Source organism: Vagococcus xieshaowenii, from assembly GCF_004792515.1.
GTDB classification, from domain to species: domain Bacteria; phylum Bacillota; class Bacilli; order Lactobacillales; family Vagococcaceae; genus Vagococcus_A; species Vagococcus_A xieshaowenii.
In genome coordinates this window covers 557,648-613,227 of the sequence record NZ_CP038865.1, presented here as the reverse complement: position 1 = coordinate 613,227, position 55,580 = coordinate 557,648, and the positions used below count along the sequence as shown (strand labels likewise).

General features: G+C 36.5%; 68 protein-coding genes, 1 tRNA gene and 1 other annotated feature (1 of these 70 cut by a window edge). Of the genes, 11 read left to right on the top strand and 58 right to left on the bottom strand.

Features of this window, described 5'->3' with window-relative positions; translation table 11 throughout:
* A protein-coding gene (locus tag E4Z98_RS03065) for an SPJ_0845 family protein (protein WP_135254060.1) crosses the window boundary here: on the top strand, positions 1–2 show a 2-nt sliver of it. 187 nt of this gene lie to the left of the window's left edge; just 2 of its 189 coding nucleotides fall inside the window; its start codon lies off the left edge, out of view; its stop codon straddles the left edge of the window (only 2 of its three bases are visible, at positions 1–2).
* 29 nt (positions 3–31) lie between these two features.
* Here E4Z98_RS03065 and E4Z98_RS03060 read toward each other — a convergent pair whose 3' ends face one another.
* The 14 genes from E4Z98_RS03060 to E4Z98_RS02995 all read right to left on the bottom strand — a co-directional run bounded on the left by E4Z98_RS03060 (position 32) and on the right by E4Z98_RS02995 (position 12,183).
* Positions 32–595, bottom strand: a complete 564-nt coding sequence (locus tag E4Z98_RS03060; protein ID WP_135254062.1) for a hypothetical protein — start codon at positions 593–595, stop codon at positions 32–34.
* A gap of 115 nt (positions 596–710) precedes the next feature.
* Positions 711–1,502, bottom strand: coding sequence for an acetyl-CoA carboxylase carboxyl transferase subunit alpha (locus E4Z98_RS03055; protein WP_135254064.1), 792 nt, complete (start codon positions 1,500–1,502; stop codon positions 711–713).
* A complete protein-coding gene (gene accD, locus E4Z98_RS03050; protein ID WP_135254066.1) occupies positions 1,502–2,365 on the bottom strand; it encodes an acetyl-CoA carboxylase, carboxyltransferase subunit beta in 864 nt (287 codons plus the stop codon). Before accD ends, E4Z98_RS03055 begins: the two co-directional genes overlap by 1 nt.
* A 19-nt stretch (positions 2,366–2,384) precedes the next feature.
* A complete protein-coding gene (locus E4Z98_RS03045) occupies positions 2,385–3,752 on the bottom strand; it encodes an acetyl-CoA carboxylase biotin carboxylase subunit (protein ID WP_135254068.1) in 1,368 nt (455 codons plus the stop codon).
* Between the two features lies 1 nt (position 3,753).
* The gene (fabZ, locus tag E4Z98_RS03040) at positions 3,754–4,185 is read right to left on the bottom strand and encodes a 3-hydroxyacyl-ACP dehydratase FabZ (protein ID WP_135254069.1); all 432 of its coding nucleotides are present in this window, start codon (positions 4,183–4,185) and stop codon (positions 3,754–3,756) included.
* Between the two features lie 12 nt (positions 4,186–4,197).
* Positions 4,198–4,662 (bottom strand): acetyl-CoA carboxylase biotin carboxyl carrier protein, encoded by a 465-nt coding sequence (accB, locus tag E4Z98_RS03035; protein ID WP_135254071.1) that lies wholly within the window; start codon positions 4,660–4,662, stop codon positions 4,198–4,200.
* Position 4,663: 1 nt separating this feature from the next.
* The gene (fabF, locus tag E4Z98_RS03030) at positions 4,664–5,911 is read right to left on the bottom strand and encodes a beta-ketoacyl-ACP synthase II (protein WP_135254072.1); all 1,248 of its coding nucleotides are present in this window, start codon (positions 5,909–5,911) and stop codon (positions 4,664–4,666) included.
* A 10-nt stretch (positions 5,912–5,921) separates the two neighbouring features.
* On the bottom strand, positions 5,922–6,653 hold the full coding sequence (gene fabG, locus E4Z98_RS03025; protein ID WP_241856722.1) for a 3-oxoacyl-[acyl-carrier-protein] reductase: 732 nt from the start codon (positions 6,651–6,653) through the stop codon (positions 5,922–5,924).
* Positions 6,643–7,599, bottom strand: coding sequence for an ACP S-malonyltransferase (gene fabD, locus E4Z98_RS03020; RefSeq protein WP_135254076.1), 957 nt, complete (start codon positions 7,597–7,599; stop codon positions 6,643–6,645). The genes fabG and fabD overlap by 11 nt, the downstream gene beginning before the upstream one ends.
* A gap of 12 nt (positions 7,600–7,611) precedes the next feature.
* Positions 7,612–8,577 carry an enoyl-[acyl-carrier-protein] reductase FabK gene (gene fabK / locus E4Z98_RS03015; RefSeq protein WP_135254078.1) on the bottom strand — a complete coding sequence of 322 codons (966 nt, stop codon included), beginning with the start codon at positions 8,575–8,577 and terminating at the stop codon, positions 7,612–7,614.
* A gap of 215 nt (positions 8,578–8,792) precedes the next feature.
* On the bottom strand, positions 8,793–9,023 hold the full coding sequence (locus tag E4Z98_RS03010; RefSeq protein ID WP_135254079.1) for an acyl carrier protein: 231 nt from the start codon (positions 9,021–9,023) through the stop codon (positions 8,793–8,795).
* 41 nt (positions 9,024–9,064) lie between these two features.
* Positions 9,065–10,036 (bottom strand): beta-ketoacyl-ACP synthase III, encoded by a 972-nt coding sequence (locus E4Z98_RS03005; protein ID WP_135254081.1) that lies wholly within the window; start codon positions 10,034–10,036, stop codon positions 9,065–9,067.
* Positions 10,037–10,058: 22 nt separating this feature from the next.
* Entirely contained in the window at positions 10,059–10,499 is a 441-nt protein-coding gene (fabT, locus tag E4Z98_RS03000; protein ID WP_135254083.1) for a fatty acid biosynthesis transcriptional regulator FabT, read from the bottom strand.
* Positions 10,500–10,749: 250 nt separating this feature from the next.
* Complete coding sequence (locus tag E4Z98_RS02995) at positions 10,750–12,183, bottom strand: aminotransferase-like domain-containing protein (RefSeq protein WP_135254084.1); 1,434 nt, start codon at positions 12,181–12,183, stop codon at positions 10,750–10,752.
* A 113-nt stretch (positions 12,184–12,296) separates the two neighbouring features.
* On the opposite strand from E4Z98_RS02995, the gene thiD (E4Z98_RS02990) reads away from it, so the two are divergent.
* From thiD (E4Z98_RS02990) to E4Z98_RS02980, 3 genes are read left to right on the top strand one after another with little or no spacing between them, the layout of a single operon-like run.
* Positions 12,297–13,127, top strand: a complete 831-nt coding sequence (gene thiD, locus E4Z98_RS02990) for a bifunctional hydroxymethylpyrimidine kinase/phosphomethylpyrimidine kinase (RefSeq protein ID WP_135254086.1) — start codon at positions 12,297–12,299, stop codon at positions 13,125–13,127.
* Positions 13,127–13,960 (top strand): bifunctional hydroxymethylpyrimidine kinase/phosphomethylpyrimidine kinase, encoded by an 834-nt coding sequence (gene thiD / locus E4Z98_RS02985; RefSeq protein ID WP_135254087.1) that lies wholly within the window; start codon positions 13,127–13,129, stop codon positions 13,958–13,960. The genes thiD (E4Z98_RS02990) and thiD (E4Z98_RS02985) overlap by 1 nt, the downstream gene beginning before the upstream one ends.
* A complete protein-coding gene (locus E4Z98_RS02980; protein WP_135254089.1) occupies positions 13,941–14,483 on the top strand; it encodes an ECF transporter S component in 543 nt (180 codons plus the stop codon). Before thiD (E4Z98_RS02985) ends, E4Z98_RS02980 begins: the two co-directional genes overlap by 20 nt.
* Positions 14,484–14,513: 30 nt before the next feature.
* Here E4Z98_RS02980 and guaC read toward each other — a convergent pair whose 3' ends face one another.
* On the bottom strand, positions 14,514–15,491 hold the full coding sequence (gene guaC / locus E4Z98_RS02975; protein WP_135254091.1) for a GMP reductase: 978 nt from the start codon (positions 15,489–15,491) through the stop codon (positions 14,514–14,516).
* 292 nt (positions 15,492–15,783) lie between these two features.
* Between guaC and E4Z98_RS02970 the strand changes: the two genes are divergently transcribed.
* Positions 15,784–15,987, top strand: a complete 204-nt coding sequence (locus E4Z98_RS02970; RefSeq protein ID WP_135961170.1) for a DUF2187 domain-containing protein — start codon at positions 15,784–15,786, stop codon at positions 15,985–15,987.
* A gap of 34 nt (positions 15,988–16,021) precedes the next feature.
* Here the strand turns inward: E4Z98_RS02970 and E4Z98_RS02965 are convergent, their stop codons facing one another.
* The 16 genes from E4Z98_RS02965 to E4Z98_RS02890 form a co-directional block, all read right to left on the bottom strand.
* Positions 16,022–16,756, bottom strand: coding sequence for a class I SAM-dependent DNA methyltransferase (locus E4Z98_RS02965; RefSeq protein WP_135254095.1), 735 nt, complete (start codon positions 16,754–16,756; stop codon positions 16,022–16,024).
* Between the two features lies 1 nt (position 16,757).
* Positions 16,758–17,114 carry a ribosome silencing factor gene (gene rsfS / locus E4Z98_RS02960; protein ID WP_135254097.1) on the bottom strand — a complete coding sequence of 119 codons (357 nt, stop codon included), beginning with the start codon at positions 17,112–17,114 and terminating at the stop codon, positions 16,758–16,760.
* Between the two features lie 16 nt (positions 17,115–17,130).
* On the bottom strand, positions 17,131–17,724 hold the full coding sequence (yqeK, locus tag E4Z98_RS02955; RefSeq protein ID WP_135254099.1) for a bis(5'-nucleosyl)-tetraphosphatase (symmetrical) YqeK: 594 nt from the start codon (positions 17,722–17,724) through the stop codon (positions 17,131–17,133).
* Positions 17,714–18,361 (bottom strand): nicotinate-nucleotide adenylyltransferase, encoded by a 648-nt coding sequence (locus E4Z98_RS02950; RefSeq protein WP_135254101.1) that lies wholly within the window; start codon positions 18,359–18,361, stop codon positions 17,714–17,716. The genes yqeK and E4Z98_RS02950 overlap by 11 nt, the downstream gene beginning before the upstream one ends.
* A gap of 14 nt (positions 18,362–18,375) precedes the next feature.
* Positions 18,376–18,693 carry a ribosome assembly RNA-binding protein YhbY gene (gene yhbY / locus E4Z98_RS02945; RefSeq protein WP_135254102.1) on the bottom strand — a complete coding sequence of 106 codons (318 nt, stop codon included), beginning with the start codon at positions 18,691–18,693 and terminating at the stop codon, positions 18,376–18,378.
* An 18-nt stretch (positions 18,694–18,711) separates the two neighbouring features.
* On the bottom strand, positions 18,712–19,833 hold the full coding sequence (gene yqeH / locus E4Z98_RS02940) for a ribosome biogenesis GTPase YqeH (protein ID WP_135254104.1): 1,122 nt from the start codon (positions 19,831–19,833) through the stop codon (positions 18,712–18,714).
* Entirely contained in the window at positions 19,830–20,357 is a 528-nt protein-coding gene (locus E4Z98_RS02935; protein WP_135254106.1) for a YqeG family HAD IIIA-type phosphatase, read from the bottom strand. The genes yqeH and E4Z98_RS02935 overlap by 4 nt, the downstream gene beginning before the upstream one ends.
* A 157-nt stretch (positions 20,358–20,514) precedes the next feature.
* The gene (gene yihA / locus E4Z98_RS02930; protein ID WP_135254108.1) at positions 20,515–21,102 is read right to left on the bottom strand and encodes a ribosome biogenesis GTP-binding protein YihA/YsxC; all 588 of its coding nucleotides are present in this window, start codon (positions 21,100–21,102) and stop codon (positions 20,515–20,517) included.
* Positions 21,103–21,212: 110 nt separating this feature from the next.
* A complete protein-coding gene (clpX, locus tag E4Z98_RS02925) occupies positions 21,213–22,472 on the bottom strand; it encodes an ATP-dependent Clp protease ATP-binding subunit ClpX (protein WP_135254109.1) in 1,260 nt (419 codons plus the stop codon).
* A gap of 138 nt (positions 22,473–22,610) precedes the next feature.
* Entirely contained in the window at positions 22,611–23,894 is a 1,284-nt protein-coding gene (tig, locus tag E4Z98_RS02920) for a trigger factor (protein ID WP_135254111.1), read from the bottom strand.
* 101 nt (positions 23,895–23,995) lie between these two features.
* Positions 23,996–24,934 (bottom strand): tetratricopeptide repeat protein, encoded by a 939-nt coding sequence (locus E4Z98_RS02915; protein ID WP_135254113.1) that lies wholly within the window; start codon positions 24,932–24,934, stop codon positions 23,996–23,998.
* 85 nt (positions 24,935–25,019) lie between these two features.
* Positions 25,020–25,253: a YkuJ family protein gene (locus tag E4Z98_RS02910; RefSeq protein WP_135254114.1), complete on the bottom strand. Its 234-nt coding sequence runs from the start codon at positions 25,251–25,253 to the stop codon at positions 25,020–25,022.
* A gap of 107 nt (positions 25,254–25,360) precedes the next feature.
* A complete protein-coding gene (locus E4Z98_RS02905; RefSeq protein ID WP_135254116.1) occupies positions 25,361–26,230 on the bottom strand; it encodes an NAD(P)-dependent oxidoreductase in 870 nt (289 codons plus the stop codon).
* Positions 26,231–26,295: 65 nt separating this feature from the next.
* Complete coding sequence (locus E4Z98_RS02900; RefSeq protein WP_135254118.1) at positions 26,296–27,528, bottom strand: glycosyltransferase family 4 protein; 1,233 nt, start codon at positions 27,526–27,528, stop codon at positions 26,296–26,298.
* Positions 27,529–27,719: 191 nt separating this feature from the next.
* On the bottom strand, positions 27,720–29,441 hold the full coding sequence (gene ptsP / locus E4Z98_RS02895) for a phosphoenolpyruvate--protein phosphotransferase (protein ID WP_135254120.1): 1,722 nt from the start codon (positions 29,439–29,441) through the stop codon (positions 27,720–27,722).
* Positions 29,441–29,707 carry a phosphocarrier protein HPr gene (locus E4Z98_RS02890; RefSeq protein WP_135254122.1) on the bottom strand — a complete coding sequence of 89 codons (267 nt, stop codon included), beginning with the start codon at positions 29,705–29,707 and terminating at the stop codon, positions 29,441–29,443. The genes ptsP and E4Z98_RS02890 overlap by 1 nt, the downstream gene beginning before the upstream one ends.
* A gap of 320 nt (positions 29,708–30,027) precedes the next feature.
* Between E4Z98_RS02890 and E4Z98_RS02885 the strand changes: the two genes are divergently transcribed.
* Both E4Z98_RS02885 and E4Z98_RS02880 read left to right on the top strand, forming a co-directional pair.
* The gene (locus tag E4Z98_RS02885; protein WP_135254124.1) at positions 30,028–32,211 is read left to right on the top strand and encodes an ATP-dependent Clp protease ATP-binding subunit; all 2,184 of its coding nucleotides are present in this window, start codon (positions 30,028–30,030) and stop codon (positions 32,209–32,211) included.
* A gap of 120 nt (positions 32,212–32,331) precedes the next feature.
* Positions 32,332–32,613 (top strand): DUF1827 family protein, encoded by a 282-nt coding sequence (locus E4Z98_RS02880; RefSeq protein ID WP_135254126.1) that lies wholly within the window; start codon positions 32,332–32,334, stop codon positions 32,611–32,613.
* Between the two features lie 56 nt (positions 32,614–32,669).
* On the opposite strand, the gene E4Z98_RS02875 is transcribed toward E4Z98_RS02880, so the two are convergent.
* Genes E4Z98_RS02875 through E4Z98_RS02860 form a run of 4 tightly spaced genes read right to left on the bottom strand, consistent with a single transcriptional unit; the run spans position 32,670 to position 35,074 of the window.
* Entirely contained in the window at positions 32,670–33,011 is a 342-nt protein-coding gene (locus E4Z98_RS02875; RefSeq protein ID WP_135254178.1) for a rhodanese-like domain-containing protein, read from the bottom strand.
* Positions 33,012–33,068: 57 nt separating this feature from the next.
* Entirely contained in the window at positions 33,069–34,040 is a 972-nt protein-coding gene (locus E4Z98_RS02870) for an ROK family glucokinase (protein WP_135254128.1), read from the bottom strand.
* A 3-nt stretch (positions 34,041–34,043) separates the two neighbouring features.
* Positions 34,044–34,259 (bottom strand): YqgQ family protein, encoded by a 216-nt coding sequence (locus E4Z98_RS02865; protein ID WP_135254129.1) that lies wholly within the window; start codon positions 34,257–34,259, stop codon positions 34,044–34,046.
* Positions 34,260–34,318: 59 nt separating this feature from the next.
* Entirely contained in the window at positions 34,319–35,074 is a 756-nt protein-coding gene (locus E4Z98_RS02860) for a rhomboid family intramembrane serine protease (RefSeq protein WP_241856719.1), read from the bottom strand.
* Positions 35,075–35,236: 162 nt separating this feature from the next.
* Between E4Z98_RS02860 and add the strand changes: the two genes are divergently transcribed.
* Complete coding sequence (add, locus tag E4Z98_RS02855; protein ID WP_135254131.1) at positions 35,237–36,262, top strand: adenosine deaminase; 1,026 nt, start codon at positions 35,237–35,239, stop codon at positions 36,260–36,262.
* A 103-nt stretch (positions 36,263–36,365) separates the two neighbouring features.
* Here the strand turns inward: add and rpmA are convergent, their stop codons facing one another.
* From rpmA to E4Z98_RS02835, 4 genes are all read right to left on the bottom strand, one after another.
* Entirely contained in the window at positions 36,366–36,650 is a 285-nt protein-coding gene (rpmA, locus tag E4Z98_RS02850; protein WP_135254133.1) for a 50S ribosomal protein L27, read from the bottom strand.
* Positions 36,651–36,670: 20 nt separating this feature from the next.
* A complete protein-coding gene (locus E4Z98_RS02845) occupies positions 36,671–37,009 on the bottom strand; it encodes a ribosomal-processing cysteine protease Prp (protein WP_135254135.1) in 339 nt (112 codons plus the stop codon).
* Positions 37,010–37,032: 23 nt separating this feature from the next.
* On the bottom strand, positions 37,033–37,341 hold the full coding sequence (gene rplU, locus E4Z98_RS02840; RefSeq protein ID WP_135254137.1) for a 50S ribosomal protein L21: 309 nt from the start codon (positions 37,339–37,341) through the stop codon (positions 37,033–37,035).
* Positions 37,342–37,359: 18 nt separating this feature from the next.
* Positions 37,360–37,429, bottom strand: a sequence feature (ribosomal protein L21 leader region).
* Between the two features lie 72 nt (positions 37,430–37,501).
* On the bottom strand, positions 37,502–38,098 hold the full coding sequence (locus E4Z98_RS02835) for a TetR/AcrR family transcriptional regulator (protein WP_135254139.1): 597 nt from the start codon (positions 38,096–38,098) through the stop codon (positions 37,502–37,504).
* A 198-nt stretch (positions 38,099–38,296) separates the two neighbouring features.
* Here E4Z98_RS02835 and E4Z98_RS02830 point away from each other — a divergent pair.
* Positions 38,297–38,370, top strand: a tRNA-Arg gene (locus tag E4Z98_RS02830).
* A 149-nt stretch (positions 38,371–38,519) separates the two neighbouring features.
* A complete protein-coding gene (locus tag E4Z98_RS02825; protein ID WP_135254141.1) occupies positions 38,520–39,680 on the top strand; it encodes an MFS transporter in 1,161 nt (386 codons plus the stop codon).
* A 398-nt stretch (positions 39,681–40,078) separates the two neighbouring features.
* Here the strand turns inward: E4Z98_RS02825 and E4Z98_RS02820 are convergent, their stop codons facing one another.
* The 5 genes from E4Z98_RS02820 to E4Z98_RS02800 form a co-directional block, all read right to left on the bottom strand.
* Positions 40,079–40,762: an O-methyltransferase gene (locus E4Z98_RS02820; protein ID WP_209316296.1), complete on the bottom strand. Its 684-nt coding sequence runs from the start codon at positions 40,760–40,762 to the stop codon at positions 40,079–40,081.
* Positions 40,763–40,881: 119 nt separating this feature from the next.
* On the bottom strand, positions 40,882–41,379 hold the full coding sequence (locus E4Z98_RS02815; RefSeq protein WP_135254145.1) for a GNAT family N-acetyltransferase: 498 nt from the start codon (positions 41,377–41,379) through the stop codon (positions 40,882–40,884).
* Positions 41,380–41,485: 106 nt separating this feature from the next.
* On the bottom strand, positions 41,486–41,929 hold the full coding sequence (locus tag E4Z98_RS02810; RefSeq protein ID WP_135254147.1) for a GatB/YqeY domain-containing protein: 444 nt from the start codon (positions 41,927–41,929) through the stop codon (positions 41,486–41,488).
* Positions 41,930–41,953: 24 nt separating this feature from the next.
* Entirely contained in the window at positions 41,954–42,130 is a 177-nt protein-coding gene (gene rpsU, locus E4Z98_RS02805; protein WP_126831326.1) for a 30S ribosomal protein S21, read from the bottom strand.
* A gap of 106 nt (positions 42,131–42,236) precedes the next feature.
* The gene (locus tag E4Z98_RS02800; protein ID WP_135254149.1) at positions 42,237–42,686 is read right to left on the bottom strand and encodes a Fur family transcriptional regulator; all 450 of its coding nucleotides are present in this window, start codon (positions 42,684–42,686) and stop codon (positions 42,237–42,239) included.
* A 75-nt stretch (positions 42,687–42,761) separates the two neighbouring features.
* Between E4Z98_RS02800 and E4Z98_RS02795 the strand changes: the two genes are divergently transcribed.
* Positions 42,762–43,592 (top strand): pyruvate, water dikinase regulatory protein, encoded by an 831-nt coding sequence (locus E4Z98_RS02795; protein WP_135254151.1) that lies wholly within the window; start codon positions 42,762–42,764, stop codon positions 43,590–43,592.
* Between the two features lie 52 nt (positions 43,593–43,644).
* Here E4Z98_RS02795 and recN read toward each other — a convergent pair whose 3' ends face one another.
* The 14 genes from recN to E4Z98_RS02725 all read right to left on the bottom strand — a co-directional run bounded on the left by recN (position 43,645) and on the right by E4Z98_RS02725 (position 55,447).
* Positions 43,645–45,321: a DNA repair protein RecN gene (gene recN / locus E4Z98_RS02790; protein ID WP_135254153.1), complete on the bottom strand. Its 1,677-nt coding sequence runs from the start codon at positions 45,319–45,321 to the stop codon at positions 43,645–43,647.
* Between the two features lie 28 nt (positions 45,322–45,349).
* Positions 45,350–46,168, bottom strand: coding sequence for a TlyA family RNA methyltransferase (locus tag E4Z98_RS02785; protein WP_135254155.1), 819 nt, complete (start codon positions 46,166–46,168; stop codon positions 45,350–45,352).
* A gap of 4 nt (positions 46,169–46,172) precedes the next feature.
* Positions 46,173–47,060: a polyprenyl synthetase family protein gene (locus E4Z98_RS02780; protein WP_135254157.1), complete on the bottom strand. Its 888-nt coding sequence runs from the start codon at positions 47,058–47,060 to the stop codon at positions 46,173–46,175.
* The gene (locus tag E4Z98_RS02775) at positions 47,053–47,295 is read right to left on the bottom strand and encodes an exodeoxyribonuclease VII small subunit (RefSeq protein WP_135254158.1); all 243 of its coding nucleotides are present in this window, start codon (positions 47,293–47,295) and stop codon (positions 47,053–47,055) included. Before E4Z98_RS02775 ends, E4Z98_RS02780 begins: the two co-directional genes overlap by 8 nt.
* A gap of 3 nt (positions 47,296–47,298) precedes the next feature.
* Positions 47,299–48,639: an exodeoxyribonuclease VII large subunit gene (gene xseA, locus E4Z98_RS02770; RefSeq protein WP_135254160.1), complete on the bottom strand. Its 1,341-nt coding sequence runs from the start codon at positions 48,637–48,639 to the stop codon at positions 47,299–47,301.
* A 330-nt stretch (positions 48,640–48,969) separates the two neighbouring features.
* Positions 48,970–49,410, bottom strand: coding sequence for a transcription antitermination factor NusB (gene nusB / locus E4Z98_RS02765; RefSeq protein WP_135254162.1), 441 nt, complete (start codon positions 49,408–49,410; stop codon positions 48,970–48,972).
* Between the two features lies 1 nt (position 49,411).
* Complete coding sequence (locus E4Z98_RS02760; RefSeq protein ID WP_135254164.1) at positions 49,412–49,843, bottom strand: Asp23/Gls24 family envelope stress response protein; 432 nt, start codon at positions 49,841–49,843, stop codon at positions 49,412–49,414.
* 29 nt (positions 49,844–49,872) lie between these two features.
* Entirely contained in the window at positions 49,873–50,430 is a 558-nt protein-coding gene (gene efp, locus E4Z98_RS02755) for an elongation factor P (RefSeq protein WP_135254166.1), read from the bottom strand.
* Positions 50,431–50,460: 30 nt separating this feature from the next.
* Entirely contained in the window at positions 50,461–51,525 is a 1,065-nt protein-coding gene (locus E4Z98_RS02750; protein WP_135254167.1) for a M24 family metallopeptidase, read from the bottom strand.
* A gap of 128 nt (positions 51,526–51,653) precedes the next feature.
* Positions 51,654–52,031 (bottom strand): DUF956 family protein, encoded by a 378-nt coding sequence (locus E4Z98_RS02745; RefSeq protein ID WP_135254169.1) that lies wholly within the window; start codon positions 52,029–52,031, stop codon positions 51,654–51,656.
* A gap of 95 nt (positions 52,032–52,126) precedes the next feature.
* Positions 52,127–53,038 carry a PTS system mannose/fructose/sorbose family transporter subunit IID gene (locus E4Z98_RS02740; RefSeq protein ID WP_135254171.1) on the bottom strand — a complete coding sequence of 304 codons (912 nt, stop codon included), beginning with the start codon at positions 53,036–53,038 and terminating at the stop codon, positions 52,127–52,129.
* A gap of 22 nt (positions 53,039–53,060) precedes the next feature.
* A complete protein-coding gene (locus tag E4Z98_RS02735) occupies positions 53,061–53,864 on the bottom strand; it encodes a PTS mannose/fructose/sorbose transporter subunit IIC (RefSeq protein WP_135254173.1) in 804 nt (267 codons plus the stop codon).
* 28 nt (positions 53,865–53,892) lie between these two features.
* On the bottom strand, positions 53,893–54,879 hold the full coding sequence (locus E4Z98_RS02730; protein WP_135254175.1) for a mannose/fructose/sorbose PTS transporter subunit IIB: 987 nt from the start codon (positions 54,877–54,879) through the stop codon (positions 53,893–53,895).
* A 76-nt stretch (positions 54,880–54,955) separates the two neighbouring features.
* Complete coding sequence (locus E4Z98_RS02725; RefSeq protein ID WP_135254176.1) at positions 54,956–55,447, bottom strand: PTS sugar transporter subunit IIB; 492 nt, start codon at positions 55,445–55,447, stop codon at positions 54,956–54,958.
* Positions 55,448–55,580: the final 133 nt, after the last annotated feature.

Below are 55,580 nucleotides of genomic sequence, written 5' to 3'. Positions count from 1 at the left end.
AAAGACAAGGTGATCATCACCTTGTCTTTATTTATTTGCTGTTTGAAAATACTGGTAACGGAAACAATCGTTCGGTTCGCTTAGCGATATAAAAAGCTAAATAGTAATCTACTACGCTATGAATTAAACCACCTATCAGTAAAATTAATAGCATATTCGTGATATAGGCATTCGTATACTCAGCGCCAGGTATTCCCTTATTAATAAATAAAATGAATACAACCATAGCCTCAACAACGGTATGAATTAGACCAATTACAACGGCAAATACTGCATTTTTCTGTTTATTTCTAATAATTGTTGGATTTTTTTTCAAGCATAATGCCCCTAAATAAGCAAATATCACATGTGAAAAAGCTCTTAAAGCAATCGTAATAGGAAATGACAACAGAAAACCAAAACCTGTTCCTACTGCTACCGCAATAGCCACTCCCGGTGAAATAAACATAGCTAAAAAAATTGGCACATGACTAGCTAAAGTAAATGAAACAGGTTCAATCATTAATTTAATTGGCATAACCATTGGAATTAAAATACCGATTGCCACCAAAATAGCTGAAAATGTAATTTTTTTGACTTGACTGAATTGACTCATACTTCCTCCTTAAATTTGCTAAAATGTTTGTAAGAATTATAACATTAAATATATTTAGTTGATATTATTTTATAAAAAAAAGAGCACGACAGAACTGTCGTCACTCATTTTTTCACTAATATTGTCTGAATCGTTGATACCTTTTTTCTAATAAGCTGTCTAGCTCTAATCCTGCTAGTTGTTCTAGTGTTTTAACTAATTCGTGTTTCAAGTAAGTATTAATCGTTACTTGTTCTAGTGTTTTACCCTCTAATTGTTCAGGAATCAATTTATCTACTACCTGTAAATCTTTTAAATCGTAAGAAGTTAATTTCATCATTTCTGCCGCTTCAGAGGCACGACTGCTATCTTTCCATAAAATAGACGCAAAGCCTTCTGGCGATAATATGGAGTATATACTATACTCTAGCATTAATACTGAATCGGCAACACCCAATGCAATGGCACCACCACTACCACCTTCACCACAAAAGACAGAAATAATTGGCACCTTTAAATCACTCATCTCATAAAGATTCCGCGCAATGGCTTCACCTTCACCACGTTCTTCTGCTTCGATTCCACAGAATGCCCCTGGTGTATTAATAAACGTTATAATTGGACGATTGAATTTTTCAGCTTGTTTCATTAAGCGTAGCGCTTTACGGTAACCTTCTGGATGAGGAGAACCAAAATTGCGTTTTAAATTTTCTTCTAAATCACGGCCTTTTTGAATTCCAATTACTGTGACTGGTTGCTCATTAAGATAGGCAATGCCACCGACTACTGCCGCATCATCTCCATAATAACGATCGCCATGAAATTCAATAAATTCATCAAATAATTCTTCTATGTATTGAAGTGGCGTAAAGCGTTTTGGGTGTCTAGCTAAGGCAACAAGTTCGTTAGCTTTCTTTTGTGTTACCATTACCTATTCCCTCCTTGATGAAATGCTAAAAGTTGCGCCAGTATTTTCGTTAATTCATGTCGTGCAACAATTTTATCAACAAAGCCTTTTTTAAGTAAGAACTCCGCCTTTTGAAACTCTTCTGGTAATTCCTGACGAATTGTTTGTTCAATTACACGTCTGCCGGCAAATCCAATGGTCGCTTGAGGTTCCGCTAAAATAATATCCCCTTGCATAGCAAAACTGGCGGTGACACCACCTGTTGTAGGATCTGTTAAAACAGTAATATATAACAAACCTTGTTTAGCATGTCGTTTTACTGCTGCTGAAATTTTTGCCATTTGCATCAGAGAAATAATCCCTTCTTGCATGCGAGCACCTCCAGAAGCGGTGAAGATAATAATCGGTAACTTTAAGTCAGTCGCTCGTTCAAAGGCACGCGTAATTTTTTCACCGACAACATGACCCATACTACCCATGATAAACTGACTGTCCATGATTGCAATGACTACAGGTTGTTGTTCAATTGTTCCTTGCCCTGTAATTACAGCTTCATGCAAACCTGTCGTTGCTTGCATTTTTTTCAACTTCTCTTCATATCCAGGAAAGCTTATAGGATTAACTACCTTAATGTCAGAATCCCATTCTTCAAAAGAATGTTCATCCACCGTCATAAACAATCGTTCACGACAATCTAATCGGAAACAGTACCCGCAATGCTGGCATGTTTTCGTTGTACCCAAATCTTTTGTATAAATAATTTTTTTACAACTAGGACATTTTTCCCATAAATTATCTGGAACTGAAGGTTTTGGCTGTTTATCTTCTTTATTATTTGAAGAAGGGGTTAATTTAATGTATTTTTTCTTTTTAAATAGTGCCACTTGTACTTGCCTCCTTCACCTATGCTTCTTGAGGAAGCCACTGAGGTAAAAATGTTTCTTGTAAAAATGCGGTATTATAATGACCCACTCTAACATCTGGATGACTAATTAAATCCATTTGAAATTCTTGATTAGTCAATACACCTTCAATTACTAACTCAACTAACGCACGATGCATTTTATTTAATGCTTCTTCACGTGTCTTACCATGTGTGATGACTTTGGCAATCATTGAATCATAATAAGGTGGAATCGTATAGCCTTGATAGACCGAACTATCTACTCGAATCCCTAATCCACCTGCAGGTAACAATAACTCGGTAATCTTACCTGGACTAGGTGCAAAATTAAAACTTGGGTTTTCAGCATTAATTCGGCATTCAATAGCATGACCTTGAATCCTAATATCTTCTTGTTTAAGCGTTAAAGGTAGACCACTTGCTACATTTAATTGCTCAGCGACAATATCCACCTGTGTGATCATCTCAGTTACCGGATGCTCAACTTGAATACGTGTATTCATTTCCATAAAGTAAAATTGATTGGATTCATCTACTAAAAATTCAATTGTTCCTGCATTTTCATAGTTTACTGCTTTGGCTGCACGAACAGCTGCTTCACCAATTTGTTGACGAACATCCGTTGGCAAACCAAATGCAGGGGCTTCCTCTAAAACTTTCTGATTATTACGCTGTAATGAACAGTCACGTTCTCCTAAATGAATCACATGACCAAATGCATCACCTAATATTTGTACTTCAATATGTTTTGCTGGATAGATAATTTTTTCTAAATACATGTCTCCGTTACCAAATGCAGCTAATGCTTCTTGTTGAGCTGATTGGAATTGTGCTGTCAACTCTTCCACTGATAAAACTTTACGAATCCCTTTACCTCCACCACCTGCAGCTGCTTTTAGCATGACAGGAAAACCAATTTCTTTGGCAAGTTGATGAGCTTCTTCTGGCGTTTCAATCACACCGTCACTACCTGGAATAACTGGTACACCCGCTTTAATCATCAACGCACGGGCATTAATTTTATTGCCCATCTCATCAATGGTTGTAGCCTTTGGTCCAATAAACTTAATTTGACACGCTTCACACATCTCTGCAAAACGACTATTTTCAGCTAAAAAACCAAATCCTGGATGAATCGCATCTGCCCCTAGGCTAACTGCAGCACTCAGGATATTCTCCATATTTAAGTAAGAATCACTTGAACGAGCTGGCCCAATACAAACAGCTTCATCAGCAAGTTCGGTATGAAGAGCATACCGATCTGCTTCAGAAAAAACCGCCACCGTTTGAATGCCTAGTTCACGACACGTTCTAATAATGCGAACAGCGATTTCACCACGATTGGCAATCAAAACTTTATTAATCATATTATTTAGCTCCGATAATAAATGTCATCAATGCTGAACAAACTACTTTTCCATCTACAGAAGCAGTTGCTTTACCAACACCAATATTCCCTTTACGTTTAATGATTTCCATTTCCATACGTAACACATCACCTGGGACAACTTTTTGACGGAATTTCACTTTATCAATACCACCTAAGTAGCCTGTTTGTCCTTCGAATTCTTCACTCTTTAATAAAGGAATTGAACCTGTTTGTGCAAGTGCTTCTAAAATTAAGACACCTGGCATAACGGCTTCACCTGGGAAATGACCTGGGAAAAACTGTTCATTGTAGGTAACGTTTTTAATCGCGACAACGTGTTTACCAGGTACTAATTCTAGCACACGGTCAACCATCATAATTGGGTAACGATTTGGTATGATTTCCATAATTTCTTGTACATTTAATTGCATTTATTTTTCCTCCTATTGGACAGTGAATAGGGCTTGACCATATTCAACTACTTCTTCATTTTCTATATTAATTTCAACAATCACACCATCGCGATCGCTCACAATTTCGTTCATAACTTTCATTGCTTCGACAATACATAGTACGTCGCCTTTTTTCACACTATCACCAACTGATTTAAATACCGGCTGATCTGGTGCTGGTTTTAAATATGCGACACCTACTAAAGGTGAGGTAATTTGTTCAGCTGTTGTCACAACTGGCGCAGTCTCGGTAACTTGATCTTGCGCGATAGGTTCGCTAACTGTCGATTCTTCCACATTTACTGGAGCAGATACTGCTAGTGGTACAGTGGGTTGAACAAATTCCGCTTTGTCTTTATTTAAAACTAAATGAAAGTCGCCATTGGTTAAATCGATAAATCTTACAGATGATTCATCAAATTGTGTTAATAACTCTCTTAACTCTGAATAATTCATCTTACTCACCTGCCCATTTTTTCAAACATAAAACAGCATTATGGCCACCAAATCCTAAAGAGTTCGTTAATGCGTATTGAACATTACGTTCACGCCCAATATTTGGCACATAATCTAGGTCACATGTTTCATCATCTACTTGATAGTTAATAGTAGGTGGGACAAAATCTTCTTGTAATGCGCCAATACAGGCCATTGCTTCAATCGCTCCTGCTGCTCCTAATAAATGCCCAGTCATCGACTTGCTGCTTGAAATAGCAACTTTATACGCTGCATCACCTAACGCATATTTAATCGCTGTTGTCTCTGCCCCGTCGTTAGTTGGCGTTCCAGTACCATGAGCATTAATGTAGTCTACTTGATCAGGTTTAATACCAGCTTCTTCCATAGCCAACATCATGCAACGTCCTGCCCCAGAACCATCTGGCGTTGGACTCGTCATATGATAAGCATCACTATTAGCACCATACCCTACCACTTCAGCTAAGATATTAGCACCACGCGCTTTAGCATGTTCTAACTCTTCCAGAACCACTACTCCTGCTCCTTCTCCCATGACAAAGCCACCACGTTCTTTATCAAAAGGAATTGACGCACGATTTGGATCTTCAGCTGTTGTTAATGCCGTTAGTGCTGCAAATCCTGAAATACCAATTTCACAAATAGTCGCTTCTGCACCACCCGCAAAAATAACATCTTGATACCCATGCTTAATAGAACGGAACGCATCCCCTATAGCATTAGTTGCCGATGCACACGCGGTAACGACACATGAACAAACGCCTTTAGCACCTAGTTCAATCGAAATATTTCCAGCTGCCATATTGCCGATAGACATTGGGACAAAGAAAGGCGCTACACGCTTAGGTCCACGTTCTTTCATTTTGATTACTTGTTCTTGGATAGTTGTCATACCACCAATCCCAGAGCTAACAATAACGCCAGTACGATGTGGGTCAACATTATCACCAAGAACTAAACCACTATCAGCTAAAGCTTGCTTAGCTGCAGCAATCCCATAAATTGAGAAAGCATCCATACGCTTTGTTTGTTTTTTCTCCATATACAGCGTTGGATCGAAGTCTTTTACTTCGGCTGCTACTGTGACACCTGTTTGGCTAGCGTCAAAACGCTGAATAGGTGCAATCCCGTTTTTCCCAGCTTTTAAGCCTTCCCAAAACGTTTCTGCTGTATTTCCTAAAGGAGTCACTGCCCCTTGTCCTGTAATGACTACTCGTCTTGTATTCATGTGGATCCTCCTATCCATTCATTACCATACCACCGTCAACATTTAATACTTGACCGGTAATATAGCGATTTTCTGATAAGAAGATAGCGGCTTGTGCCACTTCTTCTACTTTACCAAAACGCTTTAAAGGAATTTGTGTTTTGGCTACTTCTTTTACTTTATCACTCAATACATCTGTCATATCAGATTCAATGAAACCTGGTGCAATCGCATTACAAGTAATACCACGCGCTGATAATTCACGAGCGACTGATTTAGTTAAACCAACAACCCCTGCTTTACTTGCCGCGTAATTAGCTTGTCCTGCATTACCTGTTAAACCTACGACACTCGATAAATTAATAATCGTGCCTGATTTTTGTTTCAACATCACACTTGAGACTTGTTGAATAGTATTGAACGTTCCTTTCAAGTTCACATTGATAACTGAATCAAAGTCTTCTTCAGACATGCGCATGATTAATTTATCATTCGTAATGCCGGCATTATTTACTAATACATCCACTGAACCAAACACTTCTTTTGCTTCAGTAATGAGTTTCGCTGCATCTTCCATATTTTGAACATCACCTTGAACATAGTGTGTCTTTACACCTAATTCATTAAATGACTGTAGTAATGTCTCATCTAATGGCTTACGTCCATTAAGCACAATATTAGCGCCTTTTTGGGCAAACGCTAACGCGATCCCATAACCAATACCACGGGTACTCCCCGTTACCACAACTGTTTTATTTATCATTTTGTGTTTCCTCATATTCTTTAATTTTACTTATCAGTTTTTCGAACGTTTGAGAATTCTCAACATTAAAAACGGCTACCTTGCGATCAATTTTTTTCACAAAACTTCGCAATGCTTTACCTGGCCCAACTTCCACAAAGGTATCGATGCCCTTTTCAATCATTGTTTGAACACATTCTTCCCAATAAACAGGAGATTTAATTTGCTTAACCAATGTTGGAGCGATTTCCTCTGCTGATGAAATCACGTGACCATCAACATTCGAAACAACAGGAATGCTCATCTCGTGAATAGCTAGATGAGATAATGCTGTTTCTAACTTATCTGCAGCAGGTGCTAGTAACGGTGTATGGAACGGGCCACTGACATTTAATCTGACAACTTTACTTTTAGGTTGTTCTGATAAACGTTGTTGCGCTTCTTCTACAGCAGCTGTTTCTCCAGAAATAACAATTTGTCCTGGCATATTATAATTAGCCGCTATCACCACTCCATGTGAGCGACTGACTTCTTCACATGTTTGTTCAATGATTTGTCTGTCAACATTCATCACAGCAGCCATCGCACCTTCTCCGCTAGGAACGGCCTCTGTCATCCAGCGACCACGCTTTTGAACAAGACGTAGCGCTTCATCAAATTTAAGTGCACCACTTGCTACCAAAGCTGAATACTCACCTAAACTTAATCCAGCTACCATCTCAGGAATAATTCCTTCTTCACGCAATAAACGATCAATTGCGGTACTTAACGCTAGAACCGCTGGCTGAGTAAATTCTGTTTCATTCAAAGACGATGCTTCATTAAACAGTAATTCCTTCATATCCCAACCTAACGCCTCACTCGCTTCATCGATTGTTTTGGAAAAAGTTTTAGATGTTTCATATAACTCTTTTCCCATACCATGATATTGAGCTCCTTGACCGCTATAAATAAAACCAATTTTCATTGTTTTTTCCCTCTATTCAACCCACGCAGCCATTTTTTGCGTCATCACTTGTTGGCAGTCGTGAACTAATTCTTCCACAATTTCTTGGCACGTTTGATTTTCTTTATTGACCATTCCGGCAATTTGTCCTGACATCATAGAGCTGTTTTTTGTATCTCCATCTACAACCGCACGTTTCAAAGCACCTTTTCCTAGATCTTCTAATAATTCCCAATCTGGATTTTCTTTTCCAGCTTCAATACGTTCTGTTTTGTTATATTCACGTGTTAATTTATTACGTAATCCTCGTACGGGATGACCTGTTGCTAAACCTGTGATATCTGTACTTGTGTCATTTGCTTTTAAAACTGCTTTTTTATAATTTTCATGAATCGTTGATTCTTGTGCAACTAAGAAACGCGTGCCTAATTGTACCGCGTCAACACCTAACATTAAGGCAGCGGCGACACCTCGGCCATCACCAATACCACCTGCAGCAATTACTGGAATGTTAACCGCATCAACAACTTGAGGTACAAGTGCCATTGTCGTTGTCTTCCCAATGTGACCGCCGCCTTCCATTCCTTCAGCTATCACTGCATGAGCACCATCGGATTCCATACGCTTAGCTAAAGCGACAGAAGCAACAACAGGAATAACGGTAATCCCCGCGGCTTTAAATTTTTCCATATATTTCCCTGGAGAACCTGCACCAGTTGTTACCACTTTGACACGTTCTTCACAGACTAAATCAACAATATCGTCAACAAAGGGTGACATTAACATGATGTTGACACCAAACGGTTTATCCGTTAATTGTTTAGCTTTCTCAATTTGTTCTTTTACAAATTCTTTTGGTGCATGTCCTGAAGCAATAATACCTAAACCTCCAGCATTAGATACCGCGCTTGCGAGATTAGCTTCTGCAACCCAAGCCATTGCTCCTTGAATAATAGGATAGTCAATTCCCAACATCTGACATAATTTTGAATTTTTCATCTTTTCACCTTCTCATTTTGGTTGTTTGATAAGTATTCGTTCTGTTTCAACCAACTTCTAATACAAATAGACTTATTATGTTACTCATTCGTCAAAATTCATAGCACATTTTCATCATTTATTACTAAAAGCTTTATAGTTACCAAGTCACCTATTTTTGTCTTTGTAATTAAAAAAGCTTAGAAGCAAGTTCTAAGCTAATTGCTTTCATCTGACTATTTAGCTAATTCGCTATCTACGAATTTCACTAAGTCTTCAACTGTATTAAGACCTTCGTCTGTTTCAATTTTCACGTCAAATTCATCTTCAATATCGTTAATAATTTGGAATAAGTCTAAGCTATCTGCTTCTAATTCTTCACGGAAGTTTGTTGTTAATTGTACTTCCTCTTCTTCTTTACCTAATTGATCCACGATAATTTCTTGAATTTTGTTAAAAGTTGCCATTATAATTTCCTCCGATTTATCTTATGTTTTAATTTTTTATATTACAGTTTGACAACTAGGCTACCCCAGGTCAAACCGCCACCAAATCCTGTTAATAGAATTTGTTGTTTACTGTTTAAGGTGAGTATTTCTTTTTCTACAGCTTCTGATAACAAAATAGGTATCGAGGCTGCTGAAGTATTTGCGAAAAATTCCATATTATCTAGAAATTTTTCTCTAGGAAGTTTGGTTTTTTTAGCCATTGCATCTAGTAAACGTTTGTTTGCTTGATGGGCTAATACATAATCAATTGTTTGATTATCAAGTTGTGCCATTGTGTGACAAATATTTTTTGAGACATCTTTCAATGCAAAGTCGAATATTTGACGACCATCCATTTCTAAATACTGATTTCCTAATAGGTCCCCTTTAAAGAATGGACTTTGATTATTAGTAAAGCCAGCCGTTAAACTGTTAGCTCTTGAGCCATCAGATTGAAGATTCTCTGCCAAAATATGTTTGGTTTCAGTGTTTTCTAACAAAACACCGCCAGCTCCATCACCGAATAATACGGCAGTTGAACGGTCTGTCCAATCAATAACTTTTGACATGGTTTCTGCACCAATAACTATACCTCGTTGATAGTTCCCGCTTTGAATTAACTTATCTGCCATACTTAATGCATAGACAAATCCCGAACACGCTGCGGTGATATCCATCGCAAAAGCATTGTTTGCACCAATTAATCCTTGTACTAAACAAGCTGTTGATGGCATTTGATAATCGGGTGTCACTGTAGCAACTAGAATAAAGTCAATTTGATTTGCCTCAATACCACGTTTGGTTAATAACTGTTGCGCAACATTTGCACACAAATCTGACGTATTCTCATCTGTTACCACATGACGCTGTCTGATGCCTGTTCGCTGATAAATCCATTCATCACTCGTCTCAATCATTGTAGCTAATTCATCATTATGAATGATTTTTTCTGGTACATAGTGAGCGCATTGTGTGATACGTGAATAATTCATCTTGACTCTCCTTAATCCTTACCTAATAACTTTTTTTCAAGAAATCATGTAAGTTGCCTAGTCCTTTGATTAAGGCATTTTTTTCATCTTCATTCATATCGGTTAACGCAGCTTGTACCATTTTTTTATGGAAATGAGCATGCACACGATAAAATAAACGTCCACGATTCGTTAGTTTAAGTCTTACAACGCGACGATCTGATTCACACCGAACGCGTTCAACATAACCCTTTTTTTCCAAATTATTAATCGCAACAGTTAGCGTCCCGACTGTGACGGATAATCGTTTGGCAACCTCTGAAGATGTACGTTCATTATGAAGTCCAATCGCTTCAATTGTGTGCATCTCTTTGATTGATATATCGTCAAATTGACTTTTACGTAATTCAGATTCCTCAATGGTTAAGATGTCATTAAAGACAGCCACTAAAGCGGAATTGATTAAATCAAGATCTGTTCCCATTTGAAACTCCTTCATGAATTTTTTCAAATTAGTTTGAAAATCAAATACTTTGATAATCAAATGATTTGATAGTCAAAGTATATTAGAATAAAAAATAAAATGCAAGGTTTTTTCGTTGTTTTTTTTTTAATACTGATTTTTTTTATATATAGTATCTAAAAAAGCTTTATTTCATACGTTTTTATCAATTTAAAAAAAACAAATAATCTAATCATTATTCATCAGATTATTTGTTTTTTGGATTAGTTATTCATTTTTTTGTTAATCTGTTTTTCAATACATGAACCAAATATACCATTTCGTTAGTTCTCAAATTGGCCGCATTTATACGTATACTTTGAGCATTATCGGTTAATAAAAAACTAGGAAAAACTAATATTTTTTCTTTAAGTAGAAATTCCCAATCGTTGACATTTAGTCTTTCTCCCTCATATGTTAGCCATAAATAATACCCACCTTTTGGCATTTCACAGCGGAACATTGTCCCTAATTCAGACTGAATTAACCGATGCAAAAACGTAACTTTTTGGTACAAATTTTGCCTTAATTGATCGACCAATACGGGGAAATCTGCTGACATCATTAATTGGCTAACAAGCATTTGCGGAAACACCGACAAAGGTTGCTCCCAATCTTCTCTAATTTTCACTAATGCATCTAACACCCGCTGTGGGGCGTTCACCCACCCTAATTGAATCGTTTTCCCCAATACTTTAGTAAGTGAGCCAACATAAATCACATTTTCGCTTGATAATTTTTTTAGTAGGGATTCCTTATTAGTTTTGTAACTTAATAACCCATAGACATCATCTTCTACTATAATCACTTGATATTTTTCGCATAACGCAATGAGCGCTTTTTTTCGCTCTAAGCTCATACTAATAGTCGTTGGATTTTGAAAAGATGGCGTAACAAACAACATCTTTATCGCATTATTTTTTATCATTTTCTCAAGATAAGATAAATTAATGCCATCTTCTTCCATTGGTATCCCAATCGTTTTGATCCCTAAGTTCTCAAACATCGGTAATGAATAAAAATAAGATGGACTTTCAATTGCTACGATATCACCTGTTTTTAATAACGCATTGATAATAAAAAATAAACTTTGTTGTCCCCCAGCGGTTAATAATAGCTCATTGACGTTCATTTGATAATCTAACTGTTGGTCAATAAATTCTACTAGCATATGACGTAACGACGCAATACCAAATGCTTCTGTCTCTACACCTGCTTGTAAAAAATCATGCCATTTCATTTCTTTCAAATTAAACGGTGGAATCATGGTTTGAGGTAATTCACCAGTATAACCGTCGATGATCGTTTCTTCATAACATGTCAATTGGTGTTGTAACGCTTTTTTATATAAATAACTTGGGCTTGTTTCTTCTTCATCAGCTTTTAAAAACCTTCGCCAATTCATCACATAACGACTCTTCACATCAAATTCATGACTAACTAAGGTACCACTTCCCCGCTTCTTAGTCACTATGCCTTCAGCTGCTAATTCATCATACGCCCGAATTATCGTGGAGCGATTGACTTGCAATTGCTCCGACAAGTGACGTTCTGATGGTAAACGATCTCCTGGAATAAGTTCACCTGTCATTATTTTTTGTTTGATAGCTGTGACTAATTGTTGATATAAGGGAACCGAACTTGTTCTTAATACTTGCCACTCCATACACACACCTCACGATTAATTGGATGGGTCCAATATACCCCTACTGGATGTTTTGTGCAAGAGATTTATGTTTTATAATACAGAAAAAGATGTAAATGAAAGAAGGTTCAAGTATGATACCAAACGTTTTAACCATTGCTGGTTCTGATTCAAGCGGAGGAGCTGGCTTACAAGCAGATTTAAAAACATTTCAAGAATACGGTGTCTATGGCTTTAATGCTATTACAAGCATTGTTACGATGGATCCATCCGATAACTGGTCACATCACGTCACACCACTAGCGACCACATTAGTTGAACAACAATTGACAACCATTTTTGCAGGAAAAAACATAACAGCATTAAAAACTGGTATGTTAGGTGATATAGAAACAATTGATTTAACCGCCCACTACATTAAGCAGTTCGATGTGCCTTATGTCGTAATAGACCCTGTAATGGCTTGCAAAGGTACCACAGAATTATTACAACCTGAGAATGTCTTACGTTTAAAAGATCAGCTATTACCGCTTGCAACCGTCGTAACACCTAATTTATTAGAGGCAAAATTTTTAGCTGAAGTTGAGGATATCACCACATTAGACGAAATGAAAGAAGCCGCTAAAAAGATCATTGCGCTTGGAGCAAAAAACGTGGTCATCAAAGGTGGTAAACAGTTCGATTCACAAGAAGCGATAGACTTATTTTATGATGGAGAAACTTTTGTAACTTTAACAAGTCCTAAAATAGAAACTCATCACAATCACGGTGCTGGTTGTACCTTTGCCGCAGCAACAACGGCTGGCTTAGCCAAAGGTCTTTCTCCTTTAGAAGCTGTCAGTTTAGCTAAAGACTTCGTGACAAGTGCTATTCAACACGGTGTCACAATTAATTCTTATGTTGGACACATCTGGCATGGCGCGTACTTCCACGCTGACGAACGTTTACAAGTGGAGGATAAGTGATGGTCAAAAAAATCTTAACAATTGCCGGCTCTGATGCCGGTGGTGGTGCTGGTATACAAGCAGATTTAAAAACATTTGAAGAATTTAACCTCTTTGGTATCAGTACGATCACCGGTATTTTATCGGTGGATCCAACAACCAATCAGCATGAGCTTTTTCAAATTCCATTAGACGTTATCAGTAACCAACTAACTACCGCACTATCAGGTAGAGACATCCGTGTTATCAAAACAGGACTTTTAGGACTACCTGAATTAATTGATTTAATCGTGAAAAATATCGAACGTTTACCACATCTACAATTAGTCGTTGATCCAGTTGCTGCTGTTAAAAGCACCCAAAACTTGTTACAACGTTCATTATTAACACGTATGATAAAACAATTATTCCCATTAGCGACGATTGTAACGCCCAATTTATTGGAAGCTGAGCTCCTAGCTAATCAACGTATTGAAACAATTGAAGAAATGAAAGAAGCGGCTAAAATCATTCATGAGTTAGGACCCAAAGCGGTCGTTATAAAAGGTGGTACCCGTTTATCAGGTGAAGAAGCCCTCGACTTACTGTTTGATGGTAAACAGTTTATACTTTTTCACTCACCTAAACTATCCGTGGAAACTAATCACGGCGCTGGCTGTTCCTTTTCGGCTGCTATTGCGGCCAATTTAGCAAATAATAATGATTTAATCACTTCTGTTAAAGTAGCAAAAGAATTCGTTCATGCTGCGATTAACGAGGGGGTTTATTTAAATAAAAAAACAGGATATGTTTGGCATGGCGCATACCGACATTCACTAAAAGGAGGCGTAACATATGACATCATCTCATCATAATAAATGGTCGATTCGACTTATTATTTTAATTGGCGTTTTTGCAAGCCTTGTAACGATTGCTACGAGCATTAGAATCCCTTTACCTGCTTTAGTCGGCAGCCCGTTTGTTCACTTTGGTAGTAGCGTCTTTTTATTAGCTACTTTATTACTTGGCTTTATCCCCGGTGCACTCGTCGGCTCAATTGGTTTTGCTATCTTTGATATTCTAAACGGATTTGCTGCAGAAGCACCCTACTTTGTGCTGGAAAGTTTTATTGTTGCTGGAATTGTGACCGCTGTTTTTAAATTATTTCATCCATCAACACTAAATTATCTTTATGCAACCATTGCGGGGGCCCTTGCAAAAATAGCGATGACTTTTATGAAAAATATCGTGATGAGCCTATTATTAGGTGCTTCTTTTAATGTGAGTGTAACAAGTAGCATTGGGTCACTATATATTACGATCATCAATGCTTTAACCAGCATCATATTCGTAAGCATCATGTATCCAATATTAAAAAAGATCATAAAAAAACGCTAGAAAATTAATTCTAGCGTTTTTCTTTAGCGGTTAAATAGTATCACCGTTAAAAATTGAATTCTTCACAATTACATAATCTACTTTACGAATCGCTTCTAAATCGCGTCCACCTGCATAAGAGATAGAAGATTGTAAATCTTGTTGCATTTCGTTTAACGTATCAGCTAAAGAACCTTTATGGTTTACCCAAATTTTCTTACCTTCAACGTTTTTCTTTTCACCTTTTTGGAATTCTGAAGCTGATCCGAAATACTCCTTCTTCACAACACCATCTACTACAATCGTTTCACCAGGTGATTCTTCGTGACCAGCAAATAGTGAACCAATCATCACCATGCTTGCTCCAAAGCGGATAGATTTGGCAATATCACCATGTGTACGAATGCCACCATCTGCAATAATTGGTTTACGTGCTGCTTTACTACAACGACGAACGGCCGCTAATTGCCAACCACCTGTTCCAAAACCAGTCTTGATCTTCGTAATACATACTTTACCAGGTCCGATTCCTACTTTCGTCGCATCAGCTCCAGCATTTTCTAATTCGCGTACAGCTTCTGGTGTGCCGACATTTCCTGCAATAACAAAAGTTTCAGGTAATTTTTCTTTAATATATTTAATCATTGAGATCACTGAATCCGAATGTCCATGTGCAATATCTATGGTAATAAATTCAGGTTTTAAATCTGTTTCTACTAATTCATTAATAAAGTCATATTCATAATCTTTTACACCCACACTAATTGAAGCAATTAATCCTTTTTCGTGCATTCTCTTAATAAATGGTGCACGTTTATCCTCTTCAAAACGATGCATAATGTAAAAATAACCATTAGCTGCTAACCATTCTGAAATAGTCTCATCTACAATTGTCTGCATATTTGCAGGTACAACTGGCATTTTGAATGTATGCTGGCCTAGTGTCACGGTTGTGTCACATTCTGAACGGCTATTCACGATACATTTGTTTGGAACCAATTGAATATCCTCATAATCGAAAATTTTCATATTGATAACTCCCTTTATTATTTATTAGATAAAACCGAACATTAAAAACAATTTATCTTTAAAATGTTTTTCTATCCTTAATAAATTTACACTATTTAGTAAATAAAATCAAGAAGAATTCGTTTTATAACAAAATAATACATAATAATGATATTAAATGATTACCTTAACTTTTAATAAAGTTACAAAACAATTAAAACGGTTACATCTATTTATTAGTTTTTTTAATAATCGTTTTACAAAAATAATAATGAGTGGTAATATGCATCTATATTATTGTTTTGGAGGAATTATGATGGATATTACAAACATCGCGATTGGTAAACGCTACAAATGTAGCAGTCCTTTATTTAATCAAGAATTCACTGGGATTGTTGAAAAAGTTTATGATCTTTCTGCATTAGTTGAAGTTGAAAGCTGTGAAGAAAAAGACATTGAAAAATCCGAAGACTTAAATAAGAGATTAGTAGTACCTATATCGAGTATATGCGAATAAAAAATGAGGGACGAAATTTATCGTCCCTCATTTTTTATTTTGTACAGACAAAGAACCAACGAGCTGATTCATCAGTAGGAATGTCGTCTTCAAAATCTGCATAGGTTTCAATTGAACTAAAGTTAGCATTTTCTAGCATTGTATAGTAATTTTCAATTGAATACGTTCTTTCTCGGTGTAATTCATCAAAGCGTAAAAATGATGCTTCATCTTTAACGAAGAACGTCAAGAAATGTTCAATAGTATTTTCTTTTTCACCAGGAAAACTATCCCATAAAAAGGCGAACTCTTCCGTCTGGTAATGATAAGAATAGTCGGGGAAAACTTCATTGACTTGATGTAATGAATGCACATCAAAAATGAATTTACCTCCTTCTTCTAATGCATTATAAACCGTATCAAATACTTGCTGAACCGCTTGTCTATCAGGCATGTAACAAATCGAATCAGAAAAACATGTCACCGCATCATAAGTTCCCACTTCGGATAAATCCATCATATCGCCTTGAACGAATTGAATATCTAATGTTTCTTCCTCTTGCGCCACTCGCGCACTAGCCACCATTAACATTTCTTCTGATAAGTCTAACGCTGTCACATCATAACCTGCTTTAGCAAACTCTACTGCTAACGCGCCTGTTCCACAAGCTAACTCTAGTACTTGTTTCGTTTCAGGATTCAAGTGACGTTTAGAAAAATCTAACCATTCTTCGTAAAGCGTTGTATCCATTACTTCATCATAGACAAAGGCAAAATTTTCATACGTCATCTTATGCAACCCATTCAGTGATATCAACTAAAGGCGCATCTGACCATAATTTTTCTAAATTATAAAAGTCACGTTCTTCTCCGTGGAAGACATGAACAATCACATCGCCTAAGTCGATTAATACCCACTTACCTTTATCTTTTCCTTCTACACGGCCAATTTCAACACCGGCTTCATGTGCTTTTGACACAATTTCAGAGGCAATAGCTGCTACTTGTTTCTCTGAATTACCATGACAAATCACGAAATAATCTGCTAATAGAGAAATACCTCGTACGTCTAAGGCCATAATATCCTCTGCTCTTTTATCGTCTGCTGCAAGAACTGTTTGTTCTAATAATGTTTCACTTGTAATCATAAATTCCTCCTGATGCTTACTTAGATAAATGCGCCACCCATACATTGTATGTTTCAATCGTTTTTGGATAAATCGGCACACCTTTTTCGACTAAATAAGTCAATGTTTTTTGTGTTTCATAAGCGACTGCTTCTACTAAATCAGTTCGTGCTTTTTGGCGAGCTTCTTCAACGCCTGGAAAATCACGACCTTCTTCAATATAATCAGCCACGTAAATAATTTGTTCTAATAAACTCATGTTTGCAGAACCTGTTGTATGATGGCGTACTGCATTTAATATATCTGAATCAGCTATTCCTAATTCATCATGAATAATATCCGCGCCAACTAAGCCATGCCAAATTTCATTGCCAAATTGTGAGATAGCCTCAGGATATAGCTGCTTGTCAATATAAGATTGAAAATCGGTATCTGGTCGTTCTTTACAGTAATCATGAACAAGTGCGGCTATACTAGCTTTTTCGATGTCTTCACCATATTGCTCTGCTAAAGCTATCGCGGCTTTTTCAACTCCTAGCACATGAACAAAACGTTTCTCACTCATTTGTGCATGAACACGTTCTAATAATTCTTCTCTTGTTAAACTAAGATAACGACCACTATACTTCATCTCGATACAAGCCTTCTTTCCTTATATAGTCGATAACAGACGTTGGGAGCATAAAATTCACACTACAATCCGTTGCAATATTGTGACGAATCGTTGTTGAACTAATATCCATTTGAGGAATATCTACCCAAATTAACGGGTAATCACTCTGTACTTCATAACCCGGTCGACGTACTGCCACAAATTGAACCATTTGTTGTAACTCCTCAATATGATACCAATTAGGCAGATCTTCCACCATATCGCCACCAATAATAAAAAAGTAATCAACCTCAGGATGACGTTTTTGTAGTTCCATCATCGTATCAAACGTATAGCTCTTTTGATCCCGTTCAAGTTCGATTGTTTCGATTCCTATATGTGGGAAATCAGTAACTGCTGACGTTAGCATCGCCACACGATGCTTACTATCTAGCGTTTTTTTTCCTTCTTTATGAGGGGGAATGTTCGTTGGCATCAAATAAACTTCATCCAATCCTAACTGGTGATGAACTTGATCAATCATCATCAAATGCGCATAATGGACAGGATTAAAGCTACCGCCCAATATACCCACACGTTTTCTTTGATTTATCGTACTCACTTCTACCTTCACTTGCGTTAAAGGTTCAGAAAATAATTGATTGAAACGATGCATAACAATCACTCCTATTATCTCATTTTATTCACTAATACTGAAAATTGTTGGTATTTTTCTCGGCTAGATGCTTTATAGACCACTAATACACGACCGATAATTTGAACCACGTTTGCTCCAAGTGCTTTTTCAATCACTGCAGCAACATCTTCAGCCACTTCATCTGTGTTTTGTAGTAAGTTAATTTTTATTAATTCTCTTTTTTCTAATGCTTCATCAATTTGAGCTAACATTGGATTGTTTAGCCCACCTTTACCTATTTGAAAAATTGGGTTTAAGTGATGTGCTTGACTGCGTAAGAAACGCTTTTGTTTACCTTTTAAATAGACCATCTATATTTTTCCTCTTCTCTAAATCAATGCTTTACGAACAACAACTGCTACACCTTTAGGCGCATAACCAGCCACAACAGCTTTACCTTTGACAGAAATCCAACCTAGGCCTGAAAAGACAATATCAGTTGAACCATCAATAGAAAATTCGTAACGAACTAATTCTGGGAATTCAGCCACGTCCTCTTGATGTGGAGGGGTTAATAAACCACCTACATGTTTCTCGTAAAAAGCATCAGCTTTTTCTAATTTGGTACGGTGTAAATCTAAATTATTTTCGATATAAACTGTGAATGAATTACGTTCCCCTTTAATGAAATCAAAACGTGCTAATCCACCTAAGAACAGTGTTTGTTCAGGATTTAATTGATACGTTTTGGGTTTGATTTCTTTGTTTGGACTCGTAATTTTTAAATCTTTTTTGCTTAAATAATGCGCCATTTGATGTTGATGAATAATTCCTGGTGTATCGACCAAGAAATGACCATCATCTAATGGAATCTCAATTTTATCTAACGTAGTTCCTGGAAATTGAGACGTTGTAATTAATTCTTGAACGCCTGCTGTTGCTTTGATAATGCCGTTAATAATCGTTGATTTACCAACGTTAGTTACCCCAACTACGTACACGTCTTTACCATCACGGTATTCTTCAATCTTCGCTAATAGCTCAGCCATTTCTGCTGGTTTTTTACCACTTGTTAAATGCACATCAACCGGTCGTAACCCAACTTCATGGGCACGTTCTCGCATCCATTGTGTTAACTTTCCACGTTTTAATGACTTAGGTAGAATATCTACTTTGTTACCCACTAATAAAACAGGATTATTTCCAACGAAACGATGCAATCCTGGGATTAAGCTCCCATTAAAGTCAAAGATATCCACTACATTAACAATCAATGCATCTTCGTTACCGATAGAATTAAGTAAACGTAAGAAATCATCATCTGTTAAACTAATATCTTGGATTTCATTATAATGTCTTAATCTAAAACAACGCTGACAGTAAACATCACCTGTTTCTAAGCCTTTATCTAGTGCTGATTGAGGGGTATATCCCAACTCATCTTTGTTTTCGGTTTGAATGGTTGCGCCACACCCAATACATTTAATCTCTTCTAATAATTCTTCGCTCATCCTAAATCACTTCTCCACTTCATATCTTGATGTTGTTTCGCTAATGATTTCATGACCACTTTTTCCATTGCACGATTCAACTGTGTCTTCCACGAGTCAGTATTCACGATGGGTTTGACTAAAATAGAGCGTACACCTGCTCCATTTGAAGCTCTGACATCTGTCATTACCTGATCGCCTACCATGACAACTTCATGTGCTGTTAATCCTAATTTTTCAACGCCTTCTTTAATCCCTTTACTAAAAGGTTTCATCGCATTGGCAACAAAATCAAGTTGCAACGATTCTAACGCTTTTTGGACACGTTCTGGATTATTATTCGACACGACTATGACGTTGATACCTGCTTGATTCATCGTCGCAATCCATTGACGTAATTCATCCGTACCTTCAGGGTTATTCCACGCAATTAAGGTATTATCCAAATCGGTTAAAATACCTTTAATTTGATGTTTAGCTAATTGTTCCGGTGTTAGTTGGTAAATGGCTTCCAACATCCAGGTCGGTTTATGTTTAGAAAACATGAAATCTCCTTTCAAACAAGCCATGCTTGTTAGCTATGTTTTAACTTTAATTATAGCTTATTCAAGTTATTTTTTCATTAATTTGGGACAATCAATAGCCATAAAAAAAGTTGTGATCCCGTTGGTCACAACTTCATCTGTCCCAATTGATAAACTGCTATAAGTCTAAATATTTTTCAATAATTTCCCATGCTTGTTCTTTGCCTTGCTTGGTTTCAGATGAGAACATTACAAAATCATCTTCAGGTTGGAATCCTAACCCTTTTTTAACCAACGATTCGTGTTTGTTCCATTTTCCTCGTGGGATCTTATCAATTTTTGTTGCGACAACAATGGTTGGAATATCGTAGTATTTCAAAAATTCATACATTTGAATGTCTTCTTTGCTTGGCGCATGTCGACTGTCAACGACCACAATTCCTGCACGCAATTCTTCACGTTGTGTAAAGTACGTTTCAATCATTGGTCCCCATTTAGCTTTTTCCGTCTTAGAAACCTTCGCGTAACCATAGCCTGGTACATCCACAAAATGAAATTTATTCTCAATTAAGTAAAAGTTCAAGGTTTGCGTTTTTCCTGGTTTACTTGAGGTTCTTGCTAAATTTTTACGATTGATTAACGTATTGATAAATGATGATTTCCCTACGTTCGAACGTCCAGCTAAAGCAATTTCTGGTAATCCTGTATCGGGATATTGCTTAGGTGCCACGGCACTAATTAAAATTTCTGCTTGATTCACTTGCATTTAAATTCACCTCATCTACTTCATAAAAAAAGTTGGAAGTCCTATGGTAGCGTTCATTTATTTTGAGCGCATTCCTTTATGGCCTTCCAACAATCAACTGTCTATAACGTTTACTCAGCTGCTTTTTCAGAAGCTTCGTTTTTTAACACTAACAATGGTTCAGCTAAATCTTCAACTGTTGCTTTGGTCACAACAACTTTTTCGACATCTTCACGATGTGGAATCTCAAACATGATATCCATCATAACATTCTCCATAATTGAGCGTAAGCCACGCGCTCCTGTATTACGTTCGATTGCCTGATTAGCAATTGATTTTAATGCGTCTTCTTCAATTTCTAATTCTACTCCATCGATGTCAAATAATTTTTTGTACTGTTTAACTAAGGCATTTTTGGGTTCGGTTAACACACGAACTAAGTCGTCTTCTGTTAACTTCTCTAACGCTGCCATCACAGGTAAACGCCCGATAAATTCAGGGATTAAACCGAATTTCAATAAATCTTCTGGAATAATCTCTTGCATTAAACTTTGGTTCTCATCTAATTTCTTAGATGATGTGCCAAAACCGATTACTTTATCCCCTAATCGCTCTTTTACCATCGTTTCAATACCGTCAAATGCCCCACCTACGATAAATAATATATTTGTCGTATCGATTTGAATGAACTCTTGTTGTGGGTGCTTACGTCCACCTTGTGGCGGTACACTTGCAACCGTTCCTTCTAGAATCTTCAATAAAGCTTGTTGCACACCTTCACCTGAAACATCACGTGTAATTGAGACATTTTCACTCTTACGAGCAATTTTATCAATCTCATCAATATAAATAATCCCACGTTCTGCGCGTTCCACATTGAAGTCCGCTGCTTGTAACAGTTTTAATAAAATGTTTTCAACGTCTTCCCCAACGTATCCTGCTTCAGTTAAACTTGTGGCATCAGCAATAGCAAACGGTACATCTAATGTTTTAGCTAATGATTGTGCAATAAATGTTTTACCAGATCCAGTTGGACCAATTAAACAAATATTACTTTTTTGTAGTTCAATATCATCATTTTCTTCTGTATCCATTGCTGTGATACGTTTGTAGTGATTATAAACGGCTACCGAAAGAACTTTCTTAGCACGCGTTTGACCAATCACATAGTTATTTAAAAAGTCCAAAATTTCATTTGGTTTTGGTACTTCTAAAAATTCTTGGACTGATGCTTCATATAATTCTTCATCCATTATATTTTTGCATAATTCAATACATTCATTACAAATATATACACCGGGACCAGCGACAATTTTACGTACCTCATCTTGTGGCTTTCCACAAAAAGAACAGCGTACTGTATTGTTCCCATCCATTGTTTCATCATACATATTTTTCCTGGCCTCCTCACCTTACTCTTCAATTTAGTCTATCATAAAATGAGCTAGAATAAAATGATTTACTTTACTCTTAAAGAAAAAGAAAAGAGTAAAGGAACGAATGCCTTCACTCTTTTACTTGATAATGAATTAAGCTTCTTTAGCTGTTTCAGTAATAACGTCTAAAGCTTTTTTCAATACGATATCATGTTTTAACATTTCAGGTGTTAAAGCTTTACGGATAGCATCTTCTTCCATACCGTAAGTTGCTGATAATGTTTTGATTTCATTGTTAATATCTTCTTCTGTTACTTCAGTAGCTTCAGCAGCAGCAACTGCTTCGATTACTAAGCTTGTTTTCACACGTTTGTCAGCATCAGCTTCAAATTGTTTGTGTAAGTCTGCTTCAGTTGTACCAGTGATTTGGTAGTATAACTCAGGAGAGATCCCTTGACGTTGCATGTTTCCTAAGTACTCATCCATTGCACGGTGAACTTCGTCATGTACCATTACGTGTGGTAATTCAACGATTTCAGCATTAGCAACTGCTTGTTCGATTGCTAATTCTTCAACTTTTTCTTTAGCAGCTTTTTCTTTAGCTTCAACTAATGAAGCACGTACTTTTTCTTTGTATTCAGCAAATGTTTCAACTTCTTCATCTGCATCTTTAGCGAATTCATCGTCTAATTCTGGTAATTCTTTAGCTTTAACTTCGTGTACTGTTACTTCAAATACAGCGTCAGCTCCAGCTAAATCTTCTGAATGATACTCTTCAGGGAAAGTCACTTTCACTTCAACAGCATCGCCAGCTTTAGCGCCGATTAATTGTTCTTCAAATCCAGGGATGAATGTGTTTGAACCTAATTCTAATGATTGGTTTTCTGCAGTTCCGCCATCAAACGCAACGCCATCTTTCATTCCTTTGTAGTCGATAACAACTGTATCGCCAGCTTCAGCAGCATCATCTTCTTTTAAGACTAATTCTGCTAATGATTGACGTTTTTCTTCGATAGTTGCGTCAACTTCTTCTTCTGTTACTTCACGGTCTTGTTTTTCAACTGTTAAGTTTTTGTATTCACCTAATTTAACTTCAGGTTTTACAGTTACTTCAGCAGTGATTTCCCAAGCGCCTTCAGCTTCCATTTTTTCAACGTTAACTTGTGGTTGAGCAACTGGCTCAATTCCAGCTTCTTGTACCGCTGCATCGTATGCTGCTGGTAACAAAGCGTTTAATGTATCTTCATATAACGCTGCTTCTCCGTACATTTTGTTGAACATTTGACGAGAAATTTTTCCTTTACGGAATCCTGGTACTGAGATATTTCTTTTCACTTTATTAAAAGTTTTTGTTAATTCTGGTTGGATTAATTCTTGGCTAATTTCAAATGATAATACTCCATCATTTGTGCCTTTTTTTTCCCATTTGGCTGTCATGTATATAGTCCCTCCACATAGTAATTTATTCGTTTACATACCTTCAAATTATACAATATTAATAATTAAAAGTAAACGATAATTAATAATTCGTTATTAGCTTATTTTTTTAAACCCATTTTTTCAATAATTATATTAAATACATCTAGTTCTTCTACATCCTCTTCTAACTGTTGATCAATCGGTAAACGTACCACACCATTATACGGAGCTAATGTCACACTTAACCAATTTTCAATTGATTGAATCTCTTGTTGTGCAAGAGGATAAAGAATATTAAAGAAGCGTCGTTGATCAGCTAACAGTTGGTTTAATACATTAGGTTGTTCCCCAACTAGTTTATTTAATATAGCTGATACTTGTAAATAAGTCGTTTCTCTGCCTAATACTTCCAACTCTTTTGGTGACACTTCTTGCCATTCATCTTTATAATTTAGAATCTTCACATGTTGTTCAACCTTTAGTAACGTCAACATATTCAATAATTGATTACGAAGCATTAGCGAATGATTAGCATCTGCTAGTACTTGTGTTACTAATTTAAGAAATGACTCATACGGTAGTTGATTTAACTGCTCCAAAAACGACGTGATCTCATGCGGTTCAGGATACCATGATGATAATTTCCCAATACTTTTTTGAACTTTAGCTCCTTCGAAACGAACGGTTTGCTCTTCCATTTGATTTAACAACACCATAAGTTCTTCTTTACTAGTTCCCTGAGCATAAACTTCAATAAATAAACGCGCACGTTGAAACTTTTTCAAACCAACTAACGCCTCAATATAAAGACGCAATGAATCATTATCTGTTAAATAATCATTCAAGCGTTCTTCCATAACAGTTTCAGCTAGCGCATACTCATTTAATACCAACGCAGACTTAACTAACCAACGATTGGCTTCTAATTGATTTTCTAAGTTATACGCTAATTGAAAATGATTTAAGGCTTCATTAAATCGCTCTTCCTCAAAAGCAATCTGCCCTAATGTCATATGATGTTGATAATTCTCAGGCATTTCAATTATTCCTTTATTCATCATGCTAACTCCTTTGTGTATCATCGTTCGTATTTAGTTAATATTTAAGGAGCTATGACCTGTTAGTCTTAGCTCCTTAAATTAATTATGCATCTAATAATTCAAAAATTTCCATCGCAACGAAGTCGATATCGTCAAATTGATAAACTTCTTGTGAGCCTGATTCAGTCAACTCAAACGTACTAGTCGTTGGATCGTAATTAACTAAGCATTTTTCAACACCTTCGTTTTCAAAACGACGAGTTTGTACTTCTGTTTCAGTTGTTTCTGTCATAGCATCCAAGCGTTTAAGAATGGCTACTAGTTTTGAACTTTTCATAAGGCAAGCCTCCTTTAATTTCGCTTCCTGTTACATTGTATCAAAAAGTTGTTTAATATGCATTGATAATAACAGAATTTATCAAAGTTTTCTATAATTAATCTAAATTAAACGCTCTCGTCCCACCATAATTTAATTAATGACTGTGTCCCATTATTTTCATAGCCTTGAGCTGCCAGTTGTTCATACAACTCTTTAGCCAATGTTGTAGCTGGTAGTGTAAGATTCATTTTCTCAGCTTCATCTAGTGCAATTTTTAAATCTTTAATAAAATGCTTCACGAAAAATCCTGGTGTGAAGTCTTCTTTAAGAATACGTGGTGAATAGTTGGTTAATGACCAATTTGCAGCACTACCGCCACCAACTGTTGCTATCACTTTTTCTAAATCTAAGTCCGCTGCCTTAGCATAGACTAATAATTCGGTCATCCCTGTCATTGTTCCTGCAATCATGATTTGATTGGCCATCTTCGTGTGTTGACCTTTACCAGCTGTCCCTTGTAAATTGATTGTTTTAGCAAACAACTCAAAAATCGGTTGGATTTGTTGATAAACGTCTTCTTCTCCACCTACCATGATAGTTAGCGTGCCATTTTTGGCACCTAGATCGCCACCTGATACTGGTGCATCCAAACTGTAGGCACCACGCTCTTTAGCTGTTTGAGCAATGCGTTGAGCTAACGTTGGTGTACTTGTTGTCATATCTATCAAAATTTTACCTGTGACATCCGTTGCAAAAACGCCTGATTCTCCATAATAAATTTCTTCCACATCTTGTGGGTAGCCGACCATTGAAAAAACTAACGACGACATCTCAGCTACTTCTTTTGGCGTATCTGCCCATGTAGCCCCTAGTGATACTAATTTATCTGTTTTTGATTTCGTACGATTGTAAACAATTAATTCATGTCCTGCATTCATTAGATGTTTAACAATTGAAGCACCCATAACACCTGTGCCGATAAAGCCAATTTTCATAATTTATAGCCCCCTTTATTACCTCTATCATACCTATAAATTTGCAAAAAAAAAAGAACTAAGAATTATATTTTCTTAGTTCTTTTGATAACTTTCATAGTACGTGCAACCAGTTTTTTTGGTCTTAACAACGGCTCTTGTGTTGCCACCAATTGATTGTTGTAAGTTTCAATAAGTTCTTCATAAAAATCCATCACTTTTTTTCCAAAAGTTTGACTTGAAATCTCTTGTAACTTCCCTTCAAAAAAATGTGGCGAATGATCTAATACTTGCTCTTGATAAACCATAAATTTTTCAGCAAATGATTCAGCAGAAGATAATAATAATCCCATCTCTTTGTTTTCAATCAGTTGGTTTAAATACGCATTCTCTTTAGCAATAATCGGTGTTTTAGCGGCTAAAGCCTCAATATAAGTCAGTCCTTGTGATTCTGAAGTAGACAATGATACAAAATAATCGGCTAAACGGTAATACTGATTAACCTCTTGATTAGCGACTTCACCAACAAATGTCACATAAGACGATAATGACAACTCGATAACTCTATCTTCTAACGCTTGTCGATAAGGCCCATCTCCTACTATGATCAAATGGTAGTGAGTATCTTTTTCTATTATGTGAGCCATGCCTTCGATAATTGCTTGTATATTTTTTTCATAAGACAAACGACTTAACGACAACAAAATCTTCGTGTCGTCCGAAATTCCCAATTGCTGACGAGTTAATACGTCATCCTTACTCTGATCAGAAAATTGTTGTAAATCGATACCTGTTGGAATAATCGCCATAGGCACTTCTATGTCATACTCATGCAACTTGTTCTCAACACGATGACTGGGACAGATTACACCATCTAAATGTTGACAAAATTTACGTGTCATCAAACGCACGTGTTGTGGCTTAACGATAATCCCTTTTGCAATGTAATGTAGATAGTCTTCATACATCGTATGATACGTATGAACAATCGGAATGTTTAACTTTTTAGCAACAAATTTCCCTAATATTCCTACGCCAAATTCTGTTTGCGTATGTACTAGCTCTAATTCATGATACTTGGCTGCTTCATACGCATGAATCATTCCCCTAATAACCATTCGTCTATCTTTAAAAGAAATAAATGGAATACTAGGCAAACGAACAATATTCTCTTCTTTTTTTTGCACCTGTGGATCTGTTGTTGTAAAAATAATCACTTCATGACCCGATGCTTCTAATTCATTTTTTAGTGTTCTAATTGATGTAGACACACCACTTATTTGTGGAAAATATGTATCGGTAAAAATCCCCACTTTCATACCAAACCCTCGCAATCATTTTTTAAACCTTTTATCTCCGTCTATAATACCAATTTATTAAGACTAATATACCATATTTCTCAAATAAATCATCAGACTAGCGGTGTATTATTGATTACAAAATCAGAATATGAACATGCATCAATCAAAAAAAACTCGAAAATCATAAAGATTTTCGAGTTTAAGCTTTATTATTTAGTATATTCTTCAACTAACGCAACAACTTCTTCAGCTGTGTCACAATCATTGATTGCTTTGTTAGCTAATTCAGCCATCTTAGTTGAATCTAAACGTTTCATTAAGCTACGTGTTTTTAAGATGCTTGTTGCACTCATTGAGAACTCATCTAATCCTAAACCTACTAGTAAAGGAACAGCTGTTTGATCGCCAGCCATCTCACCACACATACCAGCCCATTTACCTTCAGCATGTGCTGAATCGATTACGTGTTTGATTAAACGTAAGATTGATGGGTTATATGGTTGATATAGGTAAGAAACGCGTTCGTTCATACGGTCTGCCGCCATAGTATATTGGATTAAATCGTTTGTTCCTACTGAGAAGAAGTCAACTTCTTTCGCAAATTTATCAGCAATAACAGCTGCTGCAGGGATTTCAATCATGATACCCACTTGGATATCATCTGCAATCACGACACCATCAGCGATTAATTTAGCTTTTTCTTCTTCAAGCATTGCTTTAGCAGCACGGAACTCTTTTAATGTTGCTACCATTGGGAACATAATACGTAATTGACCGTATACAGATGCACGTAATAAAGCACGTAATTGTGTTCTAAACATATCATCTTCTACTAATGAAATACGTAATGCACGGTAACCTAAGAATGGGTTCATTTCGTGTGGTAATGGTAAGTAAGGTAATTCTTTATCTCCACCAATATCCATTGTACGAACCACAACTGGTTTACCATTCATGCCTTCTAATACCGCTTTGTATGCTTCAAATTGAGCATCTTCAGATGGTAATTCAGGAGAATCCATGTATAAGAATTCTGTACGGTACAAACCAACTGCTTCACCACCATTATTGTTAACACCTTCTAAATCTTTAGGTGTTCCAATATTAGCAGCTAACTCAAAATGCTTACCATCAGCCGTAACTGTTTTAGCATCTTTTAATTTATCCCATTCAGCTTTCAATGCAGCATAATCTGCTCCAGCTTTGTTAACAGTTGCTTGTTCTTCTTCTGTTGGTTCAACAATAACCTCACCAGTAATACCATTAACAGCTAATAGTTGTCCTTCAACTACTGAATCAGTAATTGACATTGTTCCTACTACTGCAGGAATTTCTAATGAACGAGCCATAATAGCTGAGTGAGATGTTCTACCACCAATGTTTGTCACAAAAGCTTTAACAAAACGACGATCTAATTGTGCTGTATCACTTGGTGTTAAGTCATGAGCAATCACGATAACCTCTTCATCAATCATTGATGGATTTGGTAATTTAACATTTAATAAGTGACTAATCACACGTTTTGTAACGTCTTTAATGTCTGCCGCACGTTCTTGCATATATGGATTATCTTCCATAGATTCGAACATCATGATAAACATATCTGTTACTTCTTTTAATGCTGATTCAGCATTAACTTTGTTGTCGTTAATGTTTGATTCAACAGCGCTAACCATCTCAGGGTCAGCTAAAACCATTAAATGAGCATCAAAAACTTGCGCTTCTTCTTCACCTAATGTTGTTGCAGCTTTATCACGAATAGCAGTGATTTCTTCAGTCGCTTTAGCTAAAGCAGCTTTTAAGCGATTAACTTCGCCTTCAGAATCTTCTACTGTTTGTTTAGTAAAAGATAAGTCTGGCTCGATTAACATATATGCTTTTGCAACAGCTACGCCATCACTCGCTCCGATACCTTTTAACATATTAGACATTATTCAGATAAACCTTCTTTTTGCATTGCTTCAGTAATAGCAGCGATTGCTTCTACTTCGTCAGCACCTTCAGCAGTAATAGCGATATCAGCACCTTGGCCAACACCTAAAGACATAACGCCCATGATAGATTTTAAGTTTACTGATTTACCTTTGTACTCTAAGTTGATATCAGAAGTGAATTTGCTTGCAGCTTGAACTAATAAAGTAGCTGGACGAGCGTGGATTCCTGTATCAGCGATAATGTTAAATTCTTTTCTTTCCATAATTGATCGTTCTCCTTTGTCTTAAACAAATTTTTTTTGGGGACTTTTTTAAATAAGCTTAAAAATATCCCTTTCAACTGTTAACATTACCATTTTTTTCAATTCCTTACAACTTTTTTATCACAATTAATTCGCTTTCATCATATACAGCAGGACGGTAGAAATACTCCTTATGTATTTTTTAACCTTTTGTTCCCCTATTTTTTGACAAAAGGGTTAATTCTTGAATTATATAACGAAACTCAGTATAATTATTTCAAAGGTCAAAAAAGGTCAGTAAAATAATTGACCTTTAGTTTATTAAAAAGGAAGTGACACTTATGCTTTGCCAAAATTGTAAACAAAATCAAGCAACCATTACTCTTTCTATTATGACAGGTAATCAAACCAACAAAGTATATCTATGTCAAAAATGTTATCGTCAATTAAATCAAGGGCCTAATCAACCTATGTCCACTAATATGGCACAAGATCCTTATGGTTTTAGTTCTATAGATGATTGGTATCGAGCATTATCTCAGCAATTCAATCAAGGCAATATTAGACAAATACCACCCACTCAAGGACAAGGACCTAGCCAGCCACCACAAGGACCCGGACAAGCTCAAAGTCTACTTGCTGAATACGGTTTAAATTTAACCGAAGAAGCTAGACAAGGGCGTATCGATCCAGTTATTGGTCGAGATGAAGAAATCACTCGCGTCATCGAAATACTAAATAGAAGAACCAAAAATAATCCTGTATTAATTGGTGAACCTGGTGTAGGTAAAACTGCCGTAGTAGAAGGATTAGCCTTAAAAATAGTCAACAACGATGTCCCTCAAAAACTTCAGGATAAAGAAGTTATCCAATTAGATGTCGTCTCACTTGTTCAAGGAACAGGCATTCGCGGGCAATTCGAAGAACGAATGAAACAATTGATGGATGAAGTCGAAGCCAATCAACAAATTATTTTGTTCATCGATGAAATCCATGAAATCGTTGGTGCCGGTTCAGCTGGTGATGGCAATATGGATGCTGGGAATATTTTAAAACCCGCATTGGCACGAGGTAAACTTCAATTAGTTGGTGCAACAACATTAGCTGAGTACCGAATCATTGAAAAAGACGCAGCTTTAGAACGTCGCTTACAACCTGTACAAGTTGATGAACCAACTGTAGAAGAAACACTTGAAATATTAAAAGGGATTCAAACACGTTATGAGGATTATCACCACGTCAAATATGATGATGAAGCAATCAGTGCGGCGGTAAATCTTTCAAGCCGATATATTCAAGATCGCTTCTTACCAGATAAAGCCATCGACTTATTAGATGAAGCTGGCTCTAAAAAGAATTTAACCATTCAAATGTTAGACCCAGAATTGTTAGAACGACGATTAGAACAAGCCATCGAGCAAAAAAATATTGCGTCTAAAGAAGAAGATTTTGAAAAAGCCGCTTACTATCGTGATCAAATTACCCACTTAGAAAAATTAAAAGAAAATCAAGTAGCTGAGGAAGACATGCCGACTGTTACCGAAAAGGACATGGAAGCCATTGTCGAACAAAAAACCGGCATTCCCGTGGGTGAACTAAAAGAAAAAGAACAAAACCAATTAAAACACTTATCTGAAGCATTACAACACCATGTTATCGGTCAAGACGAAGCCATCGATAAAGTAGCAAAAGCGATACGACGTAATCGAATTGGGTTAAATAAAAAGAATCGTCCGATTGGCTCGTTCTTATTTGTAGGACCGACTGGTGTTGGAAAAACAGAGTTAGCTAAACAATTAGCTTACGAGTTATTTGGCTCTGCGGATGCTATGATCCGTTTAGATATGAGTGAATACATGGATAAACACAGCACCGCCAAATTAATCGGTTCTCCTCCTGGTTATGTTGGCTATCAAGAAGCCGGACAATTAACCGAAAAAGTAAGACGTTCGCCTTATAGCTTAGTCTTACTAGACGAAATTGAAAAAGCTCATCCAGATGTTTTACACATCTTTTTACAAATACTAGACGATGGTCGTTTAACTGATTCTCAAGGTAGAACTGTCAGCTTTAAAGATACGATTATCATCATGACGAGTAACGCTGGGACAGGGGCTGTTGAAGCCAACGTCGGGTTTGGCGCGGCACTATCAGGAACTACTCACTCTGTTCTATCACAACTTGGCGATTTCTTTAAACCTGAATTTCTAAATCGTTTTGACGGTATCATTGAATTCTCCGCTCTTTCTAAAGAAAACCTATTAAACATAGTTGATTTAATGATTGATGATGTTAATCAAATGTTAAGTACACAACATTTACACATCGAGGTACCACAAACAGTTAAAGAAAAACTTGTTGACTTAGGATACAACCCACAAATGGGTGCTCGACCATTACGACGAGTAATTCAAGAACAGCTAGAAGATAACTTAGCACAAGTTTTTCTTGATGAGCCTAATAAGACACAATACGAAGCCTATCTTGATGATCAGCATCACATCTATGTTCGTGCTATTCGTTAACTAAAAAAGAACGTAAGTCAAAAAACTTGCGTTCTTTTTTATATTTGATGAGTTTTAGTTTATTAATATCTTAAAAAATTGTAAAATATAAGTATAAAGGTAGATAAAGGAGTGACACATATGAAATTAATCGACGTAACCAACAGTTATGCAAAATTAGTCAATAGTCAACTATCAAATACTGACAGCTTACTAGTCAAAGTCTACACGTTAGGAAAAACTAACATCATTTATTCCGAAGCTCGTAAGCATAAAGAAGTTGTCATCCAAAACAAACAAAGAAAAATAAAAGACAATGAAATTGAATTCGTACTAGATCGTCTTGTACCCAATCATGAAACTATCGAAAAATTAGACATGATTCGTACCGATAAGTTAGTAGAAATAACCTTTCCACTATAAAATAAGACCTCGCTAATGATTAATAGCGAGGTCTTATTTTATAGTGGTAGAACAAATTATTTATGTTTTACTTTCCCTGTCCATCCTGCAAAACCTTCTTTTAAGATATAAATATCTGTATAACCTTGTTTTCTTAAGAAGTTTGCAATACGAACACTCATTGTTTTACTTTGATCATATAATAATACCGGACGATCTTTTCTTAACCCAACATAACTTTGTTTAAACGTTGAATAAGGTAAATTACGTGCACCTAAAATATGGCTAGCACGATACACATCACTTTCACGTAAATCAATTAACTGTCCTGTTCTGAAATGCTCTTTAAATTCATCTTGTGAAACAAGTTTAGCTGATTTTTTTGCCATAAATTTAAAGTATAATTCTCTACCGATCATGCCTAATAAAACGAGTAATAATATAATTGTTAAATAATTCACTGATGTTCCTCTTTTCTATTTCTCTTCATTAAATGTTAACGCTAGTGATGCTGCACCTATAATACCCGCATCATTACCTAATACTGCCAATTTAATCGCGGTACTTTCACGGACTTGTTTAAACGTAAATTGATCAAAATATTGTTGGATTTTCTCACGCAAGAATTCACCTGCAGCAGAAACACCACCACCAATCACGATATCTGATGGGTTTAACATATTACCAATATGAGCACATGCTAATCCTAGATAGAAACAAACCTTATCTACAACCATTTCAGCAAATGGATCTTGTGCTTTTGCTTGATCGAACACTAATTTACTTGTTACTTCTTGTCCATCATCAATCATTGACTTCAGTACTGATTCACCCGCAAATTCTTCTGATAAATGACGCGCTAATCGTACGACACCTGTTGCACTGGCAACTGTTTCTAAACAACCACGCTTACCACAGGTACAGTCAAAACCATTTGGATCCACAGTAATATGACCAATTTCTCCCGCCGCTCCTGCAACACCGTGTAACAAATGACCTTCAGCGATAATACCGCCACCCACACCCGTTCCTAGCGTCATGAAAGCGACATCAGGGTTATTATTTCCTGCACCCATCCAACGTTCACCAAGGGCTGCAACGTTTGCATCATTGTCTAGAACAAATGGAATTCCTAATGCTGATTCGATTTGTTCACGAATTAACTGCTCTGTTTTCCAGTTCAAATTATACGCACCAACAACCGATCCTTTAGCGATATTCACCGCTCCTGGCGTTCCCATACCGATACCAATAAACTGTTCAGCCGTCATATCATATAACGCTAAACGATGCTTAATTGTTTCAATAATATCAGGAACAATTTTTGTGCCTTCTTCTGCGATATTTGTTTCTATGCTCCATTTTTGTTGAACTTCTCCTTCAGGTGTCAAAATACCAAATTTAATGGTCGTACCACCTAAATCTATCCCAATTAATTTTTTTTCCAACGGTTACTCCTCCTTGCTCTGTTGCATGCCTAATTCATGCTCATATTCACGTCTTAATACACGATGAGCTGCTAAGAATTCTTCTTCCTCAAGCATTTGTCCATCATGTAAATCAATTAATTCCATTTCCATTAATTCAATATCATACAGACGCTTCCCTGTATAAAGATAACTCCCAAAACGTTTTAATAACTGTTGTACATCATAAAGCGTTCTCATCTTCACACTTCCTTTATTATACAGATTGCTTGCGCTTTTTTGTAGTCTTTTCAAAAAAATTATAAATACATTCCGTATTTTTTTAGCGAATACATTATCATCGCGACAATTAACAAAACAAATCCTAAACCACATACAATTCTACGATGAATGTTATCATCTCGTGTGGCACTAAAGCGATTAGTTAATAACTTAGGTGCTGAAAAAACAAAACCTAACAATAACCCACTAATTAAGCCTCCAATATGTCCCAACATATCAATATTACTTGCAAACATATTAAACAATAAATTAATACCTGCTAACGTCAGCATATTTTTTGCCATGTATTGAATTTTAGGATTATGTGGGAAAATACGACCTAACGCGATAAAGGCACCAAATATACCAAACAAGGACGTACTCGCTCCAGCAGAAATTGAACCTGGACTGGCAAAAGCAAAACTAAACACATTCCCACCGATTCCGGCTAATAAGTAGAAACAAAAGAAGCGCCAATGACCCATAATGCCTTCTAAATCGCGACCTGCAAAATATAAGAAAACAGAATTAAACAGTAAATGTGTAAGCCCAATATGAATAAAAATCGGCGTTAAAAAGCGCCAATATTCATGATATAAAATAATGCTATGCGCATTTAACGCGCCAAATTCATATAGCATCCCCACATGTTGTGTCCCATTCAATCCTAACCCTCTAAACATGCCAACAAATGTCATCACAAGAAACACCATGATTTGAATCGCTAAAAACAACATCGTAACCCATGACTCATTCTTTATACTACGCCAATTTATATTTTTTAATTTCTCCAATCTAAAACCACCTCTCTATCCTCAATATTATACCATTATCCCCACTGATAACCATTAAAGATTTATTAAAGCTAACTCGACTTTTTACATAGACATTCTTCCTTTTTCTGTTAGAATGAGGATTAACTATTTTTATCATACAACGTTTGAGGAGGAATCTTGATGTTTACGAATGATTATATCCACCAGTTTCCTAAAGCCGAGCTACATTGTCATTTAGACGGCTCTATTCGCCCCAAAACGCTTCAACAAATCGCGCGACAAGACCAACTACCCATTGAAGATGACCTATTAGTCATCACACAAAAAATGCAAGCTCCCACAAGTTGTGAGCACCTTGTCGATTATTTAAAAAGTTTTGATTACGTACTTCCCTACTTGCAAACCGAATTAGCACTAGAAACCGCTGCATTTGACGTGATGGAACAAGCCGCACAAGATGGTATTCTCTATATCGAAATCAGATTCGCCCCTAGCCTATCAACCAAAAAAGGACTAAGCATTACACAAGTCGTTGAAGCAGTTGCTAAAGGCGTTGCCAAAGCCGAAAAAGCATTCTCGATAACAGGGAATTTATTAATCAGCGGTATGAGAAACGAAGAACTTATTGACTTAGAAGAACATTTTAAACTAGCCCTTGAGACACGTCATACTAAAATAGTCGGAATTGATCTTGCCGGGCCAGAATTAGATGGTTACGTTCCTACGTATCAACAAACTTTGTCTGTCTTAACTAACGATTATCCCGTACAATTAACGCTTCATGCAGGGGAATGCGGCTGTGTAGCAAACGTATATCAAGCAATCGAAGCAGGCGCCAAACGAATTGGGCACGGGATTGCCTTAAAAGGGGACGTGCAAGCACAACGTTATTGTGCCGAACAAAATATTTGTATCGAAAGTTGTCCTACTAGCAATATCCAAACAAGAGCCATTAAAGATATCCACGATTATCCACTGAAAGAATGGCTAAGTAATCAAGTCGTTTTTTGCCTAAATACTGATAACAAAACCGTCTCTAATACGACACTTACCAAAGAATATTGTCTTTTGAAAGATGAATTATCCCTCACCAAAGAAGAATTTATCCACTTAAACAAACAAGCCGTTATTCACTCGTTTGCTATAGATGAGGTAAAAGAACAACTACTACACGCCATAGAGACCTTTACTTACAACAAAAAATAACCAATAGGCGACGTTTTCTTCTTAGAAGAAAGCGTCGCCTATTTGACTATAAAAAAAGCCCAACCCCTTGATATATAAGGGATTGAGCTAGTCAGTTCAATAATTATTGAGCTACTGGGTATACAGATACTTGTTTTTTGTCGCGTCCTTTGCGTTCGAAGCGTACAACTCCGTCGACTTTAGCGTATAAAGTATCGTCTCCGCCACGTCCAACGTTAGCACCAGGATAAATCTTAGTTCCGCGTTGACGGTAAAGGATAGAACCACCTGTTACAGTTTGTCCATCAGCTCTTTTAGCTCCAAGACGTTTTGATTCTGAATCACGTCCGTTGGCTGTAGAACCACCACCTTTTTTGTGGGCGAAGAATTGTAAATTCATTGTTAACATAGTATGCACCTCCTGTGGTATTAATTAACTTGAATCATCATAAACTGATTATATTCATTTTGGATATCTTGTAAACCTAATAAAAGATTTTCTAATAAGAGTTGAGAAATCTCAAGTTCTTTATCCGACAAATCTTCTTTTAGCGTCACATACAAATAGCCTTCATTGTCGTTATCCATATCAACTAAAGGTTCCACTTGGCTAAGTTTCGCAATACCATTTACAGTTGAAAAAGTTAAGGCAGACACAGCCGCACACACAATATCACTGCCATATGGACCTGATCCAGCATGACCTGAAATTTCAAAAGCTTCAATTGCTTGATTCTCTTTATTTCGTTTAAATGTTCCTTTAATCATTAGGCTAACCTCTTATCAATGAATTAAGCGTTGATAGCGTCGATCATCACTTTAGTGTATGGTTGACGGTGACCTTGTTTACGGTGAGTGTGTTTTTTAGGTTTGTATTTGAAAGTCACAACTTTCTTTTGTTTTCCTTGTTTTTCAACAGTTCCTTCAACAGTTGCGCCAGCAATTGTTGGAGCTCCAACTTTAGTAGTTTCTCCACCAACTAAGACAACTTCATCAAATACAACTTTTTCGCCAGCTTCAACGTCTAATTTTTCAACGTAGATTGCTTGACCCACTTCAACTTTGTATTGTTTACCACCTGTTTTAACGATTGCGTACATGCTCGTAAGCACCTCCTTATATTTACTTAGACTCGCCATCATAAGTGACCATGGTCTTAGAACTTACTCTGTGCGGTTGTAGTTGTGGTGCCACAATTACAACATTAGAATTGTACCAAAAAAAAAGAGAATGGTCAACCCATCCTCCTTGATAAAATCCTTAATAAATGAAAAACCCTGTTAAATCTGCTTCTTGAATCAATTCTGAATCTAAAATCTTTCCTAACGTTGTGGCCATAAAGTGAGTCGCGTACATCTTTCCTTCACCTAACCAACCATCAACATAACCTAAAAATGTATACATTAGATAATTCATTAACACACTCTTAGGAACACTTAGTTCAGGAGCGTTAATTTTAGTACGGTAGTCATTGATACATCTGAATAAATTGTCTTCAAACTCCGAGCGATAAGCAAGTGCTGCTTTATCTTTTAACAAAGTTAATAATAATTCTGGCTGTGCTTCTACATGATTCAAAAAGTTATTTAGTGAAAATTTTGAGATGCCGTGCTCATCTTGAATCAATGAATCTGTTAATAAGTCCTCGATAAATTGCGTCATCATTTCATCAGTAAAGACGCTCTTATCTTTAAAATGAAGATAAAAAGTCCCTCTAGTAACCGATGCTTTTGTTGTTAAATCTTTCACATTAATTTCATTAATGTTTTTGTTAGATAATAACTCCAAAAAAGCCTCTTTTAATTTCTTTCTCGTTTTCAAAATTCTCGGATCTACTTTTGATTCTACAACAGTCATGTTAACGTTTCACTCCTTGTAATAACCCCTATAACAAGTTTCCACTTCTCCCTATATAATAGTAAGTTTATACTTTTTTTGTTTTCTTGTCTATAATACATACGATATTTGTTGAGATTATTTCAAAAAAATATTTATTTAAAAATGGTTGACATAATTAACTAAGTTCTCTATAATTAAGTTTGTTGCTTGAGACATGTCACAGTAGCTCAGCAGGATAGAGCATCCGCCTTCTAAGCGGACGGTCGGGGGTTCGAATCCCTCCTGTGACGCTAATAAACGCTAGAAACTTTTTGTTTCTAGCGTTTTTTTGTGTCTAGTCACACCATACTCTCTCAAAAATTTCTAATGAAAATATAAATTGACTATCTTAATTATTGACGACTATACTAAATAGGTATACTCAAGAAAGGATGGTTATATGAATCAATCAATTTCTACAAAACTCACTTTTTTAATGTCCCTTGTTTGTGGGATTTCAATTGCTTGTCTTTATTATATTCAACCGCTAGAGCAATTAATCGCCCATGACTTAAAGATTGCAGGGGCAACTATTGGGATGGCTCCGATGCTTAGCCAAATGGGGTACGCATTGGGTCTGTTATTTATCGTTCCTTTAGGAGATAAATTAATTCGCAAGAAGTTAATTATCACCATGCTTCTTATGGTATCATGCGTGCAATTATTGATTGCCAAAACACAACAGGCACCACTTCTGTTAGCGCTGATGCTATTAATAGGGATTACCGCTATTATCCCCCAAATCATTATTCCCTTTGCTGGTGAATTAGCCAGTGATAAAGAACGAGGCAAAGTGTTAGGTGTTGTAACAGGTGGATTGCTCGTTGGTATTTTGCTTTCAAGAACTTATAGCGGGATTATCGGTTCTCTCTTTGGTTGGCGCGCTGTTTACTTATCTGGCGTCGTTTTAAGTCTACTGCTGATCGTCTTAGTCTACTTAAGCTTCCCAACCAATAAACCGCATCAATCAACAGGTTATTTCGCACTCATTCGCTCACTGCCTCATCTATTTGTCTCTCAAAAAAAATTGCAAAAAAGTGCCATCAACGGCTTTTTAATGTTTGGCTCGTTCAATATTTTTTGGTCAACGCTGATTTTTTATATGAGTAGTGAGACGTATCATCTAGGCTCAAAAGAAGTTGGTTATATGGGACTTGTAGGCGTTGTAGGTGCTTTAGCGTCAGTCTTCATGGGAAGTATTGTGGATAAAAAAGGTGCCATGTTTGGCGTTAATTTAGGCACAACTAGCGTCGTCTTATCCTTTATATTACTGTGGTTAACGGGTAGCAAGTTAGCCCTTCTAGTGATTGGCACGATTTTATTAGACTTTGGCGTACAAAGTGCGCAAGTCTCTAACCAAACCGTGGTCCAAGGACTAAGCAATGAATTTCGTAGTCGCAATAACACTGTCTTTATGTTCTTCTACTTCATCGGTGGCGCAACAGGTTCGTTCCTTGGCACTTTAGCGTGGCATACAGCCCAATGGTCAGGTGTGTGTCTATTAGGACTTGTCTTTGCGGTACTTGCGCTTGTGAGTCAATATCTATTCAAAAACATATAAATACAAAATTATACGATGTTATTCTTGACTGATATTTGACATTAATTTCTTAAGAATACCTTAATTATCTTAAGAAACTTTGTAATTTGTTAATTTAACTGATATTATATATACATACGAAAAATATTTCTTATGCAACATTTTGATATATTTTAATGAAGTTTACTCACACTGGCGTAGCTTTAGGGCTACAAGGATGTAATAGTCGGTAGGGATTGCATTGTTTAAATGAGAAATAATCAAAACTAGTAATAGTATGGAACAACCTTAAATAGTGAATATTGAATAGTTAGATAGCCTTCTCTTTTATTAGAGAGGGCTATCGTCTATTATAGCGATAAAATAGTTTAATCATAAAAAAGTAGCTGTGACAAATTTTGTCACAGCTACTTTCTTTTCTATAAGTCGATATTTTCTTTATCTTTGGTAATTAACAACACGCCATCCCCTAATGGAATTAAGCTACTTGTTAAGTCTGGATGTTCCAATACGGTATCGAACAATAGATTTAACTTACGATAGATCGTGCGTTGGTTACGGGGAATTTCTTCGATTGGTTGTAAGATAGTCCCAGCTTGTAAGACATCATCAATCATAATCACGCCACCAACTTCTAGACAGTCTAATAAATACGGTAAGAACTCGATGTATTTAGACTTTGCGCTGTCCATAAAGATAAAATCATACTTCTTATCTAAGGTTGGCAAAATATCTTTGGCATCTCCTTCTAATAACGTGATTTTACCTTCTAATCCTAGCGCCTTGTAATTAGCACGCGCTTTACGAATCATCACATCAAAGCGATCAATCGTCGTCACATGTCCATCTTCTGCGACATACTCACTCATCAAACTACTTGAAAAACCAATCGCTGCGCCAATTTCTAATATTTCTTTAGGTTTTAATTGTTTTAATAAAAACTGTAAGAAAACCACTGTTTCGTGTGGAATAATTGGCACATCATTTTCATTAGCTACTCGTTGTATTTCTCTTAAAGGACCTGTGAGTTGTTTTTGTCTTGTTCTCATAAAATCAACAATTTCTTGTTTGACTACAGGTCTATGCATCATGGGATTACGCAAATCCATTCATCCTCTCATTAGTTAGTGCTTCATCTATTATACGTAACTCAAATTTAGATAGCAAACATAAAAAAGAAACTAGCCAAAAAAACAGCTAGTTTCCTTATTAGAATAACGATTCATTGTGTCGATTGTGTGACGTTACTATTCTTTACATACCAACAATCCATCTCATAAGGCGAGTGAGCACCCATCGCAAACGGGATTTGAGTGAAGCCAAAGTATTCAAACAGTCGATTGGCTTTGTTTAACTTATGATGCGTCTCAATATAAAGTGTTTCAAAGTGCTGCGAAGCATCTTGCATAATAACGGACAGTAACTTCGCCCCGATACCTCGCCCTCGTCTATTGGGTTTGACATATAGGTGTTGAATTTCTCCAACGACTCGGTTGTCTTCATCTAATGGACGATACCCACCAATCCCAACTAATTGACGACCTTTCTCTACCACCCAAAAACCATACCCCTCTTTGTCGATTTTGGGCCAAAAATCTTCACTTGCATTTAAAAGTTCCTCATTAAAGCGTGTCTCTACATAGCCTACTTCACTCACATGGTCCTGTATCAATTGTTCCACAGCATCCCGATCATTCAGCGTAACTGGTCGTATTAACATCGTTTATCAAGTCCTTTCTCTTTTTATCATCATAACATGTTGGGATTAGAAGAGCGACTATTTAGGTAAACAAAAAACCAACCACCGAAGTAGTTGGTTTCTAATATTAGTTTAATAAGGCTTTGACAGTACTATTAACTAGGTTACCGTCAGCTTTACCTTTCACTTTAGGCATTACTGCCCCCATAACTTTTCCAAAATCCGCTTTTGACGTTGCTCCTGTTGCGTTAATCGCTTCTAAAACAATCGCACGAATCTCTTCCTCAGTTAATTGTTGAGGTAAATAAGCTTCAACTATCTTAAGTTCACCAGTTACTTTATCAACCAAATCTTGACGATCTGCTTGGCCGAACTCTTCAATCGAATCACGACGTTGTTTCGCTTCACGCGCTAAAACTGTTAACTCCTCATCGGGCGTTAACTCGCGACCTTCTTTGATTTGTTCGTTTTGTAATGATGACTTAATCATTCTTAATGTAGTCAACTTATCGCGATCTTTCGCTTTCATTGCCACTTTAATATCTTGATTTAAGTTGTCTAATAGAGACATACTTTATCAGCTCCAATCAGAAGATTAAAACTTCTTACGTTTTCTAGCTGCTTCAGATTTTTTCTTACGTTTAACACTTGGTTTTTCGTAAAATTCACGTTTACGGTATTCTTGCAAAGTACCTGTTTTAGAAACGGAACGTTTGAAGCGACGAAGAGCATCATCAAGGCTTTCATTTTTCTTAACTACTGTTTTTGACATTTAATTCCCCTCCCTCCGAGCTTAAAAAGTAACCGTTTTTCATTAATGACTAATAAAAACTGTCCTTTAACTATTATAGCGAAATGGTGTTTTAACGTCAACAATATTATTGAATATCTTGTAATTTATTCGTACATTCCGCACATTTGCCAAAGATTTCAAAGCGATGTCCTTGAATTTGCGCACCGACTAGTTGTTCTTTAAAGAAATCCATCGGACACATATCAATTGCTTGTGTAGCGCCACAGCTCGTACAAATGAAATGGTGATGGTGGTGATGATGACCGTCAGGATTACAATGGAATCTAAATCTTTTTTCCCCTTCAAATTCGGTTTCTTCCAATATGTGAAGATCTGTAAAGTCTTTTAAGTTACGGTAAATAGTGTCGTAACTAATGCCTTCATAACCATCGTTCATGTATTCATATACATCTTTAGCAGATAAATACTTATTTTGCGTCTCTAAAAAAACCAACATGGCTTGACGACGTTCTGTGTATTTGAAACCCGCTTTTTTCATGATTTCTAACGCTTTTTCAATCTTTTTTTCTTTCATAAAGCAACCTTCCTTTTCCCTACTACATCTATGCTATAATAAGATGAATCCAAATGCAAGAAGGGAACTGTTCTAATGTCAATACAAAAACAATCGATTTATATCATTTCCGATAGCGCAGGTGAGACTGCTTCTAACCTAGCCAATGCTGCCACTGCACAGTACGGAGACGTTGAATTTAATCTCGTTAAAAATATTTTTATCACTGAATTTAGTGATTTAACTGAGATTTTAGCCAATGCTAAAAAACAAAACGCGATGGTGATCCATACGTTAATTACTGATGAATTTATTGCCTATGTTAATGATTTTTGTAAAGAAAATAAACTATTTTGTTTGGATATTCTTTCGCCACTCGTTAGCGAAATTCAACAGCGAACACACGTCAATCCGACCAAATTAATTGGCGCTGCCCATACGTTAAACAAAGAATATTTCAAGCGCATGGATGCAATGGAATTTGCCGTAACCTATGATGACGGCAAAGACCCTAAAGGCTTCCTAGAAGCAGATATTGTCTTGTTAGGTGTCTCTAGAACATCGAAAACACCACTAAGCTTGTTCTTAGCCAATAAAAATATTAAAGTCGCTAACTTACCGATTGTCCCGCAATCAACCTTACCAAAAGAAATTTGGCAAGTCGATCCTAAAAAAATCGTTGGTCTAACAAATGATCCAAGTATTCTTAACAAAATTAGACAACAACGAATGATTGCTTACGGATTAGATCCTGATACTGCTTATTCTGATATTAATAACATTAATCAAGAACTAGACTATGCCCAAAAATTATACGACATGATTGGCTGTATTGTAATCAATGTTGCCAATCGTTCCATCGAAGAAACTTCTTCTATGATTTTACATTTATTAGAAATTGACGAATGCGGTTATTTCGGCGAATAAAATAAACAGGTTGCCAAGTAAGGCAACCTGTTTTTGTACGTATATAGCTTCATTACTTTGTCGATAAATTTAATAACTCTTTCGCATGTTGTTTAGACAAGTCTGTGATCACTTCACCGGCCAACATTCTTGCCACTTCATCAACACGTTGCTCTTTCGATAATGGATAGACCGTTGTTTGCGTACGTTCATCGACGATATGTTTCTCAATGAAATAATGATGATCCGCTGAAGCAGCTACTTGAGGTAAATGGGTAATACATAATACTTGTGAGTCCGTTGCAATTTGATGAATCTTATTAGCAATTGCTTGCGCAACTCGACCACTCACCCCTGTGTCTACCTCATCAAAAATAATACTCGTAATTCCCTGAGATTCAGAGAAAATACTCTTCATTCCTAACATGACACGTGATAACTCACCACCTGAAGCAACTTTTGTTAATGGCTTAGGTTCTTCTCCAGGGTTTGTACTAATATAGAAGGTCACCAAGTCACTTCCCAATTCATACGGTTTTACAGGTTCTACCACGACGTTAAAAATAGTTTTGTCTAAGTATAAATCTTTTAACTGTGACACAATTGCCTCTTCAAGAATCGTTGCCTTGGCTGTTCTAATCGTTGTCAATTGATGCGATAACACTTGTACATTAGCCGTTGCTTCAGCTAGTTCTTGCTCGAGACGTTCTTGTTTTGCTCCGCTAAACATTGACTCTTCTAATTCTTTTACCACGTTATCATAGTGTTCTAAAATACTTTCTTCAGAATCACCATATTTACGCTTCATTTGGCGAATAGTATTCAAGCGTTCTTCTACATGATTTAATCGTTTCTCATCCATCTCCATGCCACTTAATTCACTTTGAATCGTACGCGCAGCTTCTTCTAATTGATAATAACTAGAAGCGACTTCGTCATACAACGTTTTGAAATCTTCGGTCAAATCACTAATCGTTTCAAGTTCAGACATGGCTTGACCAATATTAGATAAGCTATTCATCTCATCATTTTGAATAAACTGGTAGCTCATATTTAAGGCATCGGTAATTTTTTGATGATTGACTAACATTTGACGTTCTTCTAGAAGTTTCTGTTCTTCCCCTACACTAATTTCAGCCGTTTCAATTTCCTCACGTTGAAAATTCAACATGTCCATTCGTTGAACAAATTCTTTTTCATTTGTTTCTAATTGACGAATTTGACGAGATAACGTCTGTTGTTGGTGAAACACTTCTTGATACTCCATCAATATAGGATGAATCTCTTGTATGGCAAATTGATCCAAATAACCGATATGACGCTCCGAATTCATAAGCGACTGATGCTCATGTTGACCATGAATATCTACTAAAAATTGACCAATCTGTTTTAGCGCCGTTGTATTCACTAGCTGATTATTCACTCGGCAAATGTTTTTACCACTTCTAAAAATAGTTCTCGAAATAATAACGGTTTGATCGTCCATCTCAATCCCTAATTGTTCAAGTGCTTCCTTAACATCTGGTAAAACACGTTCATTCACAAAAAACTGACCTTCTAAAACCGATTTTTCTTCTGCGTGTCGAATAAAATCGGCAGAACCACGTCCACCAACTAATAACCCAACAGCGTCAATAATAATCGATTTTCCAGCCCCTGTTTCGCCCGTTAAGACCGTCATACCTTTTTCAAAAGACAATCGTAAATCTGAAATAATCGCAAAATTTTTAATGACTAGTTCTTCTAACATTCATCCACCTACTTTAGCTATCTATTCTCTATAGTGAGTGATGTGCCTCATCAACGATTTGTTTCACCCACGTTTCTAACGCTAAGCTATCTTTTTTATCCACTTCATCAACTGCTTTTAAGTAAACAATAAATTCAATGTTTCCTTCGCCACCTTTGATTGGTGAGTAGTTCATCGCTTCAACTTGGAAGCCTTCTTCTTGCATGAAATATGTCATCTCGTATAGAACCATTTGATGGACATCTGGGTCACGGACAATACCGTTTTTCCCTACTAATTCACGCCCTGCTTCAAATTGTGGCTTAACAAGTGCCATTACATGACCGTTGGGTTGAATGATCGTTTTTAAGACTGGCAAAATTAATTTTAATGAAATAAACGACACATCAATCGTTGCAATTTCTGGTAAGCCTTGTTCAAAATCTTCTGGCTTAGAATAGCGGAAGTTAGTTTTTTCCATTACAACAACACGTTCGTCTTGACGTAATTTCCATGCTAATTGATTGTGTCCCACATCTAAAGCATAACTTAATTTCGCCCCATTTTGTAAGGCTACATCGGTAAATCCACCTGTTGAAGCACCAATATCTAACACTGTTTTGTCATTAAAGTCCATATCAAATACTTCAATTGCTTTTTCTAATTTAAGGCCACCACGCGAAACATAGCGTAAGCCTTTCCCTTTTAATTGTAATTCAGTTATTTCAGGAATTTTCACCCCTGGTTTGTCCATGCGTTCATTGTTTTGGTCATAAACCATGCCGGCCATTACTAAACGTTTTGCTTGTTCACGTGTTTCAGCAAGACCTTGATTGACGACCAAGACATCTACTCGTTCTTTTTTCATGTTTTCACCTTAATTTATTTATTAGTTCGACTAAAAGCGCTGTATCCACTTCTGGTTGATTTACCTTGATTGCTTCTAGTGAGGCAAGCGCATCATGAATATGTTCATTTAATTTTTCTTTCGCTGCTTCCATGCCTAGAATCGATGTATAGGTACTTTTATTCAACGCTTCATCTGAGCCGACTTTTTTCCCTATAACTGCTTCATCCCCAATAACATCTAAAATATCATCTTTGATTTGGAAGGCAATGCCAAATTGTTCAGCATAGTGAGATAGGTGACGCCTGGTTGCTTCATCAGCTTGTGCTAGTAAAGCGGCACTATTAACAGCAAACATAATCAACGCACCTGTTTTACGACGATGAATAGAAGCTAAATGATCCAATGTAATCTCTTGGTTCTCCGCTTCAATGTCACCCACTTGTCCACCAATCATTCCAGCTGAACCAGCATGAAGTGCTAGTTCTTGCATGATTGCGACTTTCACGTCTGGTTCGATGTTTGCTTGTGTAACTAAATGAAAAGCTTCCGTTAATAGCCCGTCACCTGCCAAAATAGCCATTCCTTCGCCGTAAACTTTATGGTTAGTTGGTTTCCCTCGGCGTAAGTCATCATTATCCATGGCAGGTAAATCATCATGAATCAAGGAATACGTATGAATCATTTCTAAGGCACCAGCCACTTGATAATGGGCGTCTTCAATCGGTTGCTTCAACATATCAAGAGTAGCAAGTAATAACATCGGACGTATTCTTTTGCCACCAGCTTCTAGTGAATAAGTCATCGCTTGTGCTAACGTTGCTTCTTCTGCATATTTTCTTACAAAACCTAACATCATCTCTTCTACTTTAGGTAAATGATTAACTGAAAAGTTTGCAAAGGTCTTAGGCATTTAAGCTCTCACTCTCTTGAAACACTACTTCTTGACCTTCTTCATTCATAATCTTAGTTAACATCTCTTCAGCATCTGCTAATTTCTTTTGACAATATTGACTCAAACCAATGCCTTCTTTAAAGCTTCCTAATGCTTGTTCTAAAGGAATATCCCCTTGCTCAAGTTCTCTAACGATTACTTCTAATTGATTTAACGCCTCTTCAAATGTAGGCTCTGCTTTTTTTGTTGCCATTTTCTACTCCTTTATATACTCTATTGATTTGACTTCTGCCAGTGCTTTACCATCCGTAAAGTTAATGGTAATCTCTTGATGTTCACTTAGTTGTTGGGCTGAATGAATGATCCCTGACTCATCAGTGACATATCCATACCCACGTTTCATAATATTTAATGGACTTAACATATCCAGTGCTTGCATTCCTTTAGCTAATTCCATTTTGCTTTTATCAAGTTTGAGTATCATGCTACGCATCAATCGCTCTTTTAAAAAGTTCAACTGTTGCTGTGATTGTTCAACTTCTTGACTTGGATTTACTAATTGCAAACGCTGCGTTAATTCCGATAGTTGCTGTTCTTGCTTTTGTATCGTCGCGGTCATTTGTTGATTAAATCGCTGACTAATACTATCTAGTTTTATTTCTAAACTTTCATACAAACGTTGTGGTTGTCTGAAAATATACGAATCCTGAGATTTATGCAATCGTTCTTTTTTATGACGTAATAAAGTACGAAATGCTTTCATTAATTGATGTTCTTTTTCTCGGATTTTTAACAATTCATCGGTCAAATTAGGAACCGATAATTCTGCAGCTGCTGTTGGTGTTGCCGCTCTAACATCTGCTACAAAATCTGCAATGGTGATATCTGTTTCATGACCGACTGAAGAAATAATCGGCGTCTTAGCCGCAAAAATGGCTCGTGCCACGATTTCTTCATTGAACGGCCACAAATCTTCAATTGAACCGCCCCCACGTGCCACAATCATGGTATCAAAATTGCCGATGTCATCGGCTTTTTGAATATTCGCTACAATATTTTGTGCAGCCTTTGTCCCTTGAACTAACGTTGGAAAAATAACCAATTCAGCAATAGGGTAACGACGCTTCACTGTCGTCATAATATCACGTATAACAGCTCCACTTGGACTAGTAATAACGGCAATTCGTTTAGGAAACTTAACTAAAGGCTTTTTAGGCGCATTAAATAATCCTTCTTTAGATAATTTTTCTTTCATCTCCTCAAACGCTTGGTACAAAGCCCCTACACCATCTGGTTCCATATGTTCAATAGTTATTTGATATTGACCCGTCGCTTCATAAAGCGTGATCCGACCAATAACTAAAACCTTCATACCTTCTTTAGGCTCAAATTTTAATTTTGCATAGGCACCTTTAAACATAACGGCTGATATCTTCGCATTTGCATCTTTGATTGAAAAATATTGATGGGCATTCGGTCTAGCTCTAAAGTTAGACAACTCTCCTGTTAAAAAAACTCTTTCTAAATAAGGATCTTGTTCAAATTTATATTTTATATATCTCGTTAAGGCTGTTACTGACAAATATTGTTGTGTCATAATCCTCTCCACCCACATTCACTTAATTAATCATATGGTATTTCCTCATTCACTATGTCTTATTTTACCATAAAATCATTGAGCATCCTACAATGGAAAGCGACGAAACATTTGTTGTTTCTCATCAATCATCTGTTTCTTTTTCGGCCTTAACATAAAAATCAAACATCTTCTAATTTAACACCGTTTTTACTATTTGTCGACAAATACTTTCTGAAAAGCATCTGTTTTATGACATTTCTTCATAATATATCGTCGTATACAAAAAAGGAGCTATGACAATAATTTGTCATAGCTCCTTAATGCCGAATAAACGGCGTTTCAATCTAACTATTCTTTTTCACTATCTAATTGGTTCATCACGTTTGATAATACACCATTAACGAATTTAGGTGATTTGTGATCACAATACATTTTAGCAAGTTCAATTGCTTCATTTAATGCTACACGACTTGGTGTTTCTTCGTTTAACATTTCATAAATAGCAATTCGCATAATAATTAAATCTGTTTTAGCTACACGAGCGATATTCCATCCCTTTAAATGTTCTTCAATTTTACGATCAATTTCCGCTTGATGCTCAATGACACCTGATACTAATTGATCTAGATATTCCGGAATAAACATACCTGTCTCTTCATCAAATAATGATTGATTCCCGATTTCTAAAGCATAACTAATAGCATCTTCTTTGGTAATTTCTTGTTGAAAATCAAATGGATATAGCGCTTGAAGAGCTTTCTCTCTGATTTGACGACGAGTTAACTCCACACTATTCCTCCTCTTCTTCTTCCATACTTAGTAATTCTTCTAATGATGGTGTCGCTAATTTTTCAGTGACTAATCCCACAACGTGAACATTGACTTCTAACAATTCAATATCCGTCATATTTAACACTTGTTGTTTCACAATTTCTTGTAGCTGTAGGGCTACTTTAGGAACTGAAACACCATAGGCTAAATAGCAATATAAGTCTACTGAGATTCCTTCATCTAAAACATTTAACGTTACACCTTTACGATGTGATTCTTTTCCTAAAAGTGAGGTAACATTTGCTGCTAAATTGCCACGCATTCCTTGAACGCCTTCAACTTTAGCTGCGGCAATACCGATAATCACTTCTAAAACTTCAGGTGCAATAACAATATCCCCACCTGTATTTTCATTTAGGTTTTCTAAAATTAAATCCGTATTTTGTCCCATGTTACTGATCCCCTTTCAGTTGATACGTATTAAGCACGTGAAGTATATGAACCATCGACAGTGTTAACCACTAATTTATCACCAGCGTTAACAAAGAATGGCACGTTTACAACTAAGCCAGTTTCCATCACAGCAGGTTTTGAACCACCTGAAGCAGTATCTCCTTTGATACCTGGTTCAGTTTCTTTTACTTCTAAAACAACTGTATTTGGTAAGTCAACACCGATTGTTTCATTACCATACATGATAATGTTACACATGCTGTTTTCTAATAAATAGTTCAATTCATCTTTGATGACTTCTGTTGGTAATTCGATTTGTTCATAGTTTTCAGTATCCATGAAGACATGGCTATCACCTGACTCATATAGATATTGCATTTTACGATTGTCGATTTGCGCTTTAGCAATTTTTTCTCCACCACGGAAAGTTTTTTCTTGAACACTACCGGTACGTAGATTTTTTAATTTGGTACGAACAAAGGCTGCTCCTTTACCAGGTTTCACGTGTTGGAAATCCATTACACGCCAAATGCCTCCATCTACTTCTACAGTTAAACCTGTTTTTAAATCGTTTACTGAAATCATTGTTTTCCTCCTAAATTATACTAAAGCATCTTATAAAATAATTAACTCTCTTGGTGAATGGGTTAATATTTCAACGCCTGTTTCTGTTACTAAAAGATCATCTTCGATACGTACGCCACCAATACCTGGGAAGTACAATCCTGGTTCATTCGAAATAATGTTGCCTGGAACAAAAGCTTTTTCAGCCAAACGAGAAACGTTTGGACCTTCATGAATTTCTAGACCAATACCATGACCTGTTGAGTGACCGAATGCTTCTGCGACTCCTTTAGTAGCGAAGTAATCACGTGCCACTGCATCTAATTGAACGCCTGTCATACCTGGTTTGGCTGCTGCTGTAACCATTAATTGAGCGTCTAGAACCATTTGATGAATATCTTTTAATTGTTGACCTGGGTCACCAATGGCAAACGTACGGGTCATATCTGAAACGTACCCTTCATAATAACATCCAAAATCTAAAGTAATCAAGTCACCTTGCTCAATTATTTTATTACTTGCCACACCGTGAGGCATTGCTGAACGAACTCCGCTAGCTACAATCGTTTCAAATGACACACTTGTAGCGCCTAATGAACGCATAAAGAAATCCACTTCATTGGCTACTTGAATTTCACTCATACCAGGTTTGATATAATCAAGAATATGCGCATAGGCTTTATCTGCAATACCACAGGCAGCCTTCACAATTTCGATTTCTGAACTTTCTTTAACTTCACGTAGCTCTTCTATCATCCCTTGAACAGGCACCATATCACATGATAAAAGTTCTGAAACAACGTCATGTGTAAAGTAAGACATATGAACTTCTTCAAATGCCATGTTTGATAGGTTTTCTTTTTTGACAATATTTTCTACTTCATCATAAATAGGACCGCTATGTTGAACAATCGTGTAACCTTCGCATTGCGTGCTTGCTTGTTCAGTATAACGGAAGTCCGTTACAAAGTAGGCATTATCTAACGTGATAACCGCTAAACCAGAAGTGCCAGTAAATCCTGAAACATATCTTAAATTATACGAACTTGTGACAAGAAAAGCGTCTAAGTTTGCTTCTTTCATTTTGTTTCTAAGCTTATTTATACGATGAATCATATTATGACCTTCTTTCTAGAAACTATATCAATGCTATTATATCAAAAAAAAGCCCATAATAAAACCATTCTTGTCTAGCTTTTTGATAAAAATAAAACACTCCAACTCTTTTAGCTGAAGTGTATTCTCTATTTTTTCTTTTTAAAGGTATTCTTTAGTCCACGCTTTAGAACATCCATAAAACTTAATGAATGAACCATGCGATCCGCTGGAATATAAACATTCATCGCACGTAATGCTTTTTTAGGATGTTTAGATGAGAAGGTATACATCCCATTCTTTTTCGTTTGGATGGCATAACGCGGAATCCACTTACCTTTAAACATGACAGAAGCCGCGACATAGTCCACTTCTTCCCAAGGGATTTGGATAAATTTACTCACATCTCGGTCATGATAAAATTCAAATCCTTTATCCCCAATCATAATTTTGCCATAATCGGTTAACCCGGTATAAGCCGTTGCGTCTGTGACTAAGTCAACTTTTGTATTAAGTGATTGTACCATGATCTTGCCTCGATTCTATTTGTTCATTTTCATCATTGTAGCATAGTCTATTTATTAAAAAAAGCTCGAGAAACTCTCGAGCTTTTTACTAATTATTATAGTAATCCTACTACGTGTCCTAAAATACCTACTACGAACAATCCTAAGATAATTACGATTGGAGATACTTTTTTCTTCAATAACCACATACAGAATAATGTTAATAATAATGGTGCTAAACCTGGAATTAATTGATCCAAGTTTTGTTGTAATGTTGTAACTTTTTCAGCTGATAATGATAAACCACTGTTTACTTGTTCAAACGCAGCTTTCATACCTTCTGCTCCAGAAGGTAATTTATCCCACTCGATATAAGCACCTTGGTCTAATTTAACTTTAGAAACAACTGGTTGGAATTGAATAGAAACCCAACGTTGTACTAACGCTGCCAGTACGAACATCCCTAAGATTGACGCACCTTTTGTTACATCTTGTAATAAACCACCTGATAAATCTTCAGTGATTTTGCTACCTGCTTTGTAACCAAATTCTTGTGTATACCACATGAATGCCCAACGAATTAAGTTCCATAAGACGAAGAAAAGAATAGGTCCTAAGATGTTACCACCCATTGCAAGTGACGCTCCTAAAGCACCTAACATAGGACGTACTGTAAACCAGAAGACTGGATCACCAATACCAGCTAAAGGTCCCATCATACCAACCTTAACCCCTTGGATAGCTACGTCATCAACGTCAGCTCCGTTTGCACGTTCTTCTTCTAAGGCTAATGTTACACCTAAGATTGGAGATGCGATATATGGATGTGTATTAAAGAATTCTAAGTGACGTTTTAATGCCGCTTTTTGATCTTCTTTGTTTGTGTATAATTTTTTGATTGCTGGGATCATTGAGTAAACCCAACCACCATTTTGCATACGTTCATAGTTCCAAGAACCTTGAATGAATGTAGAACGCCATGCAACAGCTAATCGATCTTTTTTACTTAATTGAATTTTTTCTGCCATTTGTTTTGTCCTCCTTCAAGGTTTAATAGTCGTTTAAGATATCGCCTAGTGGATCACCAGTGTTGCTGCCACCGTTGTTGTTTGAAGAACCACCTGTTTTAGATAAGTGTAAGTAGATTAATGCTAATGCAACACCTAATACACCTAAACCGATTAAAGTGATTTCTGATAAAGCTGCTACCACAAATCCGATAGCAAAGAATGGCCATGTTTCTTTAGTTGCCATCATGTTGATTACTAATGCGTAACCTACTGCTACTACCATACCACCACCGATAGCCATACCATCTGTTAACCAAGCTGGCATTGACTCTAAGAAACCTTGAACAGTTGTTGCTGGGATGAATAATAACGCTGCCGCTGGAATAGCAATACGAACACCTTGCATTGCTACAGCAACCATGTGCCATAATTCAATTTTTCTCATGTTTCCTTCTTCAGCTGCTTTATCCATCATATGAACGATAGGAACAGCTAATGTACGAACGATCATTGTTAAGAATAAACCTGCAACAGCTAAAGGAATCGCAACAGCAATCGCTGCAGGAACACCTTTAACGCCTTGTCCACCTAATACTAAAATAATTGCTGACGCTACAGATGCTAACGCTGCATCGGGTGCTACTGCTGCCCCAATGTTAGCCCAACCTAACGCGATCATTTGTAATGTTCCACCTAGAACAATACCTGCTTCTAAATTGCCTGTTACTAAACCGATTAACGTACATGCTACTAACGGTTGATGGAATTGGAACTCATCTAAAATTCCTTCCATACCAGCTAGAAAGGCAACTAATACAACTAAAATCATTGATAATACACTCATGATAAGCCTCCTATTGTGTTAAATATTTTTATGCGTTTGCTAATTCATTTTTAGCTTTTTTAATTAAATCATCCATGCTTGCACGTGAGTCATTTGGTACTTTACGTACATCAAATTTAACGCCTTTAGCCGCTAATTTTTCAAATGATTCAACGTCTTCGTTGTTCATAGATAATACTTTGTTTACTACTACTTTACCAACTGAATGAGCCATTGAACCAACGTTAACTTCTTTAATGTCTACGCCGCCTTCAACTGCTTTTAATACGTCTTCAGGGTTTTCGAATAATAGTAATGCTTTTGTAGCACCAAAACGAGGATCTTTAGCAACTTCAATCATTTTATTGATTGGAATAACGTTTGCTTTTACACCTGGAGGTGCTGCTTGTTCAATTAATTTTTTACGTAAATCGTCTTTAGATACTGAATCTGAAACAACGATAATACGATTTGGGCCAGTTGCTTTTGTCCATGCCGTTGCAACTTGTCCATGTAATAAACGAGAATCGATACGTGCTAATACGTAATCAATTTCACCATTTCCTAAAACTGTTCCTTCTGGAATAGCCCCTTGAGGAGCAGCTTCTACAGCTGTTGCAGTTTCAGATACTGGTTCTAATTCTTCAGGTTTAGCTTTCACACCATCTTTAGCAACGCCAACAATTTGTGTTGCGATTTCGTGAGCTGATTCCATTGAGAAACGTGATGCATAAGCTTCAATCACCATTGGTAAGTTTAACCCACTAACGATTGCCCATTTATCCTCTTTACCAGCTAATAAATGGTTTGCTTGGTTAAATGGAGTGCCTCCCCATAAGTCAACTAAAAATAGAATGCTCTCGCTATCATCAAAAGATGCAATCGCTTCTTCCATTTTAGCTCTAACGTCATCAGGACCTTCACTTGGCATTAACGTCACAGCTGCAACGTTTTGTTGTTCACCAAAAATCATTGAACCTGATTGTAAAATACCTTGTGCAAATTCACCATGACTTGCCAAAATAATTCCTACCATCTGTTTTCTCCCTCCTAATCATTTGTCTACAAATGTATAAATATTTCTTGTGGCGTTTGAACTAATTTGAAAAAAATTAAAATAATTTCTTTTTACTAATTAAATCCATTAATTGTAACTTAGAATCAGAAAAAACTTTACGAACTTCAAGTTCAATTCCTTTGGTCGTAAGATATTCAAAGGAACGAATATCTTCTTCATTAACAGCAACCGCATTGGTTAACATTTTTTTCCCTTGAGAAAAACTCATCCCACCTATATTAACAGATGGAAACACCACGCCTTTCTTTACTGCGCACACAACTTCTTGTGGATTGGTAAAGAGTAACATGACTTTAGAAGAAAAAAACAACGGATCAAAATAAATATCTATCAATTTAGCAGGCGTAATAACGTTCACATAAACCCCTGGAGGTGCTGCTTGTTCAAGCATCACTTTTCTAACAGGATTTTTGGTCACTTCTTCAGCCACAACTAAAATGCGTTCAATATTAAATTTTTTCACCCAAACCGTCGCTACTTGACCATGAATCAATCGATCATCGATTCTTACAAATTGAATATCCATTTTTCTCGTCCTTTGCTGACAAAAATAAAATCAAATTAATTCATACACTCTTATAGTAAAGCAATTTACGTGCCAACTTTTCTGTGTTATCTACAAAACCTATAGATAAAGTATTCTCTACTCAGCAATAAAA

What these genes read in the sequence shown, in the direction of transcription:
- E4Z98_RS03060 (WP_135254062.1), bottom strand. Translation starts at nt 595, where the DNA reads ATGAGTCAATTCAGTCAAGTCAAAAAAATTACATTTTCAGCTATTTTG.
- E4Z98_RS03055 (WP_135254064.1), bottom strand. Translation starts at nt 1,502, where the DNA reads ATGGTAACACAAAAGAAAGCTAACGAACTTGTTGCCTTAGCTAGACAC.
- E4Z98_RS03045 (WP_135254068.1), bottom strand. Translation starts at nt 3,752, where the DNA reads ATGATTAATAAAGTTTTGATTGCCAATCGTGGTGAAATCGCTGTTCGC.
- fabZ (WP_135254069.1), bottom strand. Translation starts at nt 4,185, where the DNA reads ATGCAATTAAATGTACAAGAAATTATGGAAATCATACCAAATCGTTAC.
- accB (WP_135254071.1), bottom strand. Translation starts at nt 4,662, where the DNA reads ATGAATTATTCAGAGTTAAGAGAGTTATTAACACAATTTGATGAATCA.
- fabF (WP_135254072.1), bottom strand. Translation starts at nt 5,911, where the DNA reads ATGAATACAAGACGAGTAGTCATTACAGGACAAGGGGCAGTGACTCCT.
- fabG (WP_241856722.1), bottom strand. Translation starts at nt 6,653, where the DNA reads ATGATAAATAAAACAGTTGTGGTAACGGGGAGTACCCGTGGTATTGGT.
- fabD (WP_135254076.1), bottom strand. Translation starts at nt 7,599, where the DNA reads ATGAAAATTGGTTTTATTTATAGCGGTCAAGGAGCTCAATATCATGGT.
- fabK (WP_135254078.1), bottom strand. Translation starts at nt 8,577, where the DNA reads ATGAAAAATTCAAAATTATGTCAGATGTTGGGAATTGACTATCCTATT.
- E4Z98_RS03010 (WP_135254079.1), bottom strand. Translation starts at nt 9,023, where the DNA reads ATGGCAACTTTTAACAAAATTCAAGAAATTATCGTGGATCAATTAGGT.
- E4Z98_RS03005 (WP_135254081.1), bottom strand. Translation starts at nt 10,036, where the DNA reads ATGAATTATTCACGTATCACACAATGCGCTCACTATGTACCAGAAAAA.
- fabT (WP_135254083.1), bottom strand. Translation starts at nt 10,499, where the DNA reads ATGGGAACAGATCTTGATTTAATCAATTCCGCTTTAGTGGCTGTCTTT.
- E4Z98_RS02995 (WP_135254084.1), bottom strand. Translation starts at nt 12,183, where the DNA reads ATGGAGTGGCAAGTATTAAGAACAAGTTCGGTTCCCTTATATCAACAA.
- thiD (WP_135254086.1), top strand. Translation starts at nt 12,297, where the DNA reads ATGATACCAAACGTTTTAACCATTGCTGGTTCTGATTCAAGCGGAGGA.
- thiD (WP_135254087.1), top strand. Translation starts at nt 13,127, where the DNA reads ATGGTCAAAAAAATCTTAACAATTGCCGGCTCTGATGCCGGTGGTGGT.
- E4Z98_RS02980 (WP_135254089.1), top strand. Translation starts at nt 13,941, where the DNA reads ATGACATCATCTCATCATAATAAATGGTCGATTCGACTTATTATTTTA.
- guaC (WP_135254091.1), bottom strand. Translation starts at nt 15,491, where the DNA reads ATGAAAATTTTCGATTATGAGGATATTCAATTGGTTCCAAACAAATGT.
- E4Z98_RS02970 (WP_135961170.1), top strand. Translation starts at nt 15,784, where the DNA reads ATGATGGATATTACAAACATCGCGATTGGTAAACGCTACAAATGTAGC.
- E4Z98_RS02965 (WP_135254095.1), bottom strand. Translation starts at nt 16,756, where the DNA reads ATGACGTATGAAAATTTTGCCTTTGTCTATGATGAAGTAATGGATACA.
- rsfS (WP_135254097.1), bottom strand. Translation starts at nt 17,114, where the DNA reads ATGATTACAAGTGAAACATTATTAGAACAAACAGTTCTTGCAGCAGAC.
- yqeK (WP_135254099.1), bottom strand. Translation starts at nt 17,724, where the DNA reads ATGAAGTATAGTGGTCGTTATCTTAGTTTAACAAGAGAAGAATTATTA.
- E4Z98_RS02950 (WP_135254101.1), bottom strand. Translation starts at nt 18,361, where the DNA reads ATGCATCGTTTCAATCAATTATTTTCTGAACCTTTAACGCAAGTGAAG.
- yhbY (WP_135254102.1), bottom strand. Translation starts at nt 18,693, where the DNA reads ATGGTCTATTTAAAAGGTAAACAAAAGCGTTTCTTACGCAGTCAAGCA.
- yqeH (WP_135254104.1), bottom strand. Translation starts at nt 19,833, where the DNA reads ATGAGCGAAGAATTATTAGAAGAGATTAAATGTATTGGGTGTGGCGCA.
- E4Z98_RS02935 (WP_135254106.1), bottom strand. Translation starts at nt 20,357, where the DNA reads ATGTTTTCTAAACATAAACCGACCTGGATGTTGGAAGCCATTTACCAA.
- yihA (WP_135254108.1), bottom strand. Translation starts at nt 21,102, where the DNA reads ATGCAAGTGAATCAAGCAGAAATTTTAATTAGTGCCGTGGCACCTAAG.
- clpX (WP_135254109.1), bottom strand. Translation starts at nt 22,472, where the DNA reads ATGTATGATGAAACAATGGATGGGAACAATACAGTACGCTGTTCTTTT.
- tig (WP_135254111.1), bottom strand. Translation starts at nt 23,894, where the DNA reads ATGACAGCCAAATGGGAAAAAAAAGGCACAAATGATGGAGTATTATCA.
- E4Z98_RS02915 (WP_135254113.1), bottom strand. Translation starts at nt 24,934, where the DNA reads ATGAATAAAGGAATAATTGAAATGCCTGAGAATTATCAACATCATATG.
- E4Z98_RS02910 (WP_135254114.1), bottom strand. Translation starts at nt 25,253, where the DNA reads ATGAAAAGTTCAAAACTAGTAGCCATTCTTAAACGCTTGGATGCTATG.
- E4Z98_RS02905 (WP_135254116.1), bottom strand. Translation starts at nt 26,230, where the DNA reads ATGAAAATTGGCTTTATCGGCACAGGTGTTATGGGTGCTTCAATTGTT.
- E4Z98_RS02900 (WP_135254118.1), bottom strand. Translation starts at nt 27,528, where the DNA reads ATGAAAGTGGGGATTTTTACCGATACATATTTTCCACAAATAAGTGGT.
- ptsP (WP_135254120.1), bottom strand. Translation starts at nt 29,441, where the DNA reads ATGTCTAATATGTTAAAAGGTATCGGAGCGAGTGATGGCGTAGCTGTT.
- E4Z98_RS02890 (WP_135254122.1), bottom strand. Translation starts at nt 29,707, where the DNA reads ATGGAAAGAAAAGAATTTAACATTATCGCTGATACAGGAATCCACGCT.
- E4Z98_RS02885 (WP_135254124.1), top strand. Translation starts at nt 30,028, where the DNA reads ATGCTTTGCCAAAATTGTAAACAAAATCAAGCAACCATTACTCTTTCT.
- E4Z98_RS02880 (WP_135254126.1), top strand. Translation starts at nt 32,332, where the DNA reads ATGAAATTAATCGACGTAACCAACAGTTATGCAAAATTAGTCAATAGT.
- E4Z98_RS02875 (WP_135254178.1), bottom strand. Translation starts at nt 33,011, where the DNA reads ATGATCGGTAGAGAATTATACTTTAAATTTATGGCAAAAAAATCAGCT.
- E4Z98_RS02865 (WP_135254129.1), bottom strand. Translation starts at nt 34,259, where the DNA reads ATGAGAACGCTTTATGATGTACAACAGTTATTAAAACGTTTTGGGAGT.
- add (WP_135254131.1), top strand. Translation starts at nt 35,237, where the DNA reads ATGTTTACGAATGATTATATCCACCAGTTTCCTAAAGCCGAGCTACAT.
- rpmA (WP_135254133.1), bottom strand. Translation starts at nt 36,650, where the DNA reads ATGTTAACAATGAATTTACAATTCTTCGCCCACAAAAAAGGTGGTGGT.
- E4Z98_RS02845 (WP_135254135.1), bottom strand. Translation starts at nt 37,009, where the DNA reads ATGATTAAAGGAACATTTAAACGAAATAAAGAGAATCAAGCAATTGAA.
- rplU (WP_135254137.1), bottom strand. Translation starts at nt 37,341, where the DNA reads ATGTACGCAATCGTTAAAACAGGTGGTAAACAATACAAAGTTGAAGTG.
- E4Z98_RS02835 (WP_135254139.1), bottom strand. Translation starts at nt 38,098, where the DNA reads ATGACTGTTGTAGAATCAAAAGTAGATCCGAGAATTTTGAAAACGAGA.
- E4Z98_RS02825 (WP_135254141.1), top strand. Translation starts at nt 38,520, where the DNA reads ATGAATCAATCAATTTCTACAAAACTCACTTTTTTAATGTCCCTTGTT.
- E4Z98_RS02815 (WP_135254145.1), bottom strand. Translation starts at nt 41,379, where the DNA reads ATGTTAATACGACCAGTTACGCTGAATGATCGGGATGCTGTGGAACAA.
- E4Z98_RS02810 (WP_135254147.1), bottom strand. Translation starts at nt 41,929, where the DNA reads ATGTCTCTATTAGACAACTTAAATCAAGATATTAAAGTGGCAATGAAA.
- rpsU (WP_126831326.1), bottom strand. Translation starts at nt 42,130, where the DNA reads ATGTCAAAAACAGTAGTTAAGAAAAATGAAAGCCTTGATGATGCTCTT.
- E4Z98_RS02800 (WP_135254149.1), bottom strand. Translation starts at nt 42,686, where the DNA reads ATGAAAGAAAAAAAGATTGAAAAAGCGTTAGAAATCATGAAAAAAGCG.
- E4Z98_RS02795 (WP_135254151.1), top strand. Translation starts at nt 42,762, where the DNA reads ATGTCAATACAAAAACAATCGATTTATATCATTTCCGATAGCGCAGGT.
- recN (WP_135254153.1), bottom strand. Translation starts at nt 45,321, where the DNA reads ATGTTAGAAGAACTAGTCATTAAAAATTTTGCGATTATTTCAGATTTA.
- E4Z98_RS02785 (WP_135254155.1), bottom strand. Translation starts at nt 46,168, where the DNA reads ATGAAAAAAGAACGAGTAGATGTCTTGGTCGTCAATCAAGGTCTTGCT.
- E4Z98_RS02780 (WP_135254157.1), bottom strand. Translation starts at nt 47,060, where the DNA reads ATGCCTAAGACCTTTGCAAACTTTTCAGTTAATCATTTACCTAAAGTA.
- E4Z98_RS02775 (WP_135254158.1), bottom strand. Translation starts at nt 47,295, where the DNA reads ATGGCAACAAAAAAAGCAGAGCCTACATTTGAAGAGGCGTTAAATCAA.
- xseA (WP_135254160.1), bottom strand. Translation starts at nt 48,639, where the DNA reads ATGACACAACAATATTTGTCAGTAACAGCCTTAACGAGATATATAAAA.
- E4Z98_RS02760 (WP_135254164.1), bottom strand. Translation starts at nt 49,843, where the DNA reads ATGGGACAAAATACGGATTTAATTTTAGAAAACCTAAATGAAAATACA.
- efp (WP_135254166.1), bottom strand. Translation starts at nt 50,430, where the DNA reads ATGATTTCAGTAAACGATTTAAAAACAGGTTTAACTGTAGAAGTAGAT.
- E4Z98_RS02750 (WP_135254167.1), bottom strand. Translation starts at nt 51,525, where the DNA reads ATGATTCATCGTATAAATAAGCTTAGAAACAAAATGAAAGAAGCAAAC.
- E4Z98_RS02745 (WP_135254169.1), bottom strand. Translation starts at nt 52,031, where the DNA reads ATGGTACAATCACTTAATACAAAAGTTGACTTAGTCACAGACGCAACG.
- E4Z98_RS02740 (WP_135254171.1), bottom strand. Translation starts at nt 53,038, where the DNA reads ATGGCAGAAAAAATTCAATTAAGTAAAAAAGATCGATTAGCTGTTGCA.
- E4Z98_RS02735 (WP_135254173.1), bottom strand. Translation starts at nt 53,864, where the DNA reads ATGAGTGTATTATCAATGATTTTAGTTGTATTAGTTGCCTTTCTAGCT.
- E4Z98_RS02730 (WP_135254175.1), bottom strand. Translation starts at nt 54,879, where the DNA reads ATGGTAGGAATTATTTTGGCAAGTCATGGTGAATTTGCACAAGGTATT.
- E4Z98_RS02725 (WP_135254176.1), bottom strand. Translation starts at nt 55,447, where the DNA reads ATGGATATTCAATTTGTAAGAATCGATGATCGATTGATTCATGGTCAA.